General features: G+C 73.3%; 40 protein-coding genes (1 of these 40 running past the window's edge). 18 read left to right on the top strand and 22 right to left on the bottom strand.

Going from position 1 to position 47,290, the window contains the following annotated elements; all coding sequences use genetic code 11:
- A partial coding sequence (locus tag CXR44_RS41105) for an O-methyltransferase (RefSeq protein ID WP_245899354.1) occupies positions 1-382 on the top strand: 382 nt, incomplete at its 5' end.
- A 72-nt stretch (positions 383-454) separates the two neighbouring features.
- Here the strand turns inward: CXR44_RS41105 and CXR44_RS23615 are convergent.
- Both CXR44_RS23615 and CXR44_RS23610 read right to left on the bottom strand, forming a co-directional pair.
- Positions 455-1,864: a leucyl aminopeptidase gene (locus CXR44_RS23615; protein ID WP_101788279.1), complete on the bottom strand. Its 1,410-nt coding sequence runs from the start codon at positions 1,862-1,864 to the stop codon at positions 455-457.
- A 77-nt stretch (positions 1,865-1,941) separates the two neighbouring features.
- Positions 1,942-2,109 carry a DUF3117 domain-containing protein gene (locus tag CXR44_RS23610; protein ID WP_101788278.1) on the bottom strand — a complete coding sequence of 56 codons (168 nt, stop codon included), beginning with the start codon at positions 2,107-2,109 and terminating at the stop codon, positions 1,942-1,944.
- A gap of 553 nt (positions 2,110-2,662) precedes the next feature.
- On the opposite strand from CXR44_RS23610, the gene CXR44_RS23605 reads away from it, so the two are divergent.
- Positions 2,663-3,439, top strand: a complete 777-nt coding sequence (locus tag CXR44_RS23605) for an enoyl-CoA hydratase-related protein (protein WP_101788277.1) — start codon at positions 2,663-2,665, stop codon at positions 3,437-3,439.
- Between the two features lie 4 nt (positions 3,440-3,443).
- On the opposite strand, the gene CXR44_RS23600 is transcribed toward CXR44_RS23605, so the two are convergent.
- The 6 genes from CXR44_RS23600 to CXR44_RS23575 all read right to left on the bottom strand — a co-directional run bounded on the left by CXR44_RS23600 (position 3,444) and on the right by CXR44_RS23575 (position 8,298).
- Positions 3,444-4,001 carry a DNA-3-methyladenine glycosylase I gene (locus CXR44_RS23600; protein WP_101788276.1) on the bottom strand — a complete coding sequence of 186 codons (558 nt, stop codon included), beginning with the start codon at positions 3,999-4,001 and terminating at the stop codon, positions 3,444-3,446.
- Positions 3,998-4,687 (bottom strand): hypothetical protein, encoded by a 690-nt coding sequence (locus CXR44_RS23595; protein WP_101788275.1) that lies wholly within the window; start codon positions 4,685-4,687, stop codon positions 3,998-4,000. Before CXR44_RS23595 ends, CXR44_RS23600 begins: the two co-directional genes overlap by 4 nt.
- Before the next feature lie 58 nt (positions 4,688-4,745).
- The gene (locus CXR44_RS23590; RefSeq protein ID WP_101788274.1) at positions 4,746-5,330 is read right to left on the bottom strand and encodes an LOG family protein; all 585 of its coding nucleotides are present in this window, start codon (positions 5,328-5,330) and stop codon (positions 4,746-4,748) included.
- Positions 5,331-5,341: 11 nt separating this feature from the next.
- On the bottom strand, positions 5,342-6,139 hold the full coding sequence (locus CXR44_RS23585; RefSeq protein WP_101788385.1) for an LOG family protein: 798 nt from the start codon (positions 6,137-6,139) through the stop codon (positions 5,342-5,344).
- Positions 6,140-6,409: 270 nt separating this feature from the next.
- Complete coding sequence (gene dapE / locus CXR44_RS23580) at positions 6,410-7,465, bottom strand: succinyl-diaminopimelate desuccinylase (RefSeq protein WP_101788273.1); 1,056 nt, start codon at positions 7,463-7,465, stop codon at positions 6,410-6,412.
- Positions 7,465-8,298 (bottom strand): 2,3,4,5-tetrahydropyridine-2,6-dicarboxylate N-succinyltransferase, encoded by an 834-nt coding sequence (locus CXR44_RS23575; RefSeq protein WP_101788272.1) that lies wholly within the window; start codon positions 8,296-8,298, stop codon positions 7,465-7,467. The genes dapE and CXR44_RS23575 overlap by 1 nt, the downstream gene beginning before the upstream one ends.
- Between CXR44_RS23575 and CXR44_RS23570 the strand changes: the two genes are divergently transcribed.
- Complete coding sequence (locus tag CXR44_RS23570) at positions 8,297-9,187, top strand: hypothetical protein (RefSeq protein WP_245899353.1); 891 nt, start codon at positions 8,297-8,299, stop codon at positions 9,185-9,187. The genes CXR44_RS23575 and CXR44_RS23570 overlap by 2 nt on opposite strands.
- Before the next feature lie 138 nt (positions 9,188-9,325).
- On the opposite strand, the gene CXR44_RS23565 is transcribed toward CXR44_RS23570, so the two are convergent.
- The 3 genes from CXR44_RS23565 to fdxA all read right to left on the bottom strand — a co-directional run bounded on the left by CXR44_RS23565 (position 9,326) and on the right by fdxA (position 11,577).
- Complete coding sequence (locus CXR44_RS23565) at positions 9,326-9,994, bottom strand: DUF4178 domain-containing protein (protein ID WP_245899352.1); 669 nt, start codon at positions 9,992-9,994, stop codon at positions 9,326-9,328.
- A 96-nt stretch (positions 9,995-10,090) separates the two neighbouring features.
- The gene (gene dapC, locus CXR44_RS23560; protein WP_101788271.1) at positions 10,091-11,161 is read right to left on the bottom strand and encodes a succinyldiaminopimelate transaminase; all 1,071 of its coding nucleotides are present in this window, start codon (positions 11,159-11,161) and stop codon (positions 10,091-10,093) included.
- Between the two features lie 89 nt (positions 11,162-11,250).
- The gene (gene fdxA, locus CXR44_RS23555; protein WP_101788270.1) at positions 11,251-11,577 is read right to left on the bottom strand and encodes a ferredoxin; all 327 of its coding nucleotides are present in this window, start codon (positions 11,575-11,577) and stop codon (positions 11,251-11,253) included.
- Between the two features lie 104 nt (positions 11,578-11,681).
- Here fdxA and CXR44_RS42215 point away from each other — a divergent pair, with 104 nt between their 5' ends.
- From CXR44_RS42215 to CXR44_RS23515, 8 genes are all read left to right on the top strand, one after another.
- Positions 11,682-11,912: a putative acetyltransferase gene (locus tag CXR44_RS42215; RefSeq protein ID WP_101788269.1), complete on the top strand. Its 231-nt coding sequence runs from the start codon at positions 11,682-11,684 to the stop codon at positions 11,910-11,912.
- Positions 11,913-11,929: 17 nt separating this feature from the next.
- A complete protein-coding gene (locus tag CXR44_RS23545) occupies positions 11,930-12,982 on the top strand; it encodes an ABC transporter substrate-binding protein (protein WP_180903664.1) in 1,053 nt (350 codons plus the stop codon).
- A 77-nt stretch (positions 12,983-13,059) separates the two neighbouring features.
- Positions 13,060-13,863 (top strand): class I SAM-dependent methyltransferase, encoded by an 804-nt coding sequence (locus CXR44_RS23540; RefSeq protein ID WP_245899351.1) that lies wholly within the window; start codon positions 13,060-13,062, stop codon positions 13,861-13,863.
- Between the two features lie 143 nt (positions 13,864-14,006).
- Positions 14,007-16,475 carry a hypothetical protein gene (locus CXR44_RS39605; protein ID WP_101788266.1) on the top strand — a complete coding sequence of 823 codons (2,469 nt, stop codon included), beginning with the start codon at positions 14,007-14,009 and terminating at the stop codon, positions 16,473-16,475.
- A 3-nt stretch (positions 16,476-16,478) separates the two neighbouring features.
- Entirely contained in the window at positions 16,479-18,299 is a 1,821-nt protein-coding gene (locus CXR44_RS23530) for a UvrD-helicase domain-containing protein (RefSeq protein WP_101788265.1), read from the top strand.
- A 118-nt stretch (positions 18,300-18,417) separates the two neighbouring features.
- Positions 18,418-20,193: a sigma factor-like helix-turn-helix DNA-binding protein gene (locus CXR44_RS23525; RefSeq protein ID WP_245899350.1), complete on the top strand. Its 1,776-nt coding sequence runs from the start codon at positions 18,418-18,420 to the stop codon at positions 20,191-20,193.
- Between the two features lie 272 nt (positions 20,194-20,465).
- Complete coding sequence (locus CXR44_RS23520; protein ID WP_101788263.1) at positions 20,466-21,710, top strand: cysteine--tRNA ligase; 1,245 nt, start codon at positions 20,466-20,468, stop codon at positions 21,708-21,710.
- 361 nt (positions 21,711-22,071) lie between these two features.
- Positions 22,072-24,729: a penicillin acylase family protein gene (locus tag CXR44_RS23515; protein ID WP_101788262.1), complete on the top strand. Its 2,658-nt coding sequence runs from the start codon at positions 22,072-22,074 to the stop codon at positions 24,727-24,729.
- A 37-nt stretch (positions 24,730-24,766) separates the two neighbouring features.
- On the opposite strand, the gene CXR44_RS23510 is transcribed toward CXR44_RS23515, so the two are convergent.
- Together CXR44_RS23510 and CXR44_RS23505 are read right to left on the bottom strand one after the other, a co-directional pair.
- The gene (locus tag CXR44_RS23510) at positions 24,767-25,879 is read right to left on the bottom strand and encodes an MBL fold metallo-hydrolase (RefSeq protein ID WP_101788261.1); all 1,113 of its coding nucleotides are present in this window, start codon (positions 25,877-25,879) and stop codon (positions 24,767-24,769) included.
- Between the two features lie 47 nt (positions 25,880-25,926).
- Positions 25,927-26,340, bottom strand: coding sequence for a hypothetical protein (locus CXR44_RS23505; RefSeq protein ID WP_101788260.1), 414 nt, complete (start codon positions 26,338-26,340; stop codon positions 25,927-25,929).
- 75 nt (positions 26,341-26,415) lie between these two features.
- Between CXR44_RS23505 and CXR44_RS23500 the strand changes: the two genes are divergently transcribed.
- Complete coding sequence (locus CXR44_RS23500; RefSeq protein WP_144070059.1) at positions 26,416-27,432, top strand: hypothetical protein; 1,017 nt, start codon at positions 26,416-26,418, stop codon at positions 27,430-27,432.
- An 81-nt stretch (positions 27,433-27,513) separates the two neighbouring features.
- Here CXR44_RS23500 and CXR44_RS23495 read toward each other — a convergent pair whose 3' ends face one another.
- The 4 genes from CXR44_RS23495 to mshB form a co-directional block, all read right to left on the bottom strand.
- Entirely contained in the window at positions 27,514-28,557 is a 1,044-nt protein-coding gene (locus tag CXR44_RS23495; RefSeq protein ID WP_101788258.1) for a hypothetical protein, read from the bottom strand.
- 205 nt (positions 28,558-28,762) lie between these two features.
- A complete protein-coding gene (locus CXR44_RS23490; protein ID WP_245899349.1) occupies positions 28,763-29,212 on the bottom strand; it encodes a flavin reductase family protein in 450 nt (149 codons plus the stop codon).
- Between the two features lie 60 nt (positions 29,213-29,272).
- Positions 29,273-29,722: a DUF6113 family protein gene (locus CXR44_RS23485; RefSeq protein ID WP_101788256.1), complete on the bottom strand. Its 450-nt coding sequence runs from the start codon at positions 29,720-29,722 to the stop codon at positions 29,273-29,275.
- Positions 29,723-29,733: 11 nt separating this feature from the next.
- Complete coding sequence (gene mshB, locus CXR44_RS23480) at positions 29,734-30,639, bottom strand: N-acetyl-1-D-myo-inositol-2-amino-2-deoxy-alpha-D-glucopyranoside deacetylase (RefSeq protein ID WP_101788255.1); 906 nt, start codon at positions 30,637-30,639, stop codon at positions 29,734-29,736.
- A gap of 44 nt (positions 30,640-30,683) precedes the next feature.
- On the opposite strand from mshB, the gene CXR44_RS23475 reads away from it, so the two are divergent.
- From CXR44_RS23475 to CXR44_RS23465, 3 genes are all read left to right on the top strand, one after another.
- Positions 30,684-32,750 (top strand): S9 family peptidase, encoded by a 2,067-nt coding sequence (locus tag CXR44_RS23475; RefSeq protein WP_101788254.1) that lies wholly within the window; start codon positions 30,684-30,686, stop codon positions 32,748-32,750.
- 286 nt (positions 32,751-33,036) lie between these two features.
- Entirely contained in the window at positions 33,037-34,572 is a 1,536-nt protein-coding gene (locus CXR44_RS23470; protein ID WP_101788253.1) for an alpha/beta fold hydrolase, read from the top strand.
- A gap of 304 nt (positions 34,573-34,876) precedes the next feature.
- A complete protein-coding gene (locus CXR44_RS23465; protein ID WP_101788252.1) occupies positions 34,877-35,977 on the top strand; it encodes an epoxide hydrolase family protein in 1,101 nt (366 codons plus the stop codon).
- Positions 35,978-36,122: 145 nt separating this feature from the next.
- Here CXR44_RS23465 and CXR44_RS23460 read toward each other — a convergent pair whose 3' ends face one another.
- Positions 36,123-36,962, bottom strand: a complete 840-nt coding sequence (locus CXR44_RS23460) for an NmrA family NAD(P)-binding protein (protein WP_101788251.1) — start codon at positions 36,960-36,962, stop codon at positions 36,123-36,125.
- Positions 36,963-37,024: 62 nt separating this feature from the next.
- Between CXR44_RS23460 and CXR44_RS23455 the strand changes: the two genes are divergently transcribed.
- Positions 37,025-38,041 carry a helix-turn-helix transcriptional regulator gene (locus tag CXR44_RS23455; protein WP_101788250.1) on the top strand — a complete coding sequence of 339 codons (1,017 nt, stop codon included), beginning with the start codon at positions 37,025-37,027 and terminating at the stop codon, positions 38,039-38,041.
- Between the two features lie 245 nt (positions 38,042-38,286).
- Positions 38,287-39,372 carry a winged helix DNA-binding domain-containing protein gene (locus CXR44_RS23450; RefSeq protein WP_101788249.1) on the top strand — a complete coding sequence of 362 codons (1,086 nt, stop codon included), beginning with the start codon at positions 38,287-38,289 and terminating at the stop codon, positions 39,370-39,372.
- A gap of 232 nt (positions 39,373-39,604) precedes the next feature.
- On the opposite strand, the gene CXR44_RS23445 is transcribed toward CXR44_RS23450, so the two are convergent.
- A complete protein-coding gene (locus CXR44_RS23445) occupies positions 39,605-40,669 on the bottom strand; it encodes a serine hydrolase domain-containing protein (RefSeq protein ID WP_245899348.1) in 1,065 nt (354 codons plus the stop codon).
- A 78-nt stretch (positions 40,670-40,747) separates the two neighbouring features.
- Positions 40,748-42,040: a cation:proton antiporter gene (locus tag CXR44_RS23440; RefSeq protein WP_101788248.1), complete on the bottom strand. Its 1,293-nt coding sequence runs from the start codon at positions 42,038-42,040 to the stop codon at positions 40,748-40,750.
- Positions 42,041-42,359: 319 nt separating this feature from the next.
- Here CXR44_RS23440 and CXR44_RS23435 point away from each other — a divergent pair, with 319 nt between their 5' ends.
- Entirely contained in the window at positions 42,360-43,664 is a 1,305-nt protein-coding gene (locus CXR44_RS23435) for a S1 family peptidase (protein ID WP_144070058.1), read from the top strand.
- Positions 43,665-43,906: 242 nt separating this feature from the next.
- Here the strand turns inward: CXR44_RS23435 and CXR44_RS23430 are convergent, their stop codons facing one another.
- A complete protein-coding gene (locus CXR44_RS23430; protein WP_101788246.1) occupies positions 43,907-45,676 on the bottom strand; it encodes an ABC transporter ATP-binding protein in 1,770 nt (589 codons plus the stop codon).
- Between the two features lie 2 nt (positions 45,677-45,678).
- Positions 45,679-47,290, bottom strand: partial view of an ABC transporter transmembrane domain-containing protein gene (locus CXR44_RS23425; RefSeq protein WP_101788245.1) — the 3' portion only. It continues 77 nt past the right edge of the window; 1,612 of the gene's 1,689 nt are visible here — the last part of the coding sequence; the start codon falls outside the window, past its right edge; it ends in the stop codon at positions 45,679-45,681.

Genomic DNA, 47,290 nt, shown 5'->3' with positions numbered 1-47,290 from the left:
GCCCCCCCCCCCCCAGCGGCTGGCCCGGCAGGCCTTCGCGGAGGCCGGCTTCGCCGGCGGGCGGGTGCGGCTCATCACCGGCCGGGCTCTCGACGTGCTGCCCCGGCTGTCCGACGGCGGCTACGACATGGTCTTCGCCGACGGGGCCAAGCAGGAGTACGCCGACTACCTGGCCGAGGCCGTGCGACTGCTGCGCGTCGGCGGCATCGTGGCCTTCGACAACGCGCTGTGGCACCACCGGGTCGCCGATCCGGCCCAGCGCGACCCCGACACGGTCGCGCTGCGTGAGCTGGGCAAGCTCGTCCAGGCCGACGACCGCCTCCGCTCGCTGCTGATCCCCCTCGGCGACGGCCTGCTCGCCGCCGTCAAGGTCGCCGCCTAGCAGGTCACCGGCAGGCCACTCGGAGGTCGCCGCCTAGCAGGTCACCCGGTCGCAGGTCACCCCGGCCGCAGGTCACGCCCTGGTCAGCCACTCCAGCAGCAGGCGCACGCCGAAGCCCGTCGCGCCCTTGGTGAGCACGCCCTCGTCGACCGTGCTGCGCCCGACGCCCGCGATGTCGAGGTGCGCCCACGGCCGCTTGCCCGCGAACTCACGCAGGAACAGCGCCGCGGTGATCGACCCGGCGCCGAACGTGGAGCCCTGCTCGACGTTGGCCAGGTCGGCGATCGACGACTCCAGCGCCGGCGCGTAGTCGTCGATCAGCGGCATCCGCCACAGCCGGTCGTCGCTGGCCTGCCCCGCCTCCACGAGCTCCCCGGCCAGCAGGTCGTCGTTGGCGTAGACGGCGCCGACACTGCGGCCGAGCGCGACGGTGATGGCGCCGGTCAGGGTGGCCACGTCGACGACCGCATCGGGGTCGAGCTCGGCGTCGGCGTAGGCCAGCGCGTCGGCCAGCACCAGCCGGCCCTCGGCGTCGGTGTTGAGCACCTCGACCGTGCGGCCGCCGTAGTGGGTGATGACGTCGCTGGGCCGCTGGGCCGTGCCCGAAGGCATGTTCTCGGCGGCGGCGACCAGACCGGTGACCCGGACGGGCGCCCCCAGCGCGGCGAGCGCGCCGACGACGGCGATCACGACGGCGCCGCCCGCCATGTCGGTCTTCTGCGTCTTCATGTTGTCGGTCGGCTTGAGCGACAGACCGCCCGAGTCGAACGTGATGCCCTTGCCCACCAGCACGACGTGCCGGGTGGCGGGCCCCTCGGGGGTGTAGGAGAGCTGGATGAGGCGGGGCGGGCTGGCCGAGCCCCGGCCGACCGCGAGGATGCCGCCGAACCCGTCGGCCTGCAGCTGCTCCTCGTCCCAGACCCGCACCGGGACGCCCTGCTCGGCCGCCCGCTCGGCCAGCCAGGCGGGGTTCTTGACCGAGGCCGGCGTGTTGGCCAGGTCGCGGGCCAGCGCCACGGCCTGGGCGACGCGCTCGCCCCGCCGTACGGCCTGCTCGTCGGCGCCGGCGAACCGCAACGCGCGGACGGGCGTCTTGCCCGGCGCGCCGATCCTGAAGGAGTAGGCGGCCAGCAGCGCGGCCTCCGCGAACGCGGCGGCGTCACCCTCGGGCGTCACCACGGTGAGCTCGGCGCGGCCCTTGGCGCGGCGCGTCAGCAGCGCCGCCGCCTTGCGCAGCGAGCCGGGCGAGCCGTCGCCGACGCCGTACAGCAGGACGCGGCCGACACCGCCCTCCCGTGCCACGGGGGCCTCGAAGACCTCCCCCGCCTCCCCCTTGGCCTCGTGGTGCGCCAGCAGGTCGGGCACCGGCACCGCGAGGTCGAGCGCGAGCGCCGGCGTCAGGTCGGAGGTGTAGGGGACGGCCAGCAGCTCTGCGTCAGCGGGAACGTCGGCGACCACCGATGCAGTGGTCTCAATGGGCACGGAATTCTCTCCTTCGACGGACAGCGACCCTGGCGCGGAAGGACGCCAGGGTCGTGGATCAGATCAGTCGAGAGCTCTCAGCCGACGACGCTCTTCAACGCCTCGCCGAGCGCCTTCGCCTCGTCGGCGGAAATCTCCACGACAAGCCGGCCGCCACCCTCCAGGGGGACCCGCATGACAATGCCGCGCCCTTCCTTGGTGACCTCGAGCGGACCATCGCCGGTCCGCGGCTTCATCGCCGCCATGCGTGCATCCCTTCCTGCCTTGGGCTCCCGCGGCCCGCGATTTTTCAGACCGCCCGTCAGGGAGGGCGGCGCATTCACGTCATCTGTGATGTCCTATTCTCCCGCATCGAGAGCGCTCATGGGTAACGATCTCCTCCCAGAATGCGTTGTCGAGGGTGCCGTAGAGCACCAAACTGGGGTGCGTGCACGCACCCGCCACCCGGTCCGACGTCGATGGCGGCGCCCTGCCGTCCCGTCGCGGACGGGCCCCGGCCGCCGTTTCCGCGCGATGCGCAAAGCCCGTGGAGATCGCCGTTCCCGCCGTCCGCGCCCCGGTTGCGCGGACGTCGCCCGAGCCGTCGCGGCGACTGTCGAGGGCGTCTCTGAACGCCGTTCAGGGGCTCGCTCAGGCAGGCGTGCGAAGGCTGGACGAGAGTGCACGGAGAATTTACCGAGCGGGGCGCACCGGGCCGGGGCGGCTGCCCGCGCAGCCTCCACCCACGACCGGGTACGACTTCGCGCGGGGGGCGCCCCGCCTCCCGCGCTCCGCCGTGTACGCCGACAGGGAGTTGCCGTGATCCGTTATGACGTGACCGACGCCGTCGCCGCCATCACGCTCGACCGGCCCGACGCGATGAACTCGCTGACGGCGGAGCTGAAGTCCGCCCTGCTGGACGCGCTGCGGCGGGCGGCCGGCGACCCGGCGGTCAGGGCGGTGCTGCTGACCGGGTCGGGCCGCGCCTTCTGCGCCGGGCAGGACCTGCGTGAGCACGCCGACAACCTGGAGGCGGGCCGCGGGCTCGCCGACACCGTCCGGCTGCACTACAACCCGATCGTCGAGCTGATCACCACCATGCCCAAGCCGGTGGTCGCCGCCGTCAACGGCGTCGCCGCGGGCGCGGGCGCCTCGCTGGCCTTCGCCTGCGACCTGCGGGTCGCCTCCGAGAAGGCCAGGTTCGCGCTGGCCTTCGCCGGCATCGGGCTGGCGCCCGACTCGGGCGCCTCCTGGACCCTGCAGCGCCTCGTCGGCCCCGGGAGGGCGACCGAGCTGCTGCTGCTCGGCGAGCCGCTCGACGCCGCCCGCGCGCTGGAGCTGGGGGTCGTCACCCGCGTGGTGCCCGCCGACGACGTGCTGAAGACCGCCCAGGAACTCGCGACCCGGCTCGCTCAGGGCCCCACCCTGGCGTACGCGGCCACCAAGCGGGCCCTCGCCTACGCCGCGACCCACACGCTGCCCGACGCCCTCGCCCTTGAGGCCGAGCTGCAGGACCAGTGCGCGGCCACGGCCGACCACCGGGCGGCCACCCGGGCCTTCCTGACCAAGGAGCGGCCGGTGTTCGTCGGCCGGTGAGCGCTCAGCCCCGGCGGACGCGGGCCACACAGCCCTCGATGTGGTCGTTGACCAGGCCGATGGCCTGCATGAGCGCGTAGGCGGTGGTCGGGCCGACGAACCTGAACCCGTGCCGCTTCAGCTCCTTGGCCAGCGCCACGGAGCCGGGCGTGGTGGCGGGCACGTCGGCCATGGTCCTCGGCACCGGAGCGTCGGGGTCGGCGTACCGCCACACCAGCTCCGACAGGCCCACGGGCAGGTCCTGCGCCGCCCTGGCGTTGCCGATGGCCGCCTCGACCTTGGCGCGGTTGCGCACGATGCCGGGGTCGGCCAGCAGCCGCTCCACGTCGTGCTCGGTGTACGCCGCCACCTTGGCGATGGAGAAGCCGTCGAACGCGGCCCGGAAGTTCTCGCGCTTGCGGAGGATCGTCAGCCACGACAGGCCGGACTGGAACGCCTCCAGGGTGACGCGTTCGTAGACCTCGTCGTCGCCACGGACCGGGCGGCCCCACTCCTCGTCGTGGTACGCGATGTAGGACGGGTCGGCCATGCCCGTCCAGGAGCAGCGGATGAGGTCGGTCACCGGCGCTCGTCCCCTTCCTTGCCGGCCGCCGCCCGCACGGGCTCAGCCGCCTCACGATGCTCGCCCTCCCGGACCTCGTCCGGCGCATGAGGCTCGCCCTCCTCGGCCTCATCGGCCGCCTGCCGGTCGTCCGTGCGCGTCGCGTCCGGCGTGAACGTCTCGGGGGCGGGCGCGTCGGGGGCGTGCTCGACGGGCATCTCGGCGACGGGCGCGTCCGGAACGGGCTCGACGGGCATGCCGGGGGCGGGCGTGGGGGGCGGGGGCGCTGGAGTGGTGGCCAGGGGGTGGCCGGGCTCGGGGAGCTCCAGCGGCGCCGCCGGCGCCTCCGGCTCGTGGTCGGTGCGCAGGGCGGCGCCTGGCCCGGCGTAGGCCTCCTGGCGCGCGTGCAGCCTGCTCGCCAGCAGCTCCGCCACCCGCTGCTCCAGGACGGCGATCCTGGTGTCGCGGGCGCTGATGGCGCCGGCGGCCCGGCGCAGGGTCTCGTCGACGCTCTGGGTGTGATAGCCGACGAGGTTGACCGGCAGCCGCAGCGCCATGAAGTCGACGGCCGTGAGCTGCTGCGCCTCGGGCAGGTCGAGAGGGGGCACGTCCGGCGGGAACTCGGTCAGCTCACCGCCTTTGCCCAGCGAGACCAGGACCACGCAGGCCAGGATGGCGAGGGCGGCGATGGCGAGTATGACCAGCACATTGGCATCGTACTCATACCTTCGAGGCATGAGTCCCGCGCTTTGCGCGGGCCGGGGGTCAGCCGGTGGCCTCGCCGAGCTCCTCCACGCTGGGCCTCAGGTGCGGGGCACGTCCCTCCAGGTGGTCGAGCGCCTCCTCCACCGACGTCGTCCAGGAGATGGCGTCGAAGACGTTCGCCCGGGTGAAACCCGCGTCGTACATGGACTCCACGAGGGCGCGCAGCGGGGCGTACAGGCCCCACGGGTCGAGGATGACCAGCGGCTTGTCGTGGATGCCGAGGACCCGCGACGTCCAGATCTCGAACAGCTCCTCCAGTGTGCCGATGCCGCCCGGCAGGACGAGGAAGGCGTCGGAGCGGGCGTCCATGACACCCTTGCGCTCGCGCATGTCGGCGGTGACGACCAGCTCGTCGGAGGCGTGGTCGGCGATCTCGATGTCCACGAGGACCTGCGGGATCACGCCGATGGTGCGGCCGCCCGCCGCGCGGGCCGCCGCCGTGACGGCGCCCATGCAGGAGACGGTGGCGCCGCCGCTGACCAGCGTGTGGCCACGCTCGGCCAGCTCGGCGCCCACCTGCGTCGCCAGGTCGAGGTACTTGGGGTCGATCTTCTGACTGGATGCGCAAAAGACACAGACGTTCACGACACGTCAGCTTATTGCGGCTCGGCGCTCCGGCCCTCGACCGCCTCCACCTCCTCCTGACGGCGCAGCGAGCGGGCCCGGTCGGACTCCACGATGACGCGCACCGCCTCGTCCACGTCGTCGGTGACGGTGATCAGGTCGAGGTCACGCTCGGCGATCTTGCCGGTGCCGAGGAGCGCCTGCTTGATCCAGTCGATCAGGCCGCCCCAGAACTCCGTGCCCAGCAGCACGACGGGGAACGAGGTCACCTTCTGCGTCTGCACCAGGGTCAGCGCCTCGAACAGCTCGTCGAGCGTGCCGAAGCCGCCGGGCAGGGCGATGAAGCCGCACGAGTACTTGACGAACATGGTCTTGCGCACGAAGAAGTAGCGGAACTCGATGCCCAGGTCCACGTAGTCGTTCATCCGCTGCTCGAAGGGCAGCTCGATGCCGAGGCCCACCGACCACGCGCCGTCGACCTCGCGGGCGCCCTTGTTGGCGGCCTCCATCACGCCCGGCCCGCCGCCGGTGATGACGGCGTAGCCGGCCTCGGCGATGGCGCGGCCGAGGGCCACGCCCATGGTGTATTCGGCAGTGCCCGCAGGGGTGCGGGCCGAGCCGAAGACGGTGACGGCGCGGGGGAGCTCGGCGAGCTGGCCGAAGCCCTCGACGAACTCCGCCTGGATGCGCATCACCCGCCACGGGTCCATGTGCAGCCAGTCGGCCGGCCCCTGGCGGTCGAGCAGTCTCTGGTCGTGCGTGGACTCCGGCACGAGTCTGCCGCGCACCACGGCCTGTCCCTGACGGCGTTCGCGACGTGTCCTATCCATGCCGATCACGCTAGCCCCCTTCGCGGGTTTCCGGTCCCCCTCGGACGGGCCGGGTCCCCGGCCGCGCGGGAGGGCGTACGGACCTCCCCGGGAGGTTTCGAGCACACACGTACGGGTGTAATGCCTGGTGGACGGCCTGTGACAGGCCCGCAAAAAATCTTGGAAAAAGCAGGGAACCGGATTTCGACTCCCTTGCGTCTAACTGCCGAGGGTGCTGCTCGGGACTGAAAGTGGCTTTCCCCGCCAAATGGCCGGCGAGGAAAGCCACTTTCACTTTGTCAGCCAGTCCACCATCGCCCGCTCGCTCTCCACGATCCTGGCCAGCGAGACGTACTCCCCCTGCTGGTGTGCCAGGTTGGGGTCGCCCGGCCCGTAGTTGACCGCCGGCACTCCCAGCGCGGCGAACCTGGCCACGTCGGTCCACCCCAGCTTGGCCCTGGGCTCGCCGCCCACGGCCGCGGCGAAGGCCGCCGCCACGGGGTGGGTCAGGCCCGGCCGGGCCGCCGGAGCCCCGTCCGTGAAGCTCACCTCGAAGCCGTCGAACACCTCGCGCACGTGCTCCCGCGCCTGCTCCAGGCTGAGGTCGGGCGCGAAGCGGTAGTTGACCGTCACCACGCAGGAGTCGGGGATCACGTTCCCGGCGACGCCGCCCCGGACGCCGACGGCGTTGAGCCCCTCGTGGTAGCGCAGCCCGTCGACCACCGGCTGCCGCGCCTGGTAGGCGTTCAGCCGGGCCAGGACCGGCTCGATGCCGTGGATGGCGTTGACGCCGAACCACGACCTCGCGCTGTGCGCGCGCCTGCCGGTGACCAGCACGTCGGCGCGCAGCGTGCCCTGGCAGCCGCCCTCGATGACACCGTCGGTCGGCTCCATGAGCACCGCGAAGTCGGCGGCCAGCCAGTCGGCGTGGTCACGGGCCACGCGGGTCAGCCCGTTGCGCTCCGCCTCGATCTCCTCGCAGTCGTAGAAGACGTACGTGACGTCGCGGTTGGGGGCGGGCACCGTGGCCGCCAGCTTCAGCGCGACCGCGACGCCCGCTTTCATGTCGGAGGTGCCGCAGCCGTACAGCAGGTCGCCCTCGACGCGGCTGGGCAGGTTGCCGTGGACGGGCACGGTGTCGAGGTGACCGGCGATCAGCACGCGTTCGGGCCGGCCGAACGTGGTGCGGGCGACCACCGTCTCGCCCGACCGGTCGATCGTGAGGTGGGGCAGCGCGCCGAGAGCCCGCGCCACCTCGTCGGCGAGCAGGCGCTCCGCGCCGCTCACCGACTCGATGTCCACGATGGCGGCGGTCAGCGTCCGCACGTCCTGGGTCAGGTCCAGCATCAGGTGTTCACTCCGTGTTCGCGCAGCACCTCGTTGAGTGCCGCCTTGTCGTGCCGCCGGCCCGGCTCCAGCCGCTTGATGACCAGGACGCACGGCATGCCGAACGTGCCGCCGGGGAACTCCTTGGGCCTGGTGCCGCCCACGGCCACGCACCAGTCGGGAATCCGGCCCCGCCCCAGCTCCTCGCCCGTCTGCACGTCCACGACGGGGATCGTCGCCGACAGGACGGTGCCCGCGCCCACGACGGCGCCGCGGCCCACCCGGGCGCCCTCGACGATCATCGCCCGGCTGCCGATCAGCGCGTCGTCCTCGACCACCACCGGCACGGCTCCCGGCGGCTCCAGCACGCCGCCGATGCCCACACCGCCCGACAGGTGCACGTCGCGGCCGATCTGGGCGCAGGAACCGACCGTGGCCCAGGTGTCGACCATCGTGCCGGCGCCGACGTACGCGCCGATGTTGACGAAGGACGGCATCAGCACCACGCCCGGGGCGGCGTAGGAGCCCCAGCGCGCGATGGCGCCCGGCACCACCCGCACGCCGTCGAAGGTGGTCTTGAGCGGGTGGCGATCGTGGTGCTGGAAGTCTCCCACCTGGGAGCGGATCATGCCGAGCACCTTGAAGGACAGCAGGATCGCCCGCTTGGCCCGCTCGTCCACCACGACCTCGTCGCCGACCACCTCGGCGACCCGTGCCTTGCCGGTGTCGAGCAGGTCGATCGCGGACACCACGACGGCGCGCGCCTCGGTGTCGTCCGGCGACAGCTCCGCGCGGCGCTCCCACAGGCGGTCGACCGCCCGGGGCAGCGGCGACGTCGTGCTCTGCTGACTCATGGCCCGTGAGCTTATCCGGCCGGGTAGGTTCTTCAGCGTGCGGCTGCGCTTCTCCCGCGGTGTCATCACCATCGCGGCCATCGTCGTGGTGCTCGCGGTGGGCGTCTCCGTGGGGCTCTACCACCTGCTCAAGAGGGCGACACCACTGGCCGTCCCGGAGGCCTACTGCAGCGTGCGCACCCCCGAGGGCGCCGACGAGCTGGACATCGAGCAGGCGCGGATCTCCGCCACCATCGCGGCCGTCGCCGCGCGCCGGCGGCTGCCCGAGCGGGCCGTGGTCATCGCCTACGCGACGGCGCTGCAGGAGTCGAAGCTGCGCAACCTCTCCTACGGCGACCGCGACTCCGTCGGGGTGTTCCAGCAGCGCCCGTCGCAGGGCTGGGGCACGGTCAAGCAGCTCATGGACCCGGTCTACGCGACGAACAAGTTCTTCGCGGCGCTGGTCAAGGTGAAGAACTACCGCAAGATGCCGCTGGCCGAGGCCGCGCAGGCGGTGCAGCGGTCGGCGGGCGGCTACGCCTACGCCCCGCACGAGCCGCAGGCCGAGGCCCTCGCGGCGGCGTTCACCGGCCGCGTCCCCCAGGCGGTGCACTGCTGGTATCCGCCCGCCGAGGCGAAGGGGGCCGAAGGGGCGAAGGGCGCCGAAGGGCCGAGCGCGCCGCCGGCCAGGACCGCCGAGGCGCGCCGCCAGCTCGCGCGGGCGCTCGGCAGCACCGCCGTCACCAACCGGCGGCGCGGGTGGCTGATCGCCGCCTGGTCGGTGGCGCACGCGCAGAAGTACGGCCTGAGCCGGGTCGGCTACGGCGGCGCCGCCTGGGTCAACGACATGCGGACCGAGGGCTGGCGGGGCGGCGACTCGTCCGGCGTGGCCCGCGTCGAGCTGTCGTAGGGCAGGCGATCGGTCCGGCGCTGTCCGCGTCGAGACGGCGCGGTCAGGGACACGGTGGCGGCGAGGCCGGGCGGGGGTCATGGGGCGCGGAAGCCGGGCGGAGGTGACAGGGCGCGCGGCCGGTGAAGCCCGCGGGGGTTACGGGGCGCGGCTGACGAAGTCGATGGAGCCCGGCGGGAGCGGCTGGGCGTAGCTGGCCGTCCAGCCGCGGCCCTGGATGCGTTCGAAGGACAGCAGCCGCCCGTCGGAGGCGCGGTAGTCGGCGAAGTCGAGCAGCCCCCGCTCGGGGAGGCCGGTCTCGCCCTCGCCCCTGAACGCCGCCGTCCCTCGTTCGATGGGGAAGAACTCGACGCCCTCCATGATGAGCATGCTCTTGGCGGGGACCATGCCCTGGGTGGGCACCTCGGTCCACAGGAGCACCTCCAGGTGGGGCGGCTCGCCTTCGGCCAGCCCCTTGCGCACCTCGACCGACAGCCACTGGAAGCGGCGGGCGGCGTCGCGCAGGAGGTATTCGGTCCACTCCTGGCCCTGCCACGAGACGTACGTGGCGCCGAGCACGCTCGCCGGCCCGCCGTGTATCCGGATCCGGTCGCCGACCTTGATCGTGCGGGGGTCGGCGTAGTCGTGGCCCGCGTAGCCGACCGCGCCCACCGGCGCCGGCAGCGGGGGCTCGACGGGCGCGGCCTCTACCGGCGTCGCGGTCGCGCGGCCCTTCCTGTCCTGTCGCAGGGTGGCGAGGAAGGCACCCAGCAACAGCAGGACGGTGGCGATGCTCAGCCCGAGGACGACCATGACGGTCATGCTCATAGATCAGCTCGCTCCACTCGCGGTCTGCCTCGGCAAACGCCCTTATCCACTTATGCTCGTGCGGCCCGCGCGGGCGGGCCGGTCTGACGGGGGATCCTACTGGAGGCGCCGCACCGCCGCATCGACGCGTTCGTCCGTGGCCGTCACGGCGATGCGGATGTGCCTGTCGCCCGCTGGTCCGTAGAAATCTCCCGGCGCGACCAAAATACCGATTTCAGCGAGCTTGCCTACCTGATCCCAGGACTTTTCTCCGTTGGTCGCCCAGAAGTAGAGGCCGGCTGTCGAATGGTCGATGCGCCAGCCCGCCCGCTCCAGCGCCGGACGCAGCCGGGCCCGCCGGCCCGCGTAGCGCTCGCGCTGCTCCTCGGCGTGCGCGTCGTCGCCGAGCGCGGCCGCCATCGCGGCCTGCACCGGCGCCGGCATCATCATGCCGGCGTGCTTGCGCGTCTCCAGCAGGCGCTTGACGAGCGCCGGGTCGCCGGTCACGAACCCGGCCCGGTAGCCGGCCAGGTTGGACCGCTTGGACAGCGAGTGGACGGCGAGCAGCCCCTCGTGGGAGCCGCCGCAGACGTCGGGGTGCAGGATGGAGACGGGTCGCTCCTCCCACCCCAGCTCGATGTAGCACTCGTCGGAGGCGACGATCGCGCCCCGCTCGCGGGCCCAGGCCACCACCTTGCGCAGGTGCTCGGCCGGCAGCACCTTGCCCGTGGGATTGCCCGGGGAGTTGACCCAGACGAGGTCGGCCCGTTCGGGACCGAGCGCGAGCAGGCCGTCGGAGGCCAGCGCCGACGCCCCGGCCAGCCGGGCTCCCACGTCGTAGGTCGGGTAGGCCAGCTCGGGATGGACGACGCGCGCGGCTCCCAGATAGGTCGGCAGCCAGGCGACGAACTCCTTGGTGCCGATGACGGGCAGCACGTCGAGCTGGTCGACGCGCACGCCGAGCCTGCGGCTCAGCCAGCCCGCGGCGGCCTCACGGAGATCCCGCGTGCCGTGGGTCATCGGGTAGCCGGGACTGTCGGCCGCCCCGGCGAGGGCGTCCTGGACGATCCGTGGCACCGGGTCGACCGGGGTGCCGACCGACAGGTCGACGATGCCGCCGGGGTGCGCGCGGGCGCGCTCCTTGTACGGCTCCAGCCGGTCCCAGGGGAAGTCGGGCAGGGTGTTCACGGATCTCCAGATCGGTGCGTTCGGGGACCGGCTGAGCCGCCCCGGCCGGCCCGTCGCGGACCGCCGCGGCGCTCTCGCCGGCGCGGCGGCTAGTGGCCCTCGCCCTGCGGAGGCAGCGCCGCCACGACGGGGTGGTCCTTCTCGATCTTGCCGACCTTGGAGGCGCCGCCGGGCGACCCCAGGTCCTCGAAGAAGTCCACGTTCGCCTTGTAGAAGTCCTTCCACTGCTCGGGAAGGTCGTCCTCGTAGAAAATCGCCTCGACCGGGCACACAGGCTCACAGGCGCCGCAGTCCACGCACTCGTCGGGGTGAATGTAAAGCATGCGCTCGCCCTCGTAGATGCAGTCGACGGGGCATTCCTCGATGCACGCCTTGTCCAGGACGTCCACGCAAGGCTGCGCGATGACGTAGGTCACCTCGAGCTCCTTCTCTTCGCCACCATGGCATGACTCTGACCGCGGTTTGCTAGCTCCTAGTATTGCCGTGCTTGCCAGCGGGCCGAAACGGAGGTGGCCAACTCGTGGCCGCTCGCCTCACCGTCAGCGTCACCCAGGCCGATGTCGGCGCCCGGATCACCACGCGCAGACGGGTTCCCGGGGGGTTCCGTGACGCCGTCGGAATCCTGGAGTCGTGGGAGTCCGGCGTGTTGCGGGTGCGTAAAAGGGACGGCACCCTAGTGGAGATCGTTGAGGAGGAGCTGGTAGCGGCCAAGGTCGTTCCGGCCGCGCCTCCTCGACCTCAGCGGATGTGACGGTAAGTATTCGTCGCGTGACCGTACGTATTTGTGCCGCTGCGGCAGCCATCCTCGTCAGCGCCGGATGCGGCGCGTCCACCACGGAGGCCAAACCGCTTCCGCCCGTCAACGTCAAGGCGATGTCCATGAAGGAGGGCTTCGGCGACCTCGAACGGCTCGCCGAGGCCGCCCGGAGCGAGGGCGCGCTCACCGTGATCGCGCTTCCCCGCGACTGGGCCAACTACGGCGAGATCATCGACGCCTTCGCCGAGAAGTACGACATCAAGGTCAACGAGCTGGAGCCCGGCGCCAGCAGCCAGCGCCAGATCGAGGTCGCCGGCCGGCTCAGGCCGGACGTGTTCGACCTCACGCTCGACGTGGCCGTGGCCAACGCCGCCAGGTTCGCCCCGTACAAGGTGCAGGGGTGGCCGGACCTGCCCGACAACGTCAAGGACCCGTCCGGCGCCTGGTACGCCGCCTACGGCGGCTACATGTCGATCGGGTACGACCCGCGCGCCGTCCCCGCGCCGGCGTCGTTCGCCGACCTGCTCAAGCCCGGCTACACCGTCGCGCTCGACGGCGACCCGCTGCGCTCAGCGGCGGCCTTCGACGGCGTGATGGCGGCCTCCCTGCACAACGGCGCGCCGGACCCGCGGCGCGGGGTGCAGCTCTTCGCCAGGCTGCGCAAGACCGGCCGGCTCACCGAACCGGCCAAGGCCAACGTCATCGTGGGCTGGGACCACCTCAACGCCGCGCGCGGCGCGCGGCAGCCGGGCTCCTGGAAGGTCACGATCCCGAAGGACGCGCCGCTCGGCGAGTACCGCTTCCAGGCGATCAACAAGGACGCCCCGCACCCGGCGGCGGCCCGGCTGTGGCAGGAGTTCCTCTTCTCCGACGAGGGCCAGAACCTCCTGCAGAAGGGCTACGCGCGGCCCGTCCGCGGCGAGGCCATGCTCATGCGCGGCACCCTGGACACCGAGCAGACCGCGAAGCTGCCCGCCGCTCCCGGCCCGCCCGTCCTGCTGACGATCCCCCAGGTGGACGCCGGCAAGTCGTACCTCAAGAAAGAATGGGCGAAGAGCGGCTGATGGGCCGAATGTGACTTTGTATGTCGTAGGGACGCTCAGCCTCTAAAGTGAACGGACAGCACGGCCACGGGGGCCCGATGTCTGACGAATGTGAGCTGATCGTCTTGCGCTATGACGCACCGAGCGTGGAGCGGTGGAGCAGTCGCGCCTACGACGGCAGTTTCGGCTACGTGACCCCCCAGGGCGCTCCCCTCGTCGACCTGCTCGACCCGCGACCGGGCGAGCGGGTGCTCGACCTCGGCTGCGGCACCGGGGTCCTGACCGCCCAGATCGCCGCCCGGGGAGCCGAGGTGCTCGGCATCGACGGCTCCCCCGCCATGATCGAGAAAGCGCTGGCCCAGCACCCGGGCATCGACTTCATCGTCGGCGACGGCCACGACTTCACCGTCGCCCACGCCTACGACGCCGTCTTCTCCAACGCGGCGCTCCACTGGATGAGCCGCGACCCCGGCGCCGTCATCGCCAACGTGCGCGAGGCGCTGCGGCCCGGCGGGCGGTTCGTCGCCGAGATGGGCGGGTCGGGCAACTGCGCCGAGCTGACGGCCGCCATGCTGACGGCCTGGCGCGAGTACGGCCTGCGCGAACCCGAGCTGCCGTGGTACTTCCCCACCCCCGCCGAGTACGCCCACCGGCTCGAACGCGAGGGTTTCGTGGTCCGGCTGCTCGAATACTCCGACCGGCCCACCCCGCTCGAGGAGTGCCCCGGCGGCGCGGCCGACTGGGTGCGGATGTTCGCCTCCTCCGTGCTGGCCGGCCTGCCGCCGGAGATCGTGCTGCCGCTGCTCCAGCGGGTCAACGAACTGGCCGCGCCCGCGCTGCGCAGGGAGACCGGCTGGATGGCCGACTACGTGCGCCTGCGCTTCGCCGCCGTCCGGCGTTGATACGTAGTCCATGATGCGTAGGGCAGTTTTGCCAGACTATGGTCTGTTCCGTGGGCGGCGAGACCTTGGCTGCACCGCTGTACGCACGTTGAGTGAAGCCTTACGACGACACGGGGGCGTGAGGGGCTGGTGAACGGAACGGGATGAACTTCTGCCTGAGCGACCTCGTACCACCGTTGCGGTGGAGCGACGCGTCCACGATCACGCTGCTCACCGGGCAACCCGACCTGCCGGACGCCTGGTGGCGCAGCCTGCCCCTGCCGCGCGTGCTCGCGGTCATCGGGCCGGAGGCGCTGGGCGACCTGCTCACGGAGATCGCGCTGGAGCAGTGGCCGGCCGCCGCCGTGGGCGACGTCCTGCCCGCCCTCCACGTGCTGGACCCCGACGAGGCGGACGAGCCACACGTCGCCATCGCGCTCGACCGGGCCGGCTCGTGGGCGGGGCTGCTGGCGCTGACCAGCCGCGAACTGGTCGACCAGCCGTTCATCCAGGCGCGTGCGGTGCTCGCGACGCTGTTCTCCGCCGTCCTGGCACGGCTGGCGCCGGCCGCCGCGCCGAGCGCGGGACCCGTTGCGGCGTTCCCCGCCGCGACCCCTGCCGGGAACGCCGCCGGGAACGCCGCGGTAGCCGCTGCCGTGACCGCTCGGGGCGAGGGGGACGCCGAGCCGCGCACGGTCGCCGCCGAGGCCGCCCCCAGCCCTGGCCCTGGCCCTGCCCCTGACCCCGCCCCTGCCGTCGCGCCGGAGGCGGCGGACGCCGGGCCGGGCGGGCCGGCCGAAGGCGCCGCGCCGGAGGCGGAGGCCGCCGCCCCGGAGGGGCAGGCGGACAGGGCCGCTCAGGAGGCCGAACCGGAGGCGCTGGAGGCGGCCCCCGAGGCCGCCGCACCCGAGGCCGCCGCCCCCGAGGAGCGGGCGGAAGCGGGCCTACCCGAGGCGGAGCCCCGAGCCGCGGTGGCGGCGGAGTCTGATGCCGCGCTCGAGGCCGGGGCCGAGGCCGCCGGTGACCGGGATCCCGTGAGCGAGGACGAGCCCGAGCCCGCCGACGCCGACAGGGGCGTGGACGACGGCGAGGACGACGAGGCCGAGCCGACTCAGGACGACGAGCGGGAGGTCGTGGGCGCTTCGAAGCCCGAGCCCGACGCCGGACCGGACCCCGCCTCGACGGCCGACGACGCACCGGACTCCGAGCCCGCGCCGGTGGTGGACGAGCCGGTGTCCGAGCACGCGCCGATGGCGGACGCACCGGACCCCGAGCACGCGGCGGAGGCGGACGCACCGGGCTCCGAGCCCGCGCCGGTGGCGGACGAACCGGTGTCCGAGCACGTGGCGGAGGCGGACGAACCGGATTCCGAGCTTGCGGCGGAGGGCGGTCTTGAGCCGGTCGCCGCGGACGGGCACGCGGCGGACGCCGAGCCCGCGCCGGTCGCGCGCGCTGGGCAGGACGCGGGGGCCGAGGGCGGGGTGACGGTGGCGCCGGATCTTTCCGCGCTCATCGAGGCCGCCTTCGCCGGGCTCGACGACAAGAGCTGGGCCGTGGCCCAGAACCGCGTCTTCACCGATCAGCCGTCCGCCGTGGACCAGCTCGCCAAGCTGTTCGCCGTGCCGCCGGCCGAGATCACCGAGACGGAGGCCCTGCTGCGCGAGCGGCTGGACCGGTGGCTGGCCAGCGACGAGGCGGCCCCCTACCGGGAGCACCTCGACGGGCTGCGTCGCGCGATCGGCCCGGCCGCGCCCAAGGAGCGGCTGATCAAGGCGGCCGACTGGCACCGCAAGGAGATCAAGGCGCTGGAGGTGCCGGCTTGGCAGTTCGTGCTGGCCACCCTGCCCGACAGGCCGGACGGAGGGGCCCGCGAGGAGGCACCCCCGCCCTCGGCCTTCTCCCCCTTCCCTCCCCAGCCGCCCATCCCGCCGCCGGTCCCGCCCGCCGTGCCGCCGGCGGTTCCGCCGGCCGTGGCCACGCCGTTCCCGGCGCCGCAGGCCGACGGTCCGGCGCCCGGGTCGCGCTTCCACCCGTTCGCGGCCGGCTCACCGGCGCCGGCGGGCGTCGCGGCCGAGTCGAACGGCGCGGCGTCGGAGGAGGGCCACGGCAGGCCGTACCAGCCGCTCAAGGACGTCTCGCAGACGCGGCGCTGCTTCCGGCAGCCCGACGGACGGTGGTGGTTGCGGGTGGACGTTACGGCCGAGCAACTGGCGGGCGGCGAGTGCGCGCTGCCGACGGGGTTCGCCGCTTACCTGGGGCTCTCGCCCGGTGAGACGCGGACCGTGCGCAGCGCCGCCGGGGAGCTGACGATGAGCTGGCACGGCAGGCCCGTGCTGGAGTCCGTCGAGCGCCTGCTCGTGGACGTCGGCGCCAAGGAGGGCGGCCACCTGTTCCTCACGCTGTCGGACGAGGGCGTGCTGCGGGCCAGGCACCTGCCGGTCGCCGCGCAGGGCGCCGAAAAGATCACCAAGGCGTTGCGGCTGGTGGGCTACACCGCGCCGGGCGGCACGCGCGAGCAGGCCGCCAGGGTGATCGCCACCCGGATCGGCATGGCGGGCCCGGTCGGCCTGCCCGATCTGCTGGCCAGGCTCCGCGAGCGCGGAGACCGCGACCTGCTCGACCTGTTGGACTGAGCCGTGCCGCGGCTCGCGATCGGCCCCGAGCTCCCCGAGGAGCTCCGCGCACTGGACCCGCCGGTGCGCAGGGACGCCGTTGTCGCGTTGCGCCGCTTCCTGCTGCGCGTGGCGGGCGCCCCCCATCCCGAACGGGTGCGGGGCGCCAGGGACGCTCGGGTCGCGACCTTACGGCTGGCCGGCGGCCATCGCGGTGTCGTGGTGCGCCAGCGTGACGTCTACTGGTTGCGCACCGTGCTGCCCGACCCGCAGGCCTGGGCGCACGCCCGCCGGCACCGCTACGGGGTCAACCCGGTGATCGGCGTGGTCGAGGAGTGGGACGCCGAGTCCCTTGAACGCGTCGAGCCCGCCCTGCGCCGGTCGGCCGGCGCCTCGCGGCTGTTCGACCCGATCTGCGACGGTGACCTGCTGGCGCTGGGCATCGACGTGCGGGCGCTGCGGCTCATCCGGCTCGTCACCACCGAGGCCGACGTGGCGGCCCTCGAACCCTTCCTGCCGCCCACCCAGCACGCCCCGCTCGCGGTGCTGGCCGGCGGCGGCTCCCTGCACGACGCGTGGCGGGAGCTGGAGACCTGCCGCGCCACCGACGAGGACCCGGGCCCGATCGACACCGGCGACCTCCACGCCGCGCTGCTGCGCAGCCCGGACCGGGCGGCGTTCGTCGCCGACAAGGTCGAGCTGGACCGGGTGCTGGGCATGCCGGGGTGGTGCACGTTCCTGTCCCCCACGCAGCACCGGCTGGCGCGGGCCGCCCGCTACGACCACCCGGTGCTCGTGGTCGGCGGCGCGGGCACCGGCAAGACGCTCGTCGCCCTGCACCGGGCCGCCCACCTGGCCGCGCGCGGCAGCGGGCCGGTCCTGCTGGTGACGTTCTCCCAGAGCCTGGCCGAGGACCTGTCGGCCCGGCTCGACACGCTCATCCCCGACGAGGCCACCCGCAAGCGGGTCGAGGTGGACAACTGCGAACGGCTGGCGCTGCGCATCGTGGCCCACGAGGAGGGCCGCCGTCCCACCCTGGTCGGGCCGGGGGCGCGCACGCTGGCCGAGCTGACCGACGAGGCGCTGCGGCTGCTGTCGCGGGCGACGGGCGACCTGCTCGACGACGTCGACCCGCGGCGCAAGCCGTACCGCCACATCGTGGTGGACGAGGCGCAGGACATCAGCCCGGCGCAGTGGCGGCTGCTGCGGGCGGCGGCGCCGCACGCGCACGACGACCTGTTCGTGGTCGGCGACCCGCACCAGCGCGTCACCGAGACACGGGTGGCGCTCGGCGCGCTCGGCATCCCCGTCGCGCAGCACACTCTGCGCGTGTCGTACCGGCTGCCGGCCGAGGTGCTGTCCTTCGCCGTACGGCTGCGCGGCGGCGGGCCGGTGGACGGGCTGGTCAGGGGCGCCTCCGAGCTGCACGGGCTGCGGGCCGCGCGGCACGGCGAGCGGCCGGTGGTGCGGGGCTACGACTCGGCGGAGGCCGAGCTGGCCGGCCTGGCCGCCACGGTCCGCGCGTGGCTGGAGGAGGGCGTGCCCGCCGCCGACATCGCCGTGGGCGCCCGCACCCCGCGGCTGGCACGGGGCGCGCGTCAGGCGCTGGGCGAGACGGAGGTCCGGGTGTCGACGTTCGCGAACCTGAAGGGACTCGAGTTCGAGCGCGTGGCGCTCGTCGGAGTGTCGGAGGGGGTGGTGCCCCAGCCGCCGCCCGGTGAGCCCGGCGCCCGCGCGCGAGCTCTGCAACGCGAACGCGGCATGCTGTACGTGGCCTGTACCAGGGCCCGCTCACTGCTTTACCTATCCCATTCAGGAAGAGGAAGCCCTTTTCTGTCATTCTGACGACATAGTCTGAACTGCGGATATCTGTCCCATTGCCGGTTGGACTCCAATGAACCTCAGCCTGAGCGACCTGGCGCCACCGATGCGCTGGACCCCACCGGGTCAGGTCGCGCCCCTCGTGGAAGAGCCCCAGCTGCCGGATGCCTGGTGGCAGGCGATCCCGCTCGACCGCGCGTGTGCCATCGTCGGCACGCAGACCGTGGCGGGACACCTCGCCGACCTCGCCGTGACGTGCTGGGGTCACCTGCTGCTCGGCGACATCCTGCCGCTGCTGCGTTTCTCCGACCCCGCCGAGGCCGAGCGGACGCCGGAGATGCTGGGCAAGGACGTGGTGCAGAAACTGTTCAGCGGAGTGTTCGAGCGGCTGCTGGAACCCGCGGCCGAGGTGCCGGCGGTGCCCGCCCGTCCCGACCGGCCGCTGCCCGAGCTGATCGACTCCGTGTTCGCCGCCCTGGACGACCGGCAGCGGGCCATCGCCCGCGACCGCCTCTACGCGGGCCGGCGCGCGACGCTGGACGAGCTGGCGCAGCGGTTCTCGGTGACCCGGGAGCGCATCCGGCAGATCGAGCGCGACCTTCGCGAGTACGTGGACAACTGGCTGGGCGGCCCGGAGGCGGTCCCGCTGGTCGCGCACGTCGCGTGGCTGCGCGGCCGGCTCGGCTCAACCGTGCCCGCCGACGACCTGGCCGCGGCCGTGCCCTGGCACCGCGCGGAGCTGCGGGCGCTCGGCATCCCCATCTGGCGGTTCGTCCGCACGCTGCTGACCGGCTACGAGCAGGCCGACGGCTGGCTGATCGCCGGCGGGGCCGAGGAACTGCGGGAGAAGACGCGCCAGCTCTTCGCCGACGGGCCGCGGCCGCTCGCCGAGGCCGTCACCATGGTCAGCCAGCTCGGCGTCCGCGAGGACGTGGCCGAGCGGTGGATCACGTCCGTGCCGCAGATCCGGGTCCTCGACCAGCACGTGGTGCCGTGGCCGCGCAGCATCAACGAGAAGACCGAGGCGGTGCTGCTGGTGTCCGGGCAGCCGCTGTCGCCGGAGGAGATCCAGGACCGCATCGGCGAGGACTACAGCCTCGTCGGCATCCGCAACCAGCTCACCGCCGACGACCGGTTCCGCCGGGTCGACCGCAACAAGTACGGGCTGACCCGGTGGGGCGGCGACGAGTACCTGGGCATCAGGGAGATGATCGCCCGGGAGATCGAGCGCGCGGGCGGAGAGGCGTCGGTCAGCACGATCGTCACGAACCTCACCTCCCGCTACGACGTCAGCGAGAGCTCCGTCCGCGCGTACGCGGGCGGGCCGGGGTTCGAGCGGACCCAGCGAGGATGGATCCGCGTGGCGGGCACCTCCCCCGGTGGCGAGGCCGAGCCGTACCAGCCGCGCAGGGACGTGTCGGAGACGCGGCGCAGCTTCCGCAGCCGCGACGGCCGGTGGTGGCACCGGGTCGACGTCAACGCCGAGCACCTGCGCGGGTCGGGGTCGCCGCTGCCGACCGGGTTCGCCGCCTACCTCGGGATGGCTCCGGGCGGGCAGCTCACCGCGTCCACGCCGTCGGGCGACGTGGTGATCAGCTGGCACAACCAGCCCACGATGGGGTCGATCCGGAACGTGCTGGCCGACTTCAAGGCGAGCGAGGGAGACCATGTGTTCCTGACCGTGTCCGACGGCGGCGAGCTGCTGACGCGCTACCTGCCGGCCGCGCCGGTCAGCCTCCCGCCGCTGAACCGGGCCCTCTACCTGATCGGCTACACGGCTCCGGTGAACTCCGAGCTGGAGGGGCTGCGGCTGATCGGGGCGCGCATCGGGCTGCCCGACACGGCCACCCGCGACGAGGTGCTGGCCAGGCTCCGCGAGCGGGGAGACCGCGACATCCTGGGCTTCCTGGGCGGCTGACCGGCGGCACACCCGGCCGCCCTCCGCTTCTGCGGCGGCAGCCGTCCGGCCCCGGAGGGCTGCGGCGGCGCGGCCGATCCCGAGGAACCGCAGCGGCAGCCGTCCGGCCCCGGAGGGCTGCGGCGGCGCGCGGCCGATCCCGAGGAACCGCAGCGGCACCCGTCCGGCTCCGGAGGGCTGAGTGGCGCGCGGCCGATCCCGGAGAGCCGCAGCGGGGCACCCGGCCCGTCCCCGCGACGGTCGAGGGGCGCGCGGCTGGTTAGGCTCGGAGGATGTTGCGGATCCACGACGCGCTGACCGGCCGCACCGGGGAGCTCGCGCCCGGCAGGGCCGTGCGGCTGCACACCTGTACCCCCGCGTCCGCCGAGCCGTCGGGGCATCTGGGCGACCTGCGCCCCCACGTGCTGGCCGACGTGATCCGCAGGCTCCTGGAGAGCCGGCGGGTGCGTGTGGTGGCCTGCCGGGGTCCGCTCCCCGGCGGCGACCCCGCGGCTCTCGGCGCCTTCCGGCGGGTGGCGGGCGCGCTGAACCTGCGGCCGCCGGAGCACGAGCCCCTGGCGGACGAGGCGGCCGAGGCGGCGGTCGAGCTGATCGCCGGGCTGGTGGAGCGAGGCCGGGCTCACCTGGCCCCGGACGGCTCGGTCCGCCTCGGCGCCCCCGCCGACGACCACCCGGCGCCCTCCGGTGCCGCAGCGTCTCCCAGTGCCGCAGCGTCCCCCGGTGCCGCAGCGTCCCCCGGTGCCGCGGCGTCCCCCGGTGCCGCGGCGTCCCCCGGTGCCGCGGCCCCATCTGGTCACGCGGCGCCCTCTGGTGGCCCTGCGCTCGCCGGTGGTGAGGGGCGATCGGGGAGCATTGCCCAGGGTGGCATGACCGGGGCGCAGGGGGCTCCCCCCGGTGGGGACGTCGATCCGGTGTTGTGGGCCGTGTCCGGCGGCGAGCCCGCGTGGGACTCGCCCTGGGGGCGCGGCGCGCCTACCGCCGGCGTGCGGTGCCAGGCCGCGGCCAGGCGGTCGCTGGGGGCGCGCGTGGACATCCTCGTGGCGGGCGGTCACGCGCCGTCGCACGGCGACGAGCCGCTGCTCGAAACCGGGCACGTGGTGACCGGCGGGCCGGTCCGGTTCGACGGGCCGGCGCTGTCGGCGGAGCAGGTGACCGAGGCGGGGCTGGATCCGCTCGCGGTGCGGCTGGCGTACCTGGAGCACCACTACCGGGAGCCGGTGCACCTCACCTGGGACCTGCTGCGGGACGCCGACCGCGAGGTACGGCGCTGGCGGGCGCGGGTGGCCGGGTGGGCCGAGTCGCCCAGCGCGCCCCTGTCGTCGGGGTACGTGGAGCGCGTCGAGGCTGCCCTGGACGACGACCTCGACACCCCGGCGGCCCTCCGGGCGCTGCGCGACCTCGACGGCGACGACTCGGTGGCGGCGGGGGCGAAGTTCGAGTCGTTCCTGCGCCTGGACCAGGTGCTCGCCCTCGACCTGTCCGCGGAGATCGGCCGCGCCCCCGCCCCCACCCTCTGACCTCCCTCCCGGACGCTCCGTCCCCGGCCGTCCTCCTGGCCTCCCCGGTCGCCCGCGTGCTGGACGCCGTCCCGGCCAGTCGCGTGGCCGCCGGTCCGGCTGTCACCCCGAAGCCGGCGTTCCGGGCCGTCGGTTCACCGCTCAGGCGGCCGGCGCGGCGCCGTGACGGCGGCCGGCCACGGACCGGTCAGCGGGCGTCTTCCTGGAGGCCCCCGGCCCCGTGCGGCGGGTGGCGGCCTGCTTGGCCGTGCCGTAACAGGAGGTCCGTGAACGAGGGGCCGGAGGAGTGATCGCGAACTGTCAGACTTAGGATCCGGCGCGCGAGATGGGAGGATTCGTGAGGTTGAGACCGTACGCGTGGATGCCGTCGCCCCTGCGCTGGCCGGCGCGGGTGTTGACCGTGATCCTCGCTCTCGCGCTGGTGCTCGGCGGCGTCGTCGTCTACACGGTGCGCAAGTCGTTCCCCCAGGTGGACGGCACCATCCGCCTGCCCGGCTTAGCCGGGAACGTGGAGATTTATCGGGATAAATCGGGAATCCCGCACATCTACGCGGACACGGCCGAGGACCTCTTCGCGGCCCAGGGCTTCGTGCACGCCCAGGACCGGTTCTGGGAGATGGACTTCCGGCGCCACGTCACCGCTGGACGGCTGTCCGAGCTGTTCGGCAAGGCCACGCTCGACAGCGACAAGGCCATCAGGACCATGGGCTGGCGCCGGGTGGCCGAGCAGGAGCTGCCCGAGCTGGCCGACCGCACCCGCCGCTACCTCGACTCGTACGCCAAAGGGGTCAACGCCTGGCTCCGCGCCAACCCCAACGCCTCCGACCGGAGCCTCGAATACTCCGTGCTCAAGGTCCAGAACGGCGGCTACACGCCCGAGCCCTGGACCGCGCTCGACTCCGTCGCCTGGCTCAAGGCCATGGCGTGGGACCTGCGCTCCAACGTCGAGGACGAGATCGACCGCGCGCTGATCGCCGCCACGTTGCCCCGCGAGCGGGTGGAGCAGCTCTACCCCGCATACCCGTACGACCGGCACGTCTCGATCGTCACCCAGGGCGCGATCGCGCGGGACCGGTTCGATCAGCGGGCCACCCCCCGGCAGCCGGAGGCGCGGGACGGCCAGGACCAGAGCCGGGGCCGGCTGGACGCGGGCAGCCCCCGGCAGGGCGCCCGAACCAGCACCCGGAGCATCCAGGACGGCCCGGACACGACGGCCGGCGGCCGCACGGGAGACGCCGTACGAGCCGGCCGGGACGACACCGCACCCGGCCCGGCGGGCACCGAGGCGCTGGCCCGCGCGGCCAGGGCGCTCGACGCGCTGCCCGGCACGATGAGCACCGCCGACCGCGCCGGTGTCGGGTCCAACTCGTGGGTCGTCTCCGGCGAGCACACCAAGAGCGGCAAGCCGCTGCTGGCCAACGACCCCCACCTGTCGGCCTCGATGCCGGCCGTCTGGTACCAGGCGGGGCTGCACTGCCGCAAGCTGACCGAGCAGTGCTCGTACGACGTCACGGGATTCACCTTCTCCGGCGTCCCCGGTGTCGTCATCGGGCACACCGACAAGATCGCCTGGGGCTTCACCAACCTCGGGCCCGACGTGGCCGACCTCTTCCTGGAGCAGGTCGAGGGCGAGACGTACCTGTACAAGGGCGAGCGGCTCAAGCTGGAGACCCGGGAGGAGAAGATCAAGGTGGCGGGCGGCGGCACCGTCACCCACAAGGTCAGGAGCACCCGGCACGGGCCGCTGATCGACGAGGTGATGGGAGACGCGCGGCCCGGCGGCGACGCGAACGCCGTGGCGCTGCAGTGGACCGCGCTGATGCCCGGCAGGACCGCCGACGCGATCTTCGCGATGAACGGGGCGACGGACTGGCACGAGTTCAGGGCCGCCGCCGAGCTGTTCGAGGTGCCGGCGCAGAACCTCGTCTACGCCGACACCGAGGGCAACATCGGCTACCAGGCGCCCGGCCGCATCCCCATCCGGGAGAAGGGCGACGGCACCTGGCCGGTTCCCGGCTGGACGGGCGAGTACGAGTGGAACACCGCCCCGATCCCCCACGACCAGCTCCCGACCGTGACCAACCCCGCCGACGGCTTCGTCGTCACGGCCAACAACGCCGTGATCGACCCCAGGCGCTACCAGCCGCTGCTGACTGAGGACTGGTCGTACGGGTACCGCTCGCAGCGCATCGTCGAACGGCTGCGGCAGGAGATCGACAAGGACAAGGTGGACGCGGCCGTGATGGGCCGCATCCAGCAGGACACGCACAACGGCCTGGCCACGACCCTGGTGCCCGCCCTCATGAAGGTCACGCTGGCGGGCCCGAGCATGCGGGCCAGGGACCTGCTGAAAGGCTGGGACGGATCGCAGGACACCGGCTCGGCCCCGGCGGCGTACTTCAACGCGGTCTGGCGGCATCTGCTCAGGGCGGCCTTCGACGACGACCTGCCCGAGGGCGCGAGGGCGACCGGCGGCGACCGGTGGTACGAGGTGGTCAGGCGGCTGCTCGACCAGCCTGACGACCCGTTCTGGGACGACACCACGACGAGGAACCTGAAGGAGACGCGCGACGACATCCTCCGCCAGGCGATGGCCGGCGCCTACCAGGAGCTGTCGGAACTGCTCGGCGACGAGGTCGGGGCCTGGCGCTGGGGCGACCTGCACCGGCTCACGCTCACCCACGCCACGCTCGGCACCTCGGGCATCGCGCCGATCGAGGCGCTGTTCAACCGCGGGCCGCTGTCCGTGCCCGGCGGGAAGGACGCGGTCAACGCGACCGGCTGGAACGTGCAGAAGGGGTACGAGGTCACGGCCGTGCCGTCGATGCGGATGGTCGTGGACCTGGGCGACCTCGACAAGTCCGGCTGGATCAACCTGACCGGGGCGTCCGGGCACGCCTTCCACGCCAACTACCGGGATCAGGCGGCGCTGTGGGCGAGAGGTGAGCTGCTGCCGATGCTCTCCACGCCGGAATCGGTCAAGGCGGCCGCCGTGCACACCCTGCGCCTGCGTCCCTGACCCGGGGCGGCGCGGGCCCGGACCGCGTGCGGGCGGGTCAGGGCGTCGCCACCTCCCGTCCCGCCACCTCCCGTCCCGCCACCTCCCGTCCCGCCGGCACCTGGCCGCCGAAAGGGCTCCGGCCGTGCGGGTGGTCGCCGTGGAGGCGACGGGAGACGCCGGCCGCGGCGGGCTGGGGCCGCCGCCGTCCGGCCGCCGTGTGCCGGCCGGCCGGCATGAACGCCCTCGACTCGCCGACCGCCAGGTCCCACAGGTCCTCCCGGGGCAGCCCTCTTGCCGCCCATTCCTCCCGTGCCTGCCGTACGGGCGTGAGCAGCGGCTCGCCGGACAGCACGAACGTGCCCCAGTGCATGGTGGACATCCGCCGGGCCCCCACGTCCAGGTGGCCGCGCACGGCCTCGGCCGGGTCGACGTGCGCCGCCTTGGTGTGCCAGTGCGGCTCGTACCCGCCGACCGGCATCAGCGACAGGTCCAGCCCGGGGAAACGTTCGCCGATCTCGGCCAGCCGCGGGCCGTACCCGGTGTCGCCGGCGAAGTAGACCGACCGGCCGACCACCCAACCGCCCCAGAGCGTCTTGCAGGTGTCCCAGGGGGTTCGCTTGCTCCAGTGGTGCGCCGGCACGAAGTCGAACGTGACGCCGCGGACGCGGGCCGTCTCCCACCAGTCCAGCTCGGTGACCTCGGTGAATCCGCGCCGGGTGAACCAGCGCCGCAGCCGCGCCGGCACGAGGACCGGGGTGTCCCTGGGCAGCCTGCGGATCGTGGGGGCGTCCAGGTGGTCGTAGTGGTTGTGGCTGATCACGACGGCGTCGATCCGTGGCAGGTCGCTCCAGGCGACGCCGGGCGGCGTCAGGCGGGGCCGCACGCCCGGGATGCGCCGCGACCAGACGGGGTCCGTCAGGATCGTCAGCCCGTCCACCTGCAGCACGAACGTGGAGTGGCCGACCCAGGTGACCATGGTCTCGCCGGCCGGCGGGCGCGGCAGCCCGCCGGCGCGCCGCACCGGTATCTGGTCGGCGTCCCCCGCACCGGGACGCAGACCTCCGTACCAGGTGACGTTGAACAGTTCGCGGAACTCCGGAAGGGGCGCGGTGAGCCGGTCCTTGAAGTCGCGGGGCCACCGAGGCTGGGGGAGAGTCTCGTGCGTCATGGACGCCTCTCTGCCCTGTGTGACGGATCAGTCACGCACAGGCCCGGCTACCTGCGTCTTCGCCACCACAGGGGGGCGTGGGGGTAGCCGCCGTCGTCGAGCCCCGCCAGGCGTTCGAAGACGTTGTACGAGGCCTGGTGTCCGCACAGCAGCACCGACACCAGCATGGACAGCAGGTAGAGCGGGAGCATGGGCAGCCCGGCGCACCACGCCCACTGGGTGGCGTGCCTGGCCTCGTGCCGGATCAGCCGCTCGTCGAGGGTGTCGGCCCTGGTGAGGACGACGTTCCCGACGGTGAAGGCGCCCGCGACGGGGAAGCGGTGGCGGTAACCGCAGGCGAGCACGAGGCCGTCGGGCCCTGGCCGCCGGGTGGCGCCGCCGGCCACGGAGATCAGCAGGCCGAGGGGCGTGGCGAGGTTGAGATAGTTCGCCACCTTCCGGAACCGGTACCTGCCATCCATGCGTCTCAGCCTTGACCAATCTTGACAACTCGGAATAATGATCGTCGTCCTGAAATCTCCAAAAAGAGCAGGATTATGAGACTCACCACTCTGGGCGCGCTGGTCGGCGCCATAGCCCTCGCCGGCGCCGGCGGAGTCGCGATCACCCAGACGTCGACGGCAGATCCCTTAGGTTTGACCGACCCCCCTCTCCGGGTGGTGGTGGCCAGGAGCGCCACCCCATCCCCGACTTCGACACCCACTCCCAAACTCGGGAAGTACACCGCCAAGGCGAAGGTCGTCAAGAAGGGCGGCGTCTCGCACCTGAACGTCTCCATCGCCTACGACGGCGCGGCGCGCTTCACGGTCAGGCAGCGGGTGTGCAAGGGCACCTCCTGCAAAATCGCCACCGCGCGGATTCCCGTCACCACGGGCGCGGGGCAGGTCACCAGGAAGCTCGGCAAGGGCACCTACAAGACGCGCGGCAAGCCCAGGATCACCGCCAAGGTGCTGCCGTGGCCCACCCGCACCGTGACGGCCACGCCCAAGGCCACCGCGCCGACGGTCACCGTCACCGCCACTCCCGCCCCCGCGGACCCGGCCACGGTCACCGCGACGGTCACCCAGCAGGCCACGGTGACGCACGAGGCCACCGTCACGCTCACCCCGCCGGCGCCCCCGGCCGCGACGGTCACCGTCACCTGCCGGCCGCTCCCGCCCCAGACGCCCGTCCCCTCCGGCACCCCCGCCCCCTGGGACACCACCCCGCCCGACCCCGCGATGGCCGGCTCGGCGACTCCGGCGCCCACGACCCAAACCGCTCTGGGCCAGACCTCGCCGGACGGCACCCCGCCCCCCACACCCCCGACCCCGACGATCCCTGCCCCCACGGACGTCCCTCCCCCGACCCCGACGCTCCCGGCCCCCACGGACGTCCCTCCCCCGGGAACGACGCCGACGGACTCCCCGACCCCGGCCCCGCCGGATGTCCCGGTCTGCCCGCCGCCCACGGGCGACGCGCCGCCCTCGGAGCTCCCGGAACCCCCGGTGGACCCGACCGGCACCGCCCAGCCCGGCGAGACCCCGCTGCCGGAGCCTCCGGCCCAGCAGTGACGCGTGTCCGGGGCCGGCGACGGGACCCCGCCGGCCCCGGACACGACCACCGCACCGGCCGCCCGGTGCGGCCGTGTGGCGTCAGATGACCGGCGTGGTGTTGATCAGCTTGAGAATGCCCCTGTGGGTGACCACGGCGGCCAGCCGCGACAGCTCGTCCACGGCCGTGTGATGATCGATCCGGGAGAGGGCGAGCACGCCCGCGCCGGCGACCTTGGGGTTGCGCGGCCCGAGCGTGGGGACCGTGTGCAGCGAGGTCTCGACGAGCGCGCCGACGGCGGGGGCGATGTCCGGGTGCGGGGGCACGAACGACAGCAGCCAGGCGATCCCGCGCAGCGCGTTGGCGTTGAAGGGATCGTAGGCGTGGTTGTGGTCGGGCTCGCCCGGGCCCGACCTGAAGGGCAGGGTCCGCGGACGGCCGACCAGGCTGAGCCACGGCAGCACGATCGCCCGCACCGTGTCGGCCCCCGTCTCGCCGAGCAGCTTGCGGCCCGTCTTCTCCCACCTGGCGGTGGGTTTGGCGGCGGTGGCGGTCGTCGCATGCGTCAGCAGTCGCCGCCACGGGGCGGCGAGTCCCGGGAGCTCGGCGAGCGCCCGCTCCGCCCACTCCTCGCCCACGTTGAGCACCGGCTCGGTGAGCCGCTTCGCCACGGCGGACACGTCGTGGTCCGAGAAGCGGTCCAGGGCTGCCCGCCGGAAGGCGGCGGCGACCGCGGGAGGCAGCTGCCGCCCGGCTGCCAGCTCGGCCTCGGCGAAACTCACGAACCGCATGCCGTACCCGAAGGAATACCGGCCGATCAGGGCGTCGAGCTTCCTGAGCCGTTCGCCGGAGAGCCCGTCCTCCGGCAGGCCATGGGAGATGACTCCGAGGAAGGTCAGGGCGTTCGTCCGGTCGGCGGAGTCCGCGGCGGCGGAGTGGTATCGGTCCACCAGGGCTTTCGCCAGACGCCGCCGATCGTCGGCCGGCAGCTTGCGCAGGAAGTCGAAGGCCTCACGCCAGGGCCGTATCCAGATGTCCAGGACACCGGTGGCCCACGTCAGCAGATCGTCGGCGAGCTCGGCCGGGTGGTGGGCGGGGGAAGCCCGCCGGATCATGGCCTCGAACTCCTCGAAGTCCGGCATCATCTCCCCATCGGTGGAACGAGTTTCGTGACGGTCACGTCGATGCGATGACGGTACGACCCGGCACCGACAGTTCCGCCGGACAGCCGCTGGACGTCCGGCGACCCCGGCCCTGCTCGCCAGCGACCCCGGGCCTGCTCACCCGACCCCGGCCCTGCTCACCGGCGGCCCCGGCGCGGCGGGGGCGTCCGGCTCGCGCCGGACCCGCCTAGAGGGTCCCGTACGAGCTGTCGTAGTACAGGAGGGGAGCCCCGTCGGACGGGGTGCCGAGGGCGGTGACGGCGCCGACGACGATCGAGTGGTCGCCCCCGTCGTGGACCGCCGACGTGCTGGCCTCCAGCGTCGCGATCGCCCCGTCGAACAGGGCCACGCCCGCCGGCGACCGGTGGTGCGCCCAGGAGGCGAGCTGCCCGTCCAGAGGCCTGCCCCGATGGGCGAAGAACCGGGACGCGTCCTCCATCGACGCCGGCAGCACCGACACGCCCCACACGCCGGCCTCCAGCACGGCGTCGTGGAACCTCGCCAGCTTCTCCGCGCAGAACAGCACCAGCAGCGGATCAAGCGACACCGACGTGAAGGAGTTGACCGTCATGGCGTGATCGACGCCGTCGAGCCGGGTCGTGACGACGACCACTCCGGTGGCGAACTTTCCGACCACTTTGCGATAGGCCCGCTGGTCCATGTGCCGCTTTACGGAGGCATGGTGCACGAAAGTACTCTACGTCGGGTTTCGCGGCAGATGCCCGTGCAGCAGCCACGATCCGCTGGACGGCGCCAGAAGGATGGCCGCGACCAGAGCGGCCATCCCGCCGTAGAGGTACACATAGCCGGCGGCAGCCTGCGCGATCACGATGTCGCCCTGGGAGAGCTCCATCGTGAACGGCATCGACACCAGCAGCCACCCCGCCGCCGCCACCACCGCGCCGGTCTTGGCCCGCAACAGTCTCCCGGCCCCGAGGCACACGGCGAACAGCGCCAGCACCCAGGCGACCGCCGAGGCGGGAACGGGACCCACTTCCCACGCCGCCTGCGTGAACCCGCCCACGATCCCCATGACGACCCCCAGCATGAAGAGCATGCCGTACGCGGCCCCACCCAGCGCCGAGGCACCCCGTCCGCGCTGCTCGACGTCAGGGGGCTGGGTGGCCGGGAGCGAGGGGTCTTCCATGGCGAACGAGGTTAGTGGATGCCGGCGAACAGGTCGCCCTCGCGCTTGTGGGGCTCCCCCAGCCCGCCCGCCTCGACCGGCGCCCCCGGCGCGGCCGGGCCGGGCACGCCGCTGGCCAGCACGTAGTGCTCCACGCCCACGGCCTCCTGGCCGATGTCGTTGGACAGGGCGAACCACGGCTCCCGTACGGTGATCTGCGTGGCGTGGGCCCGCATGGCGTCGAGCTTGGCCCGCACCCACGGCCGGGCATCGATCTCGGTGGTGATCTCCTCGTCGGGGCTGCCGAACGGCATGTCGTCCACGCTCTCGACGACGAACCCGGTGCCGGCCGAGCGCAGCGCCTCCTCGCTGCGGCGCAGCACGGACCTCGGCATGGCCGTGTGGTAGAGCTTGGCGATCTGCCACGGCTCGCCCTCGCCGAACGCCGGGTCGGCGGCCAGCCGGAACGCCCGCCACGACACGCGGTGCGCCTGGACGTGGTCGGGGTGACCGTAGAAGCCGTTGCTGTCGTAGGTGACGAGCACCTGGGGTCGGATCTCGCGGATGACCTTGACCAGTTCGCCCGCGGCCTCGTCCAGATCGGCCTGCCAGAAGGCGTCCGGCCGCTCGTTGGTGGCGGCGCCCATCATCCCCGAGTCGCGCCAGCGGCCCTGCCCGCCGAGGAACCGGTGGTCCTCGACGCCCAGCGCCCGGCAGGCCGCGGCCAGCTCGGCGACGCGGTACGGGCCGAGGACGTCGTCGCGGTCGGCGGCCAGGTGGGCGAGCCGCTCGGGGATGACCTCCCCCTCCTCGCCGAGCGTGCAGGTCACGAGCGTGACGTGGGCGCCCTCGGCGGCGTACTTGGCCATGGTCGCGCCCGTGCCGATCGACTCGTCGTCGGGGTGGGCGTGCACGAGCAGCAGCCGTCGGTCGGTCATGGCTAGAGCGTAGCCCGCCGCCGGGTCCTGGCAGGATTGGGCCCATGAGTGAGAGCTTCCCGCGCCTGTCGGCCCGGACCCGCCGGTTCACCCTCGGGGTTCCCCGTGGGTTCACGATCTCTCCTGACGGCGGCCGGGTGGTGTTCCTCCGCACCGGCTCCGGCACCGACCCGGTCACCTGCCTGTGGGAGCTCGACACCGAGACCCACGTCGAGCGCCAGGTGGTCGACCCGCGAGCGCTCGACGCCGACGGAGACGACCTGCCGCCGGAGGAGCGGGCCCGGCGCGAGCGCAGCCGCGAGCAGGCGGGCGGCGTGGTGGCCTACAGCACCGACACCGGGGTGACCACGGCCGCTTTCGCCCTGTCGGGCGGCCTCTACGTGACCGAGCTGGCGAGCGGGCGGACCCGGCGGCTCGACGTACCGGGCGCGGTCATCGACCCGCGCCTGTCGCCCGACGGGCGGCATGTCGCCTACGTCACCGAGGGGGCGCTGCGCGTGCAGGACCTCACCTCGGGCGAGGACCGCGCGCTGGCCGAGCCCGAGGCCCCGACGGTCACCTACGGCCTGGCGGAGTTCATCGCCGCCGAGGAGATGGACCGGATGCGCGGCCACTGGTGGTCGCCCGCCGGCGACGCGCTGCTGGTGGAGCGGGTCGACGAGGCGCCGGTGCAGGTCTGGCACATCGCCGACCCGGCCAACCCCGACCGGCCGGCCACGGCCCAGCGCTATCCCGCGGCCGGCACGCCCAACGCCCGCACCGAGCTGTTCGTGCTGGGCCTCGACGGATCCCGGGTGGCGGTGCCGTACGACGACGAGTACCTGACCACGGCCGCCTGGGACTCCCACGCGCTGTCGATCGTGACCATGCCACGCGACCAGAAGGCGCTGCGGCTGTTCACGGTGGACCCTGCGACGGGGGTCTCCACGCTGGTGCGCGAGGACACCGACCCGGCCTGGGTGGACGTGGTCACCGGCGTTCCGGCCCACCTGGACGACGGCTCGCTGGTGTGGGTGGCCACGGCCGAGGGCGGCCGGCGGCTGTTCGTCGGCGACCGGGCGGTCACGCCGCCCACCCTGCAGGTGCGGGCGGTGCTCGACGTCGACCACGACAGCGTGCTGTTCAGCGCGAGCGGCGACCCCACCGAGATCCAGCTCTGGACGTGGGACGGCCACTCGCTGCTGCCCGTCTCGACCCGGTCCGGGGTGTTCTCGGGGCGGATGGCGGGCGGGGTCGGCGTCCTCACCGAGCAGAACCTCGACGTCGAGGGCGTCTCCACGACCGTGGTGCGCCGCGACGGCATGGCGATCCCGATCCCGTCGCGGGCCGAGCGCCCCGGTCTCGACCTGCGGGTCTCGCTCGGCCGTTCCGGCCGGCGCGAGCTGGCCACCGCCGTGGTGCTGCCCAGCTGGTACGAGCCCGGCTCGGGCCGGCTGCCCGTCCTCATGGACCCGTACGGCGGGCCGCACGCGCAGCGGGTGCTCAACCGGCGCGGCGGCTACCTGGAGAGCCAGTGGTTCGCCGAGCAGGGGTTCGCCGTCGTCGTGGCCGACGGGCGCGGCACTCCCGGGCGCGGCCCGGCCTTCGAGCGGGCCGTGCTCAACGACCTGGCGACCCCCGCGCTGGAGGACCAGATCGACGCTCTGCAGGGCGTGGCCGAGCAGTATCCCGACGACCTCGACCTGACCCGGGTGGCCATCCGGGGGTGGTCGTTCGGCGGGTTCCTGGCGGCGCTGGCGGTGCTGCGCAGGCCGGACGTGTTCCACGCCGCGATCGCGGGCGCTCCGGTGACCGACTGGCGGCTGTACGACACCTGCTACACCGAGCGCTATCTGGGTCATCCCGCCGAGCAGCCGGACGTGTACGACAACTCCTCGCTCTTCGGCGACGCCGCCAAGCTGGAGCGGCCCCTGCTGCTCATCCACGGGCTGGCCGACGACAACGTCGTGGCGGCCCACACGCTGCGCCTGTCGTCCGCGCTTCTCGCGGCCGGTCGCCAGCACAGCGTCCTCCCCCTCTCCGGGGTCACCCACATGACTCCGCAGGAGGTCGTGGCCGAGAACCTGCTGCTGCTCCAGGTCGACTTCCTCAAGAGGTCCCTGGGCGGGTGACGTCCCGTTCACCCGGCCCGCGCCGCAGGAGGGCGGGGGCCGGGTGCTCAAGCCGGTCGCACCGGGGCAGCACCCTGGCCGGCGTCGTCCTGCGGCGCGGCCGGAGCACCGGCCCGCGCCCGCGCGACGTCGAGGTGGCCAGGCGGCGCGCGCCCGCGTGACCGCGGCGCCACGGTCCTGGTGCCGCGCCGGGCGGTGGGATGACATCCCGTGGTCTGATGCGGCGCCGGCAGAACCAGACCACGGGCTGACGCGGCGGAAGCCTGGCTTCGGGGATCGTTGCGGCATGCTCACCTCGATCACCGTGGCGCTGACCCTGCTGAGCGGGAGCGCGCCCGCCCCCGGCACGGGCGCGCCCCCACCGGAGCCCTCCCACCGCACCTCTCCCGCCCTCGCCCTCGCCCACCCGACCGGCACACATCAAGCCGCCACACGCACGACGGGCACACAACAAGCCACCGCACGCACGACCGCCACACGGCAAGCCACCGCCCGCACGACCGACACGCTCGACTGGCGCTCGTGTCCCGCCGACAAGATCGGCATGGAGTGCGCCGAGCTCCAGGTCCCGGTCGACTGGCAGAAACCCGACGGCCGCAGGATCACGCTCAAGGTGGGCCGCCTGCGGGCCACCGGCACCTCCGAGGGGTCCCTGCTCGTCGCCTACGGCGGCCCCGGCGCTCCCGGCATCGCCATGACCCAGTCAGCGGCGCAGGGCTGGTGGACCGACCTCCGGCGGCGCATGGACATCGTCACCTGGGACACCCGCGGCTACGGCGAGCAGTTCGGCGGCCTCAGCACCGGCCTGCCCTGCACGTGGACCCGCCTCCCGCTGCCCGCCTTCCCCGCCGACGACGCCGACTTCGGGCGGTTGTCCGACGCCAACCGCGGCTACGCTGAGGCCTGCCGGGCCAAGGACCCCGAGTTGTTCGCCCACATGAGCTCGGCCGACCACGCCAGGGACATGGAGGCCATCCGCAAGGCGCTCGGCGGCGCCAAGCTCAACTACTACGGCGCCTCCTACGCGGGCTTCTACGGCCAGGCCTACGCCCGCCTCTTCCCCGGCCAGGTGCGCACGATGGTGCTCGACGGCACCTGGAGCCACAGCACCGCAGACTTCTCCGGCGAGCTGGTGGCGATGGCCAGGAGCAACCAGGAGGCCCTCGACAGGTTCTTCGACTGGTGCGCCGGTGAAGGCGAGTGCCGCGCGGTCCGTGCGCAGTGGCGCCGCCTGGTCGCCCGAGCCGAGCGCGCGCCCGTCCCCGCCAAGCGAGCGGGCATCGCCTACACCGGCCGCGACCTGCAGGCCTTCGCCGTCTCCGCCGCCCGCCAGGGCGTCAAGGCGTGGCCCGAGCTGGCCGCCGACATCCGCGCAGCGGCCTCCGGAGACGCCTCCGGCTTCGTCCCCGGGCGCGGCCTGCGCTACCCCGACCAGGCGACGGGAGTCACCGAGTGCGCCGACTGGCCGCGCCCGGCCGACCGCTCGGAGCTGGAGGCCGTGATCGCCCGCCTCCGCAGGGCCGCACCCGACTCCGGCACCGCCAACACCTTGGTGACGGGCACCCTCGGCTGCGTCGGCTGGCCGGTGCCGGTCACCAACCCTCCCGCTCCGCTGCCCAAGGGCCTGCCCCCGCTGCTCGGCGCGGGGGCCTGGGGGGAGTCCGATGCCGTCCAGCGGGTGATCCAGCAGGTCCCCGGCAGCGCCGTCGTCCGCCACGAAGGCCCCGGCCACACCCTCTACGGCACCAACACCTGCGCCCGCGCCCACATCAACCGCTACCTCACCGACCGCTCGCTACCCCCCACGCCAAGCACCTGCTGACCCGCCCACGTGTGACCCGGCATTCACCCGCCAGGCGTGCATGTGAGCACGGGAGTGAATCGCAAGTCCCGCAAGATCCAAGCGGTCTCCCGGTGCGCCGCGGTAGTGAACCTCGAAAGGAGCCGGTCGCGGACGAAGGCTCACCCCCAGAGAAGATCCGGGAGGAGCCAGTCGCGGACGAAGGCTCACCCCGAGAGAAGATCCGGGAGGAGCCGGTCGCGGACGAAGGCTCACCATGAGGGAAAGTCCGAGAGGAGCCGGTCGCGGACGGAGGGTGACCGCGATCGTTCCTAGGGTCTCCGGCATGGCACAGGACACCACCCCCGCACCCTTCCGCATCGACGTACCGCAGTCGGAGCTCGACGACCTGCGCGCCCGGCTGGCCGCCACCCGGTGGCCGGCCGAGCTGCCCGGCGTCGGATGGAGCCGCGGCACGCCGGTGGCGCACGTCAAGGAGCTGGCCGACTACTGGGGCTCGGACTTCGACTGGCGGACGCAGGAGCGACGGCTCAACGCGCTGCCCCAGTTCACCACCGTCATCGACGGCCAGCGCATCCACTTCGCGCACATCCGATCGGACGACCCCGACGCGTTGCCGCTGATGCTGCTGCACGGCTGGCCCGGCTCGTTCCTGGAGTTCCTGGACGTCATCGAGCCGCTGCGCAAGGACTTCCACCTGGTGATCCCGTCGATCCCCGGGTTCGCGTTCTCCGCGCCGCTGGCTGAGCCGGGCTGGACGGCCGGGCGCATCGCCGGCGCGTTCGTCCGCCTGATGACGCTGCTCGGGTACGAGCGGTACGGGGTACAGGGCGGCGACACCGGTGCGTTCGTCGCGCCGGAGATGGGTCACCTGGACCCCGAGCGGGTCGCGGGCATCCACCTGAACGCCGTCCTGTCGTTCCCGGCCGGCGACGAGGAGGAGGACGCCCGCCTGTCGGACGTGGAACGGCGGCGTGTCGAAGGGCTGGACGAGGCGACCGCCGGATACGTGGCGATCCAGTCGCGTTCACCGCAGACCCTCGCCTACGGCCTGACCGACTCGCCCGCCGGTCTGCTCGCCTGGATCGCCGAGATCTTCCACCGCTGGGCCGGTGGCCCCGTGGACCGGGACCGCTTCCTGGCCAATGTCACGCTCTACTGGCTGACCGGGACGGCCGGCTCCTCGGCCCAGGTGTACTACGAGCAGACCCACGACCCGGCCGCATGGATGCCCAGAGCGCGGGGCACGGTGCCGACGGGCGTGCTGCTGGCCGCGTCACACGAGTACGCTGTCCGGCCATACGCCGAGCGGGACCACTCCATCGTCCACTGGTCGCAGCAGGAGACCGGCGGCCACTTCTTCGCCCTGGAACAGCCGGAGCTGTTCGCCGAGGACGTGCGGACGTTCTTCCACACCCTGCGCTGAGCTGCCCGTCCGGGCCGGCGCCCATCCCCCGACCAGACCTGGGCAACCTGACCCCGCACAGGTCGGGAGAGGGCGGCGGCCGGGTGCCCGGCGTCAGGCCCGCCGACCTGGGTGACCGGATGGGGTCGGCGGGCACGGGGACGGATCAGGCGCCGAAGGCCGCCGCGTTCTCGCGGACCCACTGCGCGAACGTGCGGGCGGGGCGGCCGGTGACCTGCTCGACGGTCGGCAGGATGGTGTCTCCGGGGATCGGCGGGTCGGTCCGCATGGCGAGGAAGAACGCGACGTCCTCGTCGGAGTAGCCCTCCTGCCGCCACTGCTCGACGACCTCGTCGGTGCTGAGCGGCACGTAGCGCACCTCGCGGCCGATGACCTCGCTGATCGTGCGGACCTTCTCCGCCGGGGTCAGCGCCTCCGGCCCCGTCAGCCAGTACTCCTGGCCGGCGTGGCCGTCGCCGGTGAGCGCCGCCGCGGCGACCGCCGCGATGTCCGCGTCATGGATCATGGCGCTCCTCGCGTCGGGGAACGCCTCCCGCACGACCCCTTCGGTCCGTACGGACTCGGCCCACTCCAGGGCGTTGGACATGAACTCGACCGGTGCGAGGTGGGTCCACTGCAGGCCGCCGGCCTCCACGGCCTCCTCCAGCGGGCTCTTGCCCACGTCGCCCTTGAGAATGGTGACCTTGCGCACGCCGGCCTCGCGGGCCAGGGCGACGATCTCCGGCCCGTTCGTGAGCGGCGTGAAGTCCGCGCCGTCGAAGCTGATGAGGTGCGCGGCGCCGACGCCGGCGAAGGCCGCGGCCAGGGTGGAGGAGTCGGCCAGGTTGCCGGCGACGGCCTCGGCACCGGCGGGGAGGTTCGCCTTCGCCGGGTCGCGGGTGAGGGCGCGAACCCGGTGCCCCTCGCCGAGAAGCTGTTCGACGAGCGGGCGGCCGACGTTCCCGGTGGCACCGGCGACAAGGATGATCTGGGATTCGGATGTCATGGGGAGGACGGTAGGAGCATTCGCGGTCAGGTCCTGTCCGCGAGGGCTGGCAGGCTGGGGTCGTGCTGGAAACCTCGGCCCGGCTGCTGCGTCTGCTGGGCCTGCTGCAGGCGCACCGCTACTGGTCGGGGCCGGAGCTGGCCGAACGGCTGGCCGTCAGCCCGCGGACCGTGCGGCGCGACGTCGACAAGCTGCGGCTGCTGGGCTACCCGATAGAGGCGACCGGCGGCGTGGGCGGCGGCTACCAGCTCGGAGCGGGAGCCTCGCTGCCTCCGCTGCTGCTGGACGACGAGGAGGCGGTCGCGGTGGCGGTCGGGCTGCGTACGGCGGCCGGCGGCGCGGTCACCGGGATCGCCGAGACGTCGGTGCGTGCGCTGGCCAAGCTCGACCAGATGCTGCCGTCGCGGCTGCGTCACCAGGTCACCGCCCTCAGCTCGGCCATGGTCGCCGTGCCGATGGGCGGGACCACGGTGGACGCCACGACGCTGACCTCGATCGCGGCGGCGGTGCGCGACCGGGAGCGGCTGAGGTTCGGCTACGTGACGCACGACGGCTCGGCCGGCGAGCGGGACGCGGAGCCGTACCGGCTGGTGAGCCGCGGGCGGCGGTGGTATCTCCTCGGCTGGGACACCGGCCGCTCGGACTGGCGGACCTACCGCGTGGACAGGATGTCGTTGCGCGTCCCGAACGGCCCCCGGTTCACGCCGCGTCCGTTGCCGGCAGATGACCTGGTTCACTACCTGACCGTCGCCACCACCACCAGCCCGCACCGCTACCAGGCGGTGCTGACCATGCACGGCTCGGCGAGGGAGGTGGCCGACGAGGTGCCGCCCACGCTCGGCGCGATCGAGTCGATCGACGACCGGACGTGCCTGCTGCGGATCGGCTCCGACAGCCTCGACCATCTCGCGGTGTGGGTGGCGGCCTTCGGTTTCGAGTTCGAGGTGCACGAGCCCCCCGAGCTCGTCGAACACCTGCGCACGCTCACCGCCCGTCTCCACCGGGCCGCCTGGCCGTCCGGCCCTCCAGAGAACCGGCCACCCGCCGCTGCCGACCCGCCCCCGTGCCCGCCCTCATGACGGCGAAGTCCCCTGCCCACCCCGTCCCATGAACGTTCGAGCTCCCCCTTAACGTTCGAGCTCCCCCTTAACGTTCGAGCTCCCCGCCCACGCCAGCCCCGTGAACACCCCAGCCCGGTGCCCACGCTTCCCATCCCCACCGCAGCCCCCGTGCCCACGCGGTCCCCGCGCGCGCCCGCCCCCGTGCCCGCGACCGGCTCGCATGGCTGAAGGCTCGACGACCGCAACCGATACCGGAGGACCTCATGGACACCATCTCCCGCCGGAGCCTGAACAGGGCCACGCTGGAACGCCAGCTGCTGCTGAGGCGAGTGGACGGGCCCGCGCTCGACGTGGTCGAGCGGCTCACCGGACTGCAGGCGCAGGATCCCGACCCGCCGTACGTGGGGCTGTGGAGTCGCGTCTCCGGGTTCCGGCATGACGACCTGACCCGGCTCCTGTACGAGCGGAGCGTGGTGCGGGCGACGCTGTTCCGGGGCACCCAGCATCTTGTGCCGGCCGCCGACTACCTGTGGTTGCGACCGCTGCTGCAGCCGATGCTGGAACGCTGGCAGAAGGGGGCGTTCGGCCGGGCGACGGCCGGGGTGGACCTGGCCGAGCTGGCCGGGACCGCCTCGGCTCTCATCGGCGCCGGGACGCTGAGCAGGCCCGAGCTGGGCCGGGCGCTGGCCGCACGCTGGCCGGGCCGGGACCCGGTGGCGCTGGCCCGCTCGGTGCAGGGACTGCTGCCGGTGGTGCACCCGCCGCCCGACGGGACGTGGGGCAGGCGGGGTACGACGCCGTTCGCGCTGGCCCACCACTGGCTCGGCGAGCCACTGCCGGCCACGACCTCGCCTGGTGACCTGGTGCTGCGTTACCTGGCCGCGTTCGGACCGGCGTCGGTCAAGGACGTGCAGGCGTGGAGCGGGATGACCCGGCTGCGTGAGGTGGTCGAGGGGCTGCGGCCGGCGCTGCGGAGGTTCCGCGGCGAGGACGGCGCCGAACTGTGGGACCTGCCGGACGCCCCGCGCCCGCATCCGGACACTCCGGCGCCCGTGAGGTTCCTGGCCGCGCTGGACAACGTGGTGCTCGGCCATGCCGACCGCTCCCGCCTGATGACGGCTGAGCAGCGGCCGTACATCGTCGTGGACGCCGCGCTGACCGTGGACGGGTTCGTGCGCGGGCTGTGGACCGTCAGGCGGGCCAAGGGCGTGGCGACGCTGGTGGTGAGGCTGTTCGCACCGCTGTCGGGCGCCGAGGAGACGGAGGTGGCCGAGGAGGGTGGCCGGTTGCTGCGCTTCGCCGCCGGCGACGCCCCATCGCACGACGTCCGCTTCACCGGCGTCACCTGACACCCGCCCCGCGATCTCCCCGCCGCCACCGGACATCCGCCGCGGCCTCCCCGCCGCCACCGGACATCCGCCGCGGCCTCCCCGCCGCCACCGGGCATCCCCCCGCGGCCTCCGCGCCGCCGCCGGACATCCGCCCCGCGGCCTCCCCGCCGCCGGGCACTCCGCCCCGCCTGCACCGTCCCCCGTCGCCGCCCGGCACCGGCCCGGCCTCGCCGCCGAGCGGCTCCTGCTCTCAGTCTGCGGACCCGCAGAACGCCTTGACGGCGACGCCCATGACCTCCTCCGTCGACGGGTTGCGCGTCGACGGGTTGATCGACATGACCAGCGACTTGCCGGAGTCGGAGCGGAACGCGAACGTCAGGTACCCGATCAGCTCACCGCTGTGCCCCCACACCTTGCCGCACGGCAGCGTGTACGACTGCAGGCCGAGCCCGTACCCGAATCCGGCCCCCGTCTCGACGGTCGTGCGCATGGCGCGCAGCGACGCGGCGCTGGTCAGCCTGCCGCCCAGCAGGGCGGACAGGAACCGCTCCAGATCCGCCGTGGTCGAGATCATCTCTCCGGCCGCCCAGTCCAGCGAGGGGTTCATCCGGGTCGCGTCCACCAGCTCGGGCATCGGCTCGTACCCCTTGGCGTGGGGTGTCGGCAGCCCCGCCCGATCGCCGGGCACCACGGTGTGGCGCAGGCCCAGCGGTCGCAGGACGCGGCGTTTGACCTCCTCGCCGTAGGCCCGGCCCGTGAGCTTCTCCACCAGCAGGCCGAGCACCACGTAGTTGGTGTTGGAGTAGTGCCATCTGCCGTCGTCGGGCAGCTTCTTGGCGAAGGCCACGTCGAGCAGCTCGCGCGGCTGGTACGAGCGGAACCGCGCCTCGCCGCGCCACCGGTTGGTGGAGTATCCCGGCTCGCTCATGTAGTCGTACAGGTGGCTGGTGTGGTCGAGAAGGTCGCGGACCGTGATGCGTTCCCCGTCCGGGACCAGGTCCGGCAGGTGCCGGTCGATGGGGTCGTCGAGCCGCACCTTGCCCTCGTCCACGAGCTGGAGCACCACGGTCGCGACGAACGTCTTGGTGACGCTGCCGATCCGGAAGTACCCGGCGGGCGAGGGGCGCCCGCCGGTCCTGATGTCGCGGACTCCCACGGCGCCGGACCATGTCCGGTCGCCGTCGGAGACCCGCGCCAGAGCGGCCGTCGCTCCCTTGCCCTCCACGATCTTCTCCAGCTCGGGGCGGACCCCCGCGCCCTGACTTCCTGCCGCGACCGCCGCCGCCACCAGCACGTTCATCACCGTCTGCATCATGTGATCAACGCTAGGGACCGCCGAGTCGCGGCGGAATGCGGTGCTCCATCCGCTTCTCCTGTGGAAAACCACAGGAGGTCAGTCCGTGGGGCGAGCCGGCCCGTCGGACGTCACGCTGCCCGGCCACGACGGTCGCCGGGTGTCGCGCAGCCGGTCGAGGCGGGTCATGACCGGCGTGGCGGTGATGCCGTGCAGCACGATCGACGCCAGCACCGCGAAGGCGACCACGGCCCACAGCTCCTCCTGCGGCACGCCGAAGTCGGCCACGCCGAGGGCGAACGCCAGGTAGTACAGCGAGCCGATGCCGCGGATCCCGAAGACGGAGATGACGGCCCGTTCCCGGGGGCCGGCGGGGCCGCCGGCCTGCGCCAGCCACCCCGTCACCGGCCGGATCACCAGGAGCAGCAGGAGCGCGACGACGGCGCCGCGCCAGGTCAGCGGGGCGAGGCCGCCGACCGCTATGAAGCCGCCGAGCAGAAGGAGCAGCCAGGCGGTGAGCAGCCGCTCGATCTGTTCGATGAAGCCGTGGAGGATGCCGTTGTAGCCGTGGCTCCGTTCGGCGTTGCGGATCGTGCAGGCGGTGACGAAGACGGCGATGAAACCGTAGCCGTGGACGAGCTCGGTCAGGCCGTAGGCCAGGAACGTGCTCGCCAGGGCGACGAAGCCGTCGCGGTGCTCGGCCAGTCGCAGGTTCGCCTTCCTGGTGTGGAAGAACAGGCGGCCGAGCAGCTTGCCGATGAGCATCCCGCCCAGCACTCCGGCGCAGACCCGGTAGAGCACGTCGATCAGCGCCCATTCACCCATCCAGGCGGCTCCGCCGGTGGTGGCCAGAGCTATGGCGGCGTAGACGATGGGGAACGCCAGACCGTCGTTGAGCCCGGCTTCGGAGGTGAGGGAGAACCGGACCTCGTCGTCGGCGTTCTCGGCATCGACGGGCTCCCCCACCTGCACGTCGGAGGCCAGCACCGGGTCGGTGGGCGCGAGCACAGCCCCCAGCAGCACGGCCGCCGCGAGCGGCCAGCCCAGCAGCCAGCTCGCGGCCCCGGCGACGGCCACGATCGTCAGCGGCATGGTCCAGCCGAGCAGACGCCAGGTCGTGGACCATCGGCGCAGACCGACCCTGCGGTTGAGGGCCAGGCCGGCGCCCATCAGGGAGATGACCACGCAGATCTCGGTGATGTGCTCGAGCGCGGCACGGTGAGCGACCGGATCAGGTTCCAGCACCGGGAAGGGGAGCAGGAACAGCACCATCCCGCCGAGCAGGCAGGCCAGCGGCAGGGAGAAGGGCAGCCGGTGCAGCACGGCGGGCAACGACGCGGCCAGCAGCGCGCCGGCGCCGCCGAGGGCGAAGATCAGGTCGGGATTGCTCACCAGTGCTCACTTGCCGGGCTGTTCTCACCGAAACGGCGGGGCAGGGCTTTCCCGGGCGCGACCGCGTCCGCCGGGCCACTACAGGTGTGCCCTGCGGCGTTCCCGGCTTTCCTGACGCCACCGAGTTTGGGGCTTGACCGGAATTGCTCAAGACTCCACACTAGCGATCATGTAAAGCTGCCGACTGCACAGAAAGGTGCATACGGCGGCCTCGGTCCACGGCGTGCCGTAGGTAGTGCAGGCTGATTTCAGCCCCGCCCGTAATACACCTGGGTGCTACCTTGGCATGCCCTCACGGTTCCCCGGCCTCGGAGATCACATGCAACTCACCAGAGCCCTTGCCGTCTCCTTATCCACGCTCGCGCTCCTGACATGCACCGCTGCCCCGGCGTCCGCCGGCACCCCCGTGCCCGCGATCGAACCCGTCCCGCCCGCGCCCGGCCAGGTCTCGCCCGAGGCCCAGGACGCGGCCGACGCGATCAACGCGCTGATCGAGTCCTCGCCCGACCAGTACACCGGCGTCCGCATCACCGGGCCCGACGCGGTCACCGTCGTCCTGCCCAAGGGCCCGGACTTCGACCAGCGCTCGGCGGCCGTGCGCGGCAACGGGGCCAGAGCGGCCGGCGCCAGGCCCGTGTCCGTCCAGGTCGAGCAGGGCGAGCGCAGCCTGGCCGACGCGCGGCGCACCAAGGCCGAGATCGGCGAGCTCATCAGGGCAGGCACGTACCAGGACAAGATCACGGGCGTCGGCATCGACCCCGGCCGCGGGACGGCGGTGGCCTATGCCACCGCCGACTCCGACGAGGCGAGGGTGGACCTCAAGCGGCGCTTCGGCGAGTCGGTCGTGTTCCGGGAGTCTCCCGACGCGCGTTTCACCGAGCGCGACCGGTCCAGGGACTCCGCTCCCCACCGCGCGGGGGCCGGCATCCGCCTGTGGAACCCGCAGCACACCGGGCACGGCGGCATCTGCTCCACCTCCTTCCCCGTGGTGAAGGACGGCATCCGCCACATGCTCACGGCGGCGCACTGCGTGCCCGGCGCGACCACCTACCCCCGGGCGTGGGCCGCCACGTTCACCAGCGCGACACCGCCCTCGACGAGCTACTACTTCGGCGCCAGGGTCACCACCACGATGGGCGGCGACCTGGGCTCCCCGACGGACGGAACCCAGGACGTCTACGGCGACTTCGCGCTGCTGCAGGGGTCCTCGTACGTCAACGCCGTCTACAACTGCGACAACCTGTCGGGCAGCTGCTCGGAGCTGCTGGTCGGGGGCGTGCACTGGGGGATCCCCACGAACGGCACCTCGGTCTGCACCAGCGGCCGCACCACCGGGCAGACCTGCCGGCTGATCATCACCGACTCCGACTGGGAGGGCTACGTCCAGGGGATGTACCTGCGCCACATGGCGCTGATCCAGTCCGACCAGAACGGCGACGGCGCCTATGACTGCACCACCGTCCAGGGCGGCGACTCCGGCGGCGCCGTCTACAACGGCATCAGCGGCAGCTCCCAGGTGCGGGCGTTGGGCGTCATCAGCGCCTCCGGCCCGTGCTACTCCCTGTTCACCCGGCTTTCCGGCGTGAAGGCGTGGAACTCCTCCGTCTCGATGCCGCTCAACTAGCAGGCGCGTTCTGGCCCCGCCCTGGGTTCGGCGGGGCCGGACGCGACGCGGGGCCAGTGAGTCGGGACGGAACAGCTCCCGGGCCGGCACGGCTTCGGAGGAGGACGTGTCAGCCCCGCGTGATATTCAGGCGCGCACGACCGGCGCGGCACAAGAAAGATCCAAGGGTAGCCGTGGGCCGATCCGCTCCGAGACCGTTCGACGCCAGACCGGGACGGCAAGAGGGGCGGACACGGGCGGTCTCAGCCGGCCGTGCCGCCCGGGGGCCGAGTGGGGGTGCCGTGCCAGCTGCTCCACAGCGCCGCGTACGAGCCGCCCGCGGCCACCAGCTCCTCGTGCGAGCCCAGCTCGCTGATCCGGCCGTCCTCCACCACTGCCACCCGGTCGGCGTCGTGCGCCGTGTACAGGCGGTGCGCGATGGCGATCACCGTACGGCCCTCCAGCACGGCGGCGAGCGAGCGCTCCAGGTGGCGGGCGGCGCGCGGGTCGATGAGCGAGGTGGCCTCGTCGAGCACGAGGGTGTGCGGGTCGGCCAGCACCAGCCGGGCCAGCGCGAGCTGCTGCGCCTGGGCCGGCGAGACGGCGAGCCCGCCGGAGCCGACGACCGTGTCGAGGCCGTCGGGCAGGGCGAGCACCCAGTCGAGGGCGTCGACGGCGGCCAGCGCGTCACGCACGGCCTGGTCACCGGCGCCCGGCCTGGCGATGATCATGTTGTCGCGGAGCGTCCCCTTGAACACGTGGTGCTCCTGGGTGACCAGCGCGACGTGGCCGCGCAGCTCGTCGAGCGGCAGCTCGACCAGCGGCACGCCGCCGACGGACACGGACCCGGCCCTCGGGCCGTGGATGCCGGCCAGCAGCCTGCCCAGCGTCGACTTGCCCGCGCCGGACGGGCCGACCATGGCCAGCCGCTCCCCCGGCCGCACGGTCAGCGACACCCCGTGCAGCACGTCGCGGCCGGCACGGTAGGCGTAGCGGACGCCGGACGCCTCCAGCAGCTCACCCGAGGGCCGCGCCGGAGACGGCTCGCGGTCGTCGGGCACGTTGGCCACGCCCAGCAACCGGGCCATGGCCGCCCCGCCCACCTGCAGCTCGTCGATCCACATGAGGAACCGGTCGAGCGGGTCGATGAGCTGCTGGGCGTACAGGGCGGCGGCCGTGACCTGCTTCAGCGACACCAGGTCGGCGCTGTAGAACAGCCCGCCGACCAGCAGGGTGGCGACGACCGGGAGCACGTAGCCCAGCTCGACCGTGGGGAACCACCTGGTCCGCAGCCCGAGCGTGTAGCGCTCGGCGGCGAACGAGCGGGCGATGTCGCGGTCGGTCCGGTCCCGGCGGCGCGTCTGCAGGCCGAGCGCCTCGATGGCGCGGGCGCCCTCGACGGTCTCGGCGAGCCCCTCCGTCATGTCGGCGTAGGCGGCGTTCTCGCGCAGGTAGCCGTCACGGGCCCGCCTGAGGTACCAGCGGGTGGACAGCCACAGCAGCGGGGCCGCGACCAGCATCGGCAGCATGAGCAGCGGGCTGACGAGCAGCACGGCGCCCAGGGTGATGGTGAAGGTCACGGTCGCGATCAGCGTCTCGGGGACGGCGTGCCGTACGGTCCTCGACAGCGAGTCGACGTCGCGGGAGGTGCGGGTGATGAGGTCGCCGGCGCCCGCCCGCTCCACGGTGGACAGCGGCAGCGCGAGCACCCGGTCGACGAACTCCTCGCGCAGCTCGGCCAGCACCTTCTCGCCGAGCCGGGCCGAGGCGAGCACCGCGTAGCGCACCAGCACGCCCTGGAGCACCAGGAAGGCGCCGATGCCGAACGCCACCAGCGTGACGTTCACCGCGGCGCCGTCCTTGACATCCTGCACCAGGCCGCCGAGCTGCCACGGGACGACCAGCCCGGCCACCGCCGCGAGCCCGTGCAGGGCGAGGGCGACGGCGAGCCGGCGCGGATACTTCAGCGTCAGCCGCCGCGCGTAGGCGCGCACCTGTCCGCTGTCTGCGACCGGCAGGATCTCGCGGGCCATCGTCAGTCTTCCCCTCGGGTCACGGTCGCGGCATAGGCGGGAGAGGAGCCGAGCAGCTCCCGGTGCGTGCCCTCGGCGTGCACCCGGCCGTCCGCCACGTAGACCACGTGGTCGGTGCGGTCGAGCACGAGCGGGCTGGTCGTGCAGACCAGCGTGGTGCGGCCGGCCCGCGCCTTGGCGAGCCGGTCGGCGATGCGGGCCTCGCTGTGGGCGTCGACCGCGCTGGTCGGCTCGACCAGGATGAGCACCTCCGGGTCGGCCAGCAACGCCCGGGCGAGCCGCAGCCGCTGCTGCTGCCCGCCGGAGAACTCCCGGCCCGCCTCGGCCACCTGGGCGTCCAGCCCGTCGGGCAGCGCGTCGACGATGTCCTCGGCACAGGCCGCGTGCAGCGCCTGCGTGATCTCCTCGTCGGAGGCGCCGCCGCGGACGTCGAGCTCGTCGCGGAGCCGGCCGGTGAACAGCCGGGCGCCGTTGTCGGCGACCAGGATGCGCGAGCGGACCTCCTCGACGGGCAGCGTGGCCAGGTCGACCGAGCCGAAGACGACGTCGCCGTCGGTGTAGCGGCCCAGCCGGTCGGCGATGGCGATGGCGTCGTCGGGCGCGGCGGCGGCGACCGCCGTCAGGGTGCCGGGCTGGAGGGTGACGCCGCTGAAGCTGTCGCGCAGCACGCCGCCCTCGCTGGTGCCGGTGCCGCCCGACACCTCGGGCTCGATGGCCAGGATGCGGACCACCCGCCGGGCGGCCACGTGCCCCTTGGTCAGCTTGTCGGCGGCCTCGGTGAGGGTGCGCATGGGACCGACCAGGAACACCGCGTAGGTGTAGAACGACACCAGTTCCCCGGCCGTGATCCGCCCGCCCACGGCGAACGACGCGCCCACTCCCGTGACGGCCGCGACGAGCAGGCCCGGCAGGATGATCTGGGCGCCCTCCAGCAGCGACTCGACCCTGGAGATGCCGACGCCGGCGTGCCGGACCCGCTGCGACTCCTCACGGTAGCGCTCGGCGAACACCTGCTCGCCGCCGATGCCGCGCAGCACCCGCAGCCCGGCCACGATGTCGGCGGAGCGGGTGGACAGCTCGCCGGTGAGGTCGCGCTGCGCCTTCTGACGCCGGTGCAGCGGCCGTAGCAGCGGCCCCACCGCCACCAGCATGATCGGCACGCCGAAGAGCACCATGAGGCCGAGCGGCAGAGAGGTGGAGATGAGGATGACGGTGACCGTGGCGATCGCCACGATTGACCCGGTGCCGCGCAGCAGGATGTCCATCGAGCTGCCGATGTGCGCGATGTCCGAGTTGCCGACGCTGACGACCTCGCCGGTCGACAGGCGCTTGGGCAGCGTGGCGCCGAGCCGGGCGGCCTGCCTGGCGGTCACCTGGACCGTGCGGTAAGCGGCGGCCAGCCAGTTGTAGACCGCCATCCGGTGCCGCATGATCCCGGTGTAGGCCTGCGCCAGGCCCAGCCCGAGGAGGATCGCCGACCAGATAAGCAGGGCGCGGGTGTCCTTGGCGGTGAGGGCGTCGATGCCCTTGCCGAGGACCGCCGGCACCAGGGCCTGCGCCACCCACCAGGCGGTCGCGAAGGCGATGCCGCCGAGGAGCGAGCGGAGCTGCATG

The sequence above is a fragment of the Nonomuraea indica genome, from assembly GCF_002850745.1.
In the GTDB taxonomy this organism is placed as follows: domain Bacteria; phylum Actinomycetota; class Actinomycetes; order Streptosporangiales; family Streptosporangiaceae; genus Nonomuraea; species Nonomuraea indica.
The sequence above is the reverse complement of the archived record's forward strand: the minus strand, read 5'-3'. Positions and strand labels throughout refer to the sequence as shown.

What these genes read in the sequence shown, in the direction of transcription:
- CXR44_RS23610 (WP_101788278.1), bottom strand. Translation starts at nt 2,109, where the DNA reads ATGGCGGCGATGAAGCCGCGGACCGGCGATGGTCCGCTCGAGGTCACC.
- CXR44_RS23585 (WP_101788385.1), bottom strand. Translation starts at nt 6,139, where the DNA reads ATGGATAGGACACGTCGCGAACGCCGTCAGGGACAGGCCGTGGTGCGC.
- dapE (WP_101788273.1), bottom strand. Translation starts at nt 7,465, where the DNA reads ATGCTGGACCTGACCCAGGACGTGCGGACGCTGACCGCCGCCATCGTG.
- CXR44_RS23570 (WP_245899353.1), top strand. Translation starts at nt 8,297, where the DNA reads ATGGCCCGTGAGCTTATCCGGCCGGGTAGGTTCTTCAGCGTGCGGCTG.
- CXR44_RS23575 (WP_101788272.1), bottom strand. Translation starts at nt 8,298, where the DNA reads ATGAGTCAGCAGAGCACGACGTCGCCGCTGCCCCGGGCGGTCGACCGC.
- CXR44_RS23565 (WP_245899352.1), bottom strand. Translation starts at nt 9,994, where the DNA reads ATGAGCATGACCGTCATGGTCGTCCTCGGGCTGAGCATCGCCACCGTC.
- CXR44_RS23540 (WP_245899351.1), top strand. Translation starts at nt 13,060, where the DNA reads ATGTCTGACGAATGTGAGCTGATCGTCTTGCGCTATGACGCACCGAGC.
- CXR44_RS39605 (WP_101788266.1), top strand. Translation starts at nt 14,007, where the DNA reads ATGAACTTCTGCCTGAGCGACCTCGTACCACCGTTGCGGTGGAGCGAC.
- CXR44_RS23520 (WP_101788263.1), top strand. Translation starts at nt 20,466, where the DNA reads ATGTTGCGGATCCACGACGCGCTGACCGGCCGCACCGGGGAGCTCGCG.
- CXR44_RS23515 (WP_101788262.1), top strand. Translation starts at nt 22,072, where the DNA reads ATGCCGTCGCCCCTGCGCTGGCCGGCGCGGGTGTTGACCGTGATCCTC.
- CXR44_RS23510 (WP_101788261.1), bottom strand. Translation starts at nt 25,879, where the DNA reads ATGACGCACGAGACTCTCCCCCAGCCTCGGTGGCCCCGCGACTTCAAG.
- CXR44_RS23505 (WP_101788260.1), bottom strand. Translation starts at nt 26,340, where the DNA reads ATGGATGGCAGGTACCGGTTCCGGAAGGTGGCGAACTATCTCAACCTC.
- CXR44_RS23500 (WP_144070059.1), top strand. Translation starts at nt 26,416, where the DNA reads ATGAGACTCACCACTCTGGGCGCGCTGGTCGGCGCCATAGCCCTCGCC.
- CXR44_RS23495 (WP_101788258.1), bottom strand. Translation starts at nt 28,557, where the DNA reads ATGATGCCGGACTTCGAGGAGTTCGAGGCCATGATCCGGCGGGCTTCC.
- CXR44_RS23485 (WP_101788256.1), bottom strand. Translation starts at nt 29,722, where the DNA reads ATGGAAGACCCCTCGCTCCCGGCCACCCAGCCCCCTGACGTCGAGCAG.
- mshB (WP_101788255.1), bottom strand. Translation starts at nt 30,639, where the DNA reads ATGACCGACCGACGGCTGCTGCTCGTGCACGCCCACCCCGACGACGAG.
- CXR44_RS23475 (WP_101788254.1), top strand. Translation starts at nt 30,684, where the DNA reads ATGAGTGAGAGCTTCCCGCGCCTGTCGGCCCGGACCCGCCGGTTCACC.
- CXR44_RS23470 (WP_101788253.1), top strand. Translation starts at nt 33,037, where the DNA reads ATGCTCACCTCGATCACCGTGGCGCTGACCCTGCTGAGCGGGAGCGCG.
- CXR44_RS23465 (WP_101788252.1), top strand. Translation starts at nt 34,877, where the DNA reads ATGGCACAGGACACCACCCCCGCACCCTTCCGCATCGACGTACCGCAG.
- CXR44_RS23460 (WP_101788251.1), bottom strand. Translation starts at nt 36,962, where the DNA reads ATGACATCCGAATCCCAGATCATCCTTGTCGCCGGTGCCACCGGGAAC.
- CXR44_RS23450 (WP_101788249.1), top strand. Translation starts at nt 38,287, where the DNA reads ATGGACACCATCTCCCGCCGGAGCCTGAACAGGGCCACGCTGGAACGC.
- CXR44_RS23445 (WP_245899348.1), bottom strand. Translation starts at nt 40,669, where the DNA reads ATGATGCAGACGGTGATGAACGTGCTGGTGGCGGCGGCGGTCGCGGCA.
- CXR44_RS23435 (WP_144070058.1), top strand. Translation starts at nt 42,360, where the DNA reads ATGCAACTCACCAGAGCCCTTGCCGTCTCCTTATCCACGCTCGCGCTC.
- CXR44_RS23430 (WP_101788246.1), bottom strand. Translation starts at nt 45,676, where the DNA reads ATGGCCCGCGAGATCCTGCCGGTCGCAGACAGCGGACAGGTGCGCGCC.